Origin of the sequence: Gordonia terrae (genome assembly GCF_001698225.1) — a bacterium.
GTDB lineage: Bacteria > Actinomycetota > Actinomycetes > Mycobacteriales > Mycobacteriaceae > Gordonia > Gordonia terrae.
Map to the genome: position 1 here is coordinate 4,194,062 of NZ_CP016594.1, position 57,671 is coordinate 4,251,732.

The following is a 57,671-nucleotide window of genomic DNA, read 5'->3' on the forward strand; positions in this document are numbered from 1 at the left end:
ATCACCTCGTCGCTGAATCGTGCGTATCGCCTGCTCGGTGAGCGCAGCTACGCGCCGCTGCTCCCGTTGATGCCGTTGGCATTCCGGCGGATGCCGCTGCGGGATGCCGACGCGGTCGTCACCAGTCATCATGCCTTCGCCACCCAGGCCGTACACGCGACGAAGGCCCCCGTCATCGCCTACGTGCACAGCCCGGCCCGCTGGGCGTGGGACCCGACGCTGCGCGCCGGAGAAGGAGGTGGCGCCGCCGGTGCCGCGATCCTGTCGGCTCTGTCGGTGGTCGCCCGGCGCTGCGAGGTCGGCGCCGCTCCCCGCCTCCACACGGTCGTCGCGAACTCCTCGGCGGTCGCCGAACGCATCCGCGAGCAGTGGGGCCGCGACTCGGTCGTCGTGCACCCGCCGGTCGACCTCGACGGCTTCACCCCCGATCCGGCGGTGCCGCGCGAGGACTTCTATCTCCTGGCCGGCCGGCTGGTCCCGTACAAGCGGCCCGACCTCGCCATCGCCGCCGCCGCCCGCGCCGACGTCCGGCTCGTGGTCGCCGGGGACGGCCGGGCCATGGACCAGTGCCGGGGACTCGCCGGGCCGAAGACGACGTTCCTCGGCCGGGTCCCGCACGACACCCTGCTGAACCTGCATCGCAGCGCGCGGGCCGTCCTGATGCCGGGTATCGAGGACTTCGGCATTGTGCCCGTCGAGGCGATGGCCACCGGTACCCCCGTCATCGCACTCGGCGAGGGCGGCGCGCTCGACACCGTCGTACCCGGATCGACCGGCGTGCTCATCGAGCCGGGTACCGACGACGAGATCGTCGAACGACTGGCGGCCTCGCTGCGCGACTTCGCCGTCGACGACTTCGACCGCTCCGAGATCCGGTCCTGGGCCGAACGATTCCGGCGCGAACGGTTCCGCGACGAGATGCGTGAGGTCGTCGATGCTGCGCTCTAGGGAATCCCGGGCAGCCGGAGTCCAGCGCGCATCCGTCCTGGACCGTGCACTGGCGACCTCCCGCACGATCTCGGTGACCGGTCCGATGGCACCGCTGGACCTCGAGGTCGTCCGTACTCGACTGACCCGGGCGTGGACGCCTGCGTCGCGACTCACCCTCGTCCCCGACCCGGCGTCGGCGAGCTGGAGGCACGACGTCGAGACCCGTCCCGAGGTCGTCGAGCGTCCCGACCTCGCCGATCTGCCGGTCGGCGACCTCATGACACGCCTGCGCAACCGCCCCGAACCGCTTCCCCGGCTCGAGGTGCTGGTGTGCGGACAGTGGCTCGTCATCGACCACACCCACGGGATGGGTGACGGCCGACTCGGCGTCGAGCAGATCGCCGGCGTCGCCAGCCGTCACGACTTCCCGATGACCGAACGATTCGAACGGTCGTTGCCGTCCGACGCGGCGTGGCGGGCCCTGCGTCGGCATGTGCTGCGGCATCCGCGCCGTCTCCGCGAGATCGCGCGTCTGCGCGCCGACAACGCGGCATCGACCACCGAGGCGCCGAGGCGCACGATCGACGACTGGCACTCCACCCGCTGCGCCGTCACGGCCGCGATGCGTCCGGGTCAGACGGCCGAACTCAAGCGTGCGATCGCCGACACGGGCGTCCGGATGTCGTCGGCGGCCGTGACCGTCGCACTGTGGCGCGCCGCGCTGTCCACCCAGGGGGTCTCGCTCGACGACCGCACCCAGATCCTGTTCGACTGCCGTCGTTATCTCGACGCCGAGCATGCCGAGGACCACGGGAACTTCGCAGTGGGCATCCCGCTGCGCTTCCCGCCCGACGCGACGCCGACCGAGATCGGGGATCGGATTCGCGCGGTCGCCGAGTCGGGTTGGCCCGCAGCGATCTTGGCCGCCGGTGAATTGCGGGCGCGGTTACGCCCGTCGACGTCGGGCGCGGAGACGGCGCCGCCATCCCGCACCGATGTGCCCGACCGGTTACGACTGTCGGTCAGCGATCTGGGTCGGATCGGGATCTTCGGCGACCTGCCATGGGAACCCGCGTCGGCGTCGCACCACCTCTTCGCCTACGTCGAACCCGACGGTCCTGATGCGGCGAGCATGCTCGTCAGCGAGATCGACGGATCCCGCAGCTTCACCACGACGTTCTGCAGCGACTTCGTCGGGCGTCCGGTGATCGAGGCGGCCCTCGACCATCTCTGTGAGGATCCGGTGTCCCTGCTGGATCAGCTGCTCACGCGGTCATGAGGGTGACGTCGCGGCGCGCCGGGCGCTTGTCCACTCCCGCGCTCGTGGCCCTCCTCCTCGTCACCGTCCTGCTCGCCGCCGCCTGCTCATCGCCTTCCGGGCCCGAGTCCTCCGACGGCACGTCGTCGGACTTCGCGGCACCCCCCGGGGCGTCGGCGGGCGACCTCGTCGGCGACCCCATGCCGACCGACGCCTACATCGCGCTGCGGCGCATCGTCGACCGCACCGTGCGGTTCCGCTATCTGTCCACCGATCCGGCCGGCGGCGAGCTGGTTCCGGTCTCGGCGGCCGTGTTCGTGCCGCGCGGACGGGCACCGGCGGGCGGGTGGCAGATCCTGGCGGTCGGTCACCCGACGACCGGCACCGCGGGCAACTGCGCGCCGTCGCTCTACGGCAACCTGCTGGGCACCGTCGAGCTCGTCGCGTCGTTGCTCGAGCAGGGGTTCGTCGTCGTGCAGACCGATTACCAAGGACTGGGCACGCCAGGACCCCACCGTTATCTCGACCCGGCGCCGGCGGCGAACAACATCATCGATTCGGTCCGGGCGACCCGGGCGGTCGTCGACGGCACCAGCGACCGATGGTGGGGCTTCGGGGTCTCGCAGGGCGGGCACGCGATCTTCCACGCCAACGAGATCGCCGACACCTACGGACGTGGCCTGCGCCTGCAGGGGACGGTGAGCATGAGTCCCGCGCTCGACGTCGCGCCCCTGGCCGACGCGATGGCCGCCGGGACCCTCACGCCCGAACAGATCGCCTTCCTGCCGCTGGTGCTGACCGGATTGAAGGCGAAGCATCCCGAACTCGTCATCGACGACTATGTGCACGGACCCCTGCTCGAGGCCTTCGGGGTGTTCCTCGAGTGCAACGACGACGCGATCGTGCAGAAGCAGGCCGTTGTCGAAGAAACCCGACCCGAGGACTATCGGCCCGTCGACGACGCGGCCACCGACCGACTTCGCACGTGGCTACGCGAGGTGAGTCTGCCCCGTGAACGGGCGTCGGCACCGATGCTCGTGGCCTACAGCGACTCGGACGACGTCATACCAGCACCCTGGACCGCGGCCGCCATCGACCGAGGGTGCCGCCTGGGTGATGTGATCACTGCGATCAGGGTCCGCAATCAGCCGCACGGCATACTCGACATCGGCTCGGCGGCGACCGACTGGGTCAAGGCCGTGCGATCAGGACGACGACCGCCGAACACCTGCGCGTGAGTCGTGAGCGTGTGCCCGGCCGGCCCAGGCAGCGAGAGGAGCGAGGATGAGTGTCAGCCCCGAAGACGGTGAGAACACGGTGAGCCCCGTCGACGCCCCCGCTCCCGACTCCGCGACGGCCCCGGATGCCGAACAACTGGCCGCACTCTTCGACACCTCACCCGAGGCCGGACTGCTCGCCGTACTCGAGGCGGTCCGCGGACGCAATCCCGAGATGGCGAGATCTCTGCGCGCCATCCTGGCCGATCCCGAGCGCATGCGCGCCCTCAAGGACAGCGGGCTCCTCGACGACCCACCCACCCACGATCTCGACGAGACGATCAGGCTCACGATCGACGCCGTGGGGGTTCCGCACGTCGCGGTCAATCTCATCACCCCGGAGGAGCAGGCGACCGCAGCCATCGCATTCCGCTCGGGAGACCCTGATGGGCCCAGCACCCGAACGCTGGTCAACTCCCTGTGTGTCCTGCCGGTCGTGAGCGGTTCACCGCTGATCATCGACGACATCGCCGACCATGCGCTGCTCGCCGATCATCCGACCGCCGTCAGCGGTGAGGTCACCTCCTACCTGGGCATCCCGCTCGCCGACGAGGACGGACATGTCATCGGCACGTTCTGCGCCTGGGATTCCGAACCGCACCACTGGTCCTCGTCCGAGGTCCAGCTCATGTCCGATCTCTCGATCCTGGTCCAGGAACTCATCTTCGGACGCTGACCCCGGCTGGGCAGCCCCGTGACCTGGTAGTGAGCATTCGGTGCTCGACACGTGCCCGGTAGGCCCACACGAGCCCCTCGGGTGCACCTACAATCTTCGGGAGCGGGGGGCTGTTCTTCGGATGGAGTGGACTTGTCGACCCGTGTATCGCAGGCCGAGATCCCGCAGACGACGACGCGTGCCCCGGTGTCCGCGCCGCCCAGCGGCCGGCGCACCTTCCACGAGCTGATCCGCGACGATCCCCTGAGCACGATGGTGACCGTGTCGATCGACGTGGTCTCCGCGGCGATCGCAGTGGCGATGGGGCTCTGGTGGGTGAACAGCGGCACCGGCGCGAACCCCCCGCTGTGGACGCTGGTCCTGTTCGTCCCGATCGTCGTCATCATCTTCTCGGTGCGCGGCGTGTACCGCCGAGGGCTGAACCGCCGCTTCCTCGACGAGGTCGGCCGGGTCATGACCGGGTGCACGATCGCCGCGATGATCCTGCTGTGCTCGCTGCTCCTCTCCTACTCCGACGACCGTCCCGGCGCCGCGGTCACCAAAGTGTGGGTGTCGGCGCTGTTCTGGGTTCCGTTCGGTCGTCTGATCCGCGACCTCATCCAGCGGAACCTGCGCAAGAACGGTCATCTGCTGTCCCCCACGCTGATCATCGGCGACGGGCCGATCACCGCACAGGTCGTGGGCCGCATGGTCTCCGCCCCGGAGCACGGCCTCCGGCCGGTGGGCATCCTGGCGGCCGGCGCACCGCCCCGCGCCGATCGGGACGAGGGCCCCACCAACGAGATCGCACAGCTGGGCGGGGTGGATGAGCTCGACGACGCGATCAGGGCCACGAAAGCCGAGGTCCTGGTGGTGGCGTTCGCGGTCACCAATGTGGAGAGGCTCACGGCTGCGGTCCGGATCGCCCATCGGCACGGCGTCAAGGTGTGGATCGTGCCGCGGATGTTCGACGTCGTCGGCCGCCGCAGCCGGGTCGACCACATCGGCGGACTTCCCCTGATGTCGGTTCCGCACACCAACCCGCGCGGGTGGCAGTTCCGCACCAAACACATCGGGGACCGCGTGGTCGGAGCCCTGATCCTGGCGGCGATCTCGCCGCTGTTCCTCACACTCATGCTGTTGGTCCGGTTGAGCTCCCCCGGGCCGATCTTCTTCGCGCAACCGCGGGTGGGGCGCAACGCGCGGGTGTTCGACTGCCTGAAGTTCAGGTCGATGCGACCCGAGGATCCCGACGCGGAGAAGTTCCGGCCCACCGAGGGCAGTGCACCCGGCGGCGTCGAAGGCGTCGACCGCCGCACCAAGATCGGCAAGATCATGCGGTCGACGTCGATGGACGAATTGCCCCAGTTGCTCAACGTGATCCGCGGGGACATGAGCCTCGTCGGTCCGCGTCCCGAGCGCCCCGAGTACGTCTCGCTGTTCGAGGTGCAGATCCGACGGTACGGCGAACGCCATCGCGTGAAGGCCGGTGTCACCGGATGGGCGCAGGTGCACGGCCTCCGCGGCCAGACCTCCATCGCCGACCGCGCCGAGTGGGACAACTACTACATCGAGAACTGGTCGCTGTGGCTCGACGTCAAGATCCTCCTCCTGACCGTGCTCGCGGTGCTCAAGAAGGCGGAGTGAGTCGAGTCCGCACCCTCAGGGTGACGGGCGCCGCGTGTCATACGCTGCGCGATACGGGACGCGACCCCGGTCGTCCCGGACGGTGACGATGAGTGTGCGGACGACGACGGCGAGCAGGATGATGCCGCTGACGATCGCGAGTAGTAGTGCGGTCATGTCGACCTCCTGACGCTGGAATGTGCTGTGTGGGCTGACCTTTCGTCGATCACGTGCGGTGGATGCCGGCTGGGCATCGGTGGACGCGATGGCCCGCTCATGGTGGCGTGAGGGCGCCTCTCGGCGCCACTGATTTTCCGGCAACGCGGCTCGCCCATCCCCGGATCGAGCGACAACCGCATGTCCGACCCCGCGGGCCGCGAGCCGGTACGGGCACCGATTCGGTAGGCCCGCATGGACATCCATCGCGCCTGAAACTACTCTTGTTAGGTCCGTTCAGGCAGCGTGGAGAGGTGGGACATGGCACGGCCGTCCAAGCCGTTGATCAGCCGCAAGGCGGCCGTGATGGCGTCCATCGAGATCATCGACTCCGAGGGACTCGAGGCGTTCAGCCTGCCGCGGCTCGCGAAACACCTCGGGGTCCGCGCGCCGTCGCTCTATCACCATTTCGACGACAAGAACGAGATCCTCACCGAGGTCGCCCGCTACATCGCGGGCACCGCCGTCCGGCGACCGCGGATGAACCCCGGACCCGACTGGCCCGAGTTCTTCGTGGCGCTGGCGCTGAATTTCCGGCAGTCGATCCTGCGCCATCGCAACGCCGCCCCGGTCCTGCTGCAGCATCTCCCGCGTGATCTCTTCACGTCGACCTACGAGGACACCGCGCAGTTCCTGCTGGATTCCGGCGTTCCGGTGGATCTGCACGTCCGCATCCTCGACGGGATGGAGACCCTGTCGATCGGCGCGGTCCTGATGGAAGCCATGCGCCCGCCGCGCCCCAAGTCGGCGATCTTCCCGAATGTCTCCGCGGAGTCGCAGCCTCTTCTCGCTCAGGCACTCTCGAGCAACGATCTCACCCAGCGCCAGCTCTTCGAGGGGATCGTGCGCAGCTTTCTGCACGGGATCATCCGTGATCACGATCTGCCTGCACCGGATGCGGAGCCCGCCGCCGCGGGATGACCGGAGTCGAGGGGCGCCGTGACACCCGCCCCTCGCCCAGCACCGCTCGACGATCACAGATCGAGTACGAGCCTCGGTGTGCAGCTCCGGGACACGCACACCATCATGCAGTCGTTCGCAGCCTGCTCGTCCTCGGACAGCACCGAGTCGCGATGGTCCGGCACGCCGTCGAGCACGACCTGTTCACAGGTGCCGCAGGTGCCTTCCCGGCAGGAGAAGTCGACATCGATACCGTCGTCGAGCAGCGCGTCGAGCACCGACCTGTCGGCCGGCACCGTGACGCTCCGCCCGCTCTGCTCGAGTACCACCTCGAACGCCTCGGCGGTTGATTCACCATCCTGCGCAACTACTTTGGGGGCGAATCGCTCGACGTGGAGTTCGATGTCCGACCGGCCGCGGCAGACCTCCTCGATTGCGACGAGGAGCGGTTCCGGTCCGCAGCAGTAGACGGCAGTCTCGGCCGGGACCTCGGCGACGGCCCGAGCGAGATCCAGGAGTCCGTATTCGTCCTGGGGTCGTAGCGCGACATGCTCGGGATGTTGTTGCGCCAGCGCCTCGCCGAAAGCCATCCCGGCCGCGGTACGGCCGCCGTAGAGCAACGTCCAGTCCGCACCCCGCGCGTGCACCTCGTCGATCATCGGCTTCAGTGGGGTGATCCCGATCCCACCCGCGACGAAGAGATAGGCCGGCGCATCCACGAGCGGAAAGTTGTTGCGCGGCCCCTTGACCGCGATCAGCTCTCCCACGGTGAGTTCGTCGTGGACCCGCGACGATCCACCGCGGCCGGCAGGCTCACGCAGCACCGCGACGCGCAGCCGGTCCCGATCGGTCACCTCGCCGCACAACGAATACTGACGGATCAGATCGGGTCCCAGGATGAGATCCAGGTGCGCGCCGGGTTCCCATGCGGGAAGCGGATTCCCGTCCGGGTCGACGAGAGTGAGCGACACGACCCCATCGGCCTCCACCTGTTTGTCGGCGATCTGCAACGTGGCATCGTCGACGAACTCGGTGACGGTCACAGGCTCACTCATTCGGATTTCCCATTCTCACAACGGTTGTCACCAGGCGCGGCCGCGTTCATCGGAACGCCGGCGGCGGGCTCGTACTTGTTCCGACCTGGTAGCAGGAGTGCACGTCTTCCTGCTCGAAGGCGAGCAGGCGGCACATGCGCACCGCACCGGCATCGTCCGGATCGATCCGTAACTGGGAGACCTGGATCCCGGCATCGCGTTGCCGCGCCAGCGCCGCCGTCAGCAGCGTCGCCCCGAGTCCGAGACCGCGTGCCTTCTCGGACAGCACGAGCGCATGGACGAGTGCGGTCCGCAGCTCGAGGTGCATCCGGTGTTCGGTGGTGTACCAGACGAATCCGAGGACGACGCCGTTCTCGTCGCGCGCGTCGATGACGGTCCCGCCACCACGGCGGAGGTCCGCGGTCACCCGGTCGTGATGTCGTTCAGGGAGGTCCGCGGCCGCCACAACCTGTGCGATGGCGGGGTCGTCGGCGACGTGGTCGCGTGGGTCACCGAGGGTGACCCCGTCCGCGACCTCGGTTTCGTCGAGAGGCAGTGCGAACGGACCGGCCAGGTGCCGGGCCAGGGTCCACTGCCTGCTCACCGCGGGGATGCCGAATCGTCGCGTCAGTCTGCCCGACGCCGGATGGGTGGCGTACGCCCAGCAGCGAAGTGCGTTGGCTCCGGTGCGTTCCCAGCCGCCCTCACCGACCACGTCGAGGCCGACCTCTTCCACCAGCAGGGTCGTGATCCCGCGCGAACGGTAGTCGGGATGGACGACGTACGACACCGTGCCCACCCCATCGGCGGCGACCGACAGATGAAGGTAGGCCACGATCACCAACGGGACGTCGTCGAGCGGGCTGAGATCACGCCGGGCCTTGATCGGCAGATGCGCAACGGTCCCGGTGGCGCCACCGACCTCTCGGACGGTGTCGGCGTCGATGGACGAGAATCCGGCCTCTTCGTCGTATTCCGCTGCGTCCTGGACGAGTTGGAGGACTTCGTCGAGTTCGGCACCGGTCAGCTCCGGGCGCCATTCGTAGGTGATCACTGTGCACTCCTGTCAAGCGGGCTGGAGGACCCCGTCGTCGACGAGTCGGCTGTACTCGTCATCGGTGAGTCCCAGGACCCCGACCGCGATCTCGTGGGTGTCGGCACCGGGCAGCGGGGCCGGACGCAACGGCGCGTCGGGTATCGATCCGAAACGGGCGACCCGCACCGCGGTCGGCAGCGACGCCGGCAACATCGGGTGCGCCAACTGGGTGTACGCATCGCGATCGAGAAGGTGTGGGTCGGTGAGCAGTTCGGGGAGGCGGAGCATCGCGCCGGCGGGTACGCCCGCTTCCTGGAGGAGTGTCATCGCCTCGGTCGGCGTACGTTCGGCGAGCCATGCGGCGAGCACCTTGTCCGCCTCGGCGCGGTTCTCGATGCGGTCGGCGCGCCGCCCGAATCGGGGATCGTCGGCGAGGTCGTCGCGTCCGATGACGGCGGCCAGGCCTCGCCACTCGTGGTCGTCGCGGACCGACACCGCCACCCACTCGTCATCGCCCGCACAGGGGTACACGCCCGACGGCGCCGCGAAGGAATCGGTGTTGCCCTCGGCCCGTACGGATCCGGACGACAGCGATTCGCGTGCCAGCTGACCACCGAGGGCGACCAGCGCGGCATCGGCCTGGGCGATCTCGATGTCGGTGCCGCGCCCGTGCGATCCCCGGGCGATCAGCGCCGCGAGAACGGTCACAGCGCTGACCTGCGCGCCGATGTGGTCGGGATAGACGGTGGACCCGTCACACAGACCGGGATCGTCGTCGGAGTAACGCCAGAGCGACGACACCCCGCACGCCGCGCGGACCAGCGGGCCATACCCGAGCCTGGTGTTCCATGGACCAACGCTGCCGAAGGCGCTTCCCTCGGCGACGATGATCCGCGGATTCACCTCGCGGAGTTCGTCATACCCGATGCCCATCGCACTGAGGGTGCCGGGCTTGAAATTGGCGAGGACCACGTCGGCCTCTGACGCGAGCCGGAGGAAGAGGTCCTTGCCCCCATCGGTCCGCAGGTTCAGTCCCAGCGATCGGCGGTTCCGGTGGCCCCAGGCGACCGACGGCGACAGGGTGTTCGGGCGCTTCGACTGTCGCAGACCGTCGGGGAATTCGCGATTCTCGACCTTGATGACGTCCGCGCCGTGGTCGGCGAACTGCCTGCCGAGCTCGGCCCCGAAGACGACGACGCCGAGATCGAGAACGCGGAGGCCGGCGAACGGGTGGCTACCGGGCGGCTCGCAATCCGTCGACGTCTGCCGAGGCTCCGTACGCGGTGACCAGGCAGGCACCTGCGTGGCGTCGACGCCGGGAACACGATGACGGAATCCGGCTCGCTGCCCGCCGATCCGCGCGTATCCGGAGGGAATCCGCGCACGGACACCCGGGCCGATCTCGGCGTCGACGAGGGTCCCCGCCGCGTCGAAATGGTCGTTGTCGAGGACCTCACCGATGCGAAGGACGCCGCCGATCGGGATGCCCCGGGCCGCCCCTTCGGCGACCAGTTCGTCGCGGGTCCGATCGGCGAACAGCTGCTCGATCAACGGATGCAGCCGGTCTGCCGCGGCGAACCGGGCCGGGATGGTGTCGAAGGCCGGATCGGCGAACTCGTCGGGTTCGCCGAGCCACGCGAACATCGCACGCCACTGACGCTTGGCCAGCAGGCAGATCCGCACCTGCCCGTCCGCGCATCGAAGGACGGGGTAGAAGTTCGCGGCATCGGGGCGCCCACGCGGGAAGTCGTCGCGCCGACCCGCCGCCGCGGACCCCTGGACGCCGAAGCCGGGGTCGAAGCCGTGGACCACCGACTCGAACGCCGAGATCTCGACCAGTTGCCCGGCTCCGGTGCGGATCCGGTCGAAGTAGGCGAGGAGCGCCGACCACGCGGCATGCACCCCGACCGACTGTTCGACGAGTCCGGGCGGCGGGAGCAGCGGCTCGCGGCCGGGCTCGCCGGAGCGCGACAGCACACCACTCATCGCATAGATCACCGACTCGGTGGCAGTCCAGTTCCGGTACGGGCCGGTTCGACCGAATCCGCTGACGGTGAGGACGACGAGTGCCGGGTGCGCGGCGGCGAGATCGGCCGGGTCGAGACCCGCGCTGTCGGTGGACGACTCGACGACGATGTCGGCCCCGGCGACCAGTTCACCGAATCGGTGCCGTCCGGAGTCGGTGTCGAGGTCGAGGACGACGACCTTCTTGTTCGCGTTGTTGAGGGCGAACGGAATGCTCAGGCCGGCCTCGATCGGCTCGGAGCGTCGCGACCGCGATCCGCCCGGACGCTCGACGCGCACCACCTCGGCACCCAGGTCCGCGAGGAACCGGCCGCACGACTCGCCGAGTCCGTCGGTTGCGTCGACGACACGGACGCCGGACAGTGGCAGATCGCTCATGTCACTCCTGTCGGGATTCTCTGCTGCTGATCATCTGTGGTCGCATCGGAGACGACGGTCACCGAGTGGCGAAATAGACCGACTTGGCGGAGACGTACGGCGCCATGCCCTCGGGGCCGAGTTCTCGTCCGAGACCCGACGCCTTGACCCCTCCGAACGGTGCTGCGAGATCGAGTGCGTAGTGGTTGACACCCACTGTGCCGGTGTGGATTTGGTCGGCGATGGCGAGGCCCCGGGCCTCGTCGGTCGTCCACACCGTGCCGCCGAGCCCGTACTCGGAGTCGTTGGCGATGCGGATCGCGTCGTCCTCATCGAGGTACTCGGTGATGGTGAGGACGGGGCCGAAGATCTCCTCCTGGGCGATCGACGCAGAGTTCTCGACGCCGGCGAACACGGTCGGTTCGACGAACCAACCCTGCGCCTGATCGGCCGGGACGCCGCCGCCGGTCGTGATCCGATGTCCCGCGGCCCGGCCGGCTTCGACATACCCGAGCACCCGGTCGCGTTGCGCGGCGCTGACGAGCGGCCCGATCGCGGTCGCCTTGTCCAGCGGATCGCCGACCCGTAGTGCCCGGACGGTCTCGGTGACCGCTTCCACGACGTCGTCGAAACGAGCTCGCGGGGCGAGGATTCGGGTGCTGGCGTGGCAGGTCTGACCGTTGTTCACCAGCGAGACGTCGAGCAGGTGCCGCGCGAACTCGTCCAGATCGGCGTCATGCGCCACGATCGCCGCGGATTTGCCGCCGAGTTCGAGGGTCACCGGCCGGAGGAGAGCACCGCAGACCTCACCGATGGCTCGGCCCGCGGCGGTCGATCCCGTGAATGCGACCTTGTCGACCCCGGGGTGCCGGACCAGGTAGGCGCCTGCCTCACGTTCGGCAGGAACGATGTTCAGGACGCCCTCGGGAAGTCCGGCCTCCTGCGCGGCGTCGGCGAACACGAACGCATCCAGCGCCGTCTCCGGTGCGGGCTTGAGCACGATCGTGCATCCCGCGGCGAGCGCCGGCGCGATCTTCATCGCGGCCAGCGGCTGAGGGTAGTTCCACGGCGTGATCGCCGCGACGACACCGACCGGCTCACGACGGACGACGGTGCGTCCACCGAACGCGCTCGGACGCACGTCCTCGGTGTCGGAGGCGCGGATCAGGTTCGCGTAGTACGACAGCATCGCCGCCGGGCCGTATCCGTTGACCGACTTCGACAATGCGATCGGCATACCGTTCTCGCGACTGACCAGCTGGGCGGTGTCACGGGCACGTGCGGTCAGTGCGGCGGCCAACCGGTCGAGGACATCGGCCCGCTCGCGCGGCCCCATCGAACGCCATGGTCCCGCCAGCGCCGACCGCGCTGCGGCGACCGCACGATCGATGTCGGCCGGGCCGCCCAGTGCGCTTCTGCCCAGCGGCTTCTCGGTGGCCGCCTCGATGACGTCGTACCCGGTGCCCGACTCCGCCGGTGTCCACTGTCCACCGATGAACAGATCGTTTCGCTCGAACATGTCTTCTCCCTGCCCTTGTGGTGTCGGGGTCCTGGTGGTCGTGGCTAGACGGTCTCGGCGTGGCCGAACAGCACCGAACTGACGAGCGGCGCCATCGGGCCGCCGATGAACAGCGACGTCCGCACGTCGGCAACCTGATTGGTCGACGTGCCGCGAACCTGACGGACCGCTTCCACGGCCAGATTCAGTCCGTTGATGAACGAATCCGCCAGATTGCCGCCGCTGGTGTTCACCGGCAGCTTCCCGTGGGGTGCGGTCAGATTGTCGACGGTCATCACGGTGCCCGCCGCCTCGCCGGGCGGGCACAACCGGTGATCGACCAGCGCGGCAACCGCCGGACCGCTGAAGTTCTCGTATACCTGGACCACATCGACGTCGTCCGGCCCCAAGCCGGCCGACGCCCAGAGACGCTCGGCTACACCGGGTTTTCCGTTGTTCGCCGGACCGAACCCGGCCGTCGAATACTGTGCGTCGTTGTCGACCCGCTCGCAGAACCCACCCGGCGCTCCCTGTGCGCCGGCGAGCACGAACGCCGGGTCCCGACGGAGATCGCGCGCGCGGTCGGAACCGACGAGCACCAGCGCGACCGCGCCGTCGCTCTCCCGTGAGCAGTCGTAGAGATGGAAGGGCTCGGCGATCATCCGCGAGGACTCGTAGGTCTCCTCGTCCAGCGGCTTGCCGTGGCCCTGCGCCGTCGGATTCTGCTGCGCGTGCTGATAAGCCGCCAGCACCAGTGAACGCATCGCCGAGCGGGGCACGCCGTCGTGTTCGAGCATGCGCTGAGTTCGCATGGCACAGATCTGGGCGGGCGAACCCACGCCATGCGCGAGGAAGTGAGATCCGTAGTGGTACTTGGCATACCCCAGGCGACCGGTGTCGGCCTGGGACATCGCGCGGTACACGACGACGCACTGCGCCTGACCCGACGTGATGGCGACAGCCGCATTGGTGATCGCGGCCGCCACGCTCCCGCCACCGCCGCCCCACATCATGTTCGACCAGCGCAGTTCGTCGATCATCAGTGCGGCCCCGAGGATCGGCCCGTCGTTGGAACCGCCTGCGTAGGAGACGAATCCGTCGACCTCACGTGGCGACACCCCGGCGTCGGAGCACGCGTCGAGGATTGCCCGGATCGTCATCTGCTGCTCGGTGAGCGGTGACTGCCCGCGCTTGTAATGCATCTCGGAGACGCCGACCACGGCAGCGCCACCACGAATCCCGTTGCTCATCTGCGTTCTCCATCGTTCGTTTCGGCCCGCTGCCAACGGAGAAGCGGCCACGGTTCACCGTCGCGCTCCTCGAAGACGCCGACGACGCGATCGCCGATCTTCGGGGTGCTTTCGGGATCGTCGGTCAGGATGCCCAGCACCCGCCGGCCACCTGCATTCTCCAGTTCCACGAGCACGCTGACATACGGGAGCCGGTCGGCCAGTTCTTCGATGTACGGATACCAGCTGCGGCTCCAGCTGTAGATCGTGCCGACGGGTTCGACTGTCTCCCAGCCGAGATCGAGCGAGTGGCAGTTCCCGCACACCGACTGGGGGCTCCAGATCCAGGTCGAGCAACTGCGGCAGCGCTGGAGGCGCAGCTCCCTCTCGGCCAGCCCATCCCAGTACGGCTGGTCGAGCCCGTCGGCGGCGGGCCCCCAGGGGATGTCGGCAGTCGTCATCGCACCGACTCGGGCGCGAAGTTCTCCAGGGCCCCGGCGAGCCACTCGCCGTCCCGGCGCTCCCAGATGGAACGTAGCCCGATCTCGCGACTCTCGGTCGTGTAGACGGTCTCTCCGACCATGCGATCGCCGTCGGCCCGGACGCCGACGATCCGGTGCGCGTCCACCGCACCCCGCGGGACGTCGACGCCGTCGAAGACGGCCGGGATGTTCTCCTGGATCATCTCGGCCATCGCGGCCTTCATGTCTCCCGCGACCACGTGCCCGACATGATGCTCGTAGCGCACCCGGAAGTCATCCAGTTCGCTCATCGTTGCTCCTCCTCACCACCGGGCCGTGCCCGACGTCGTTGCGTAAACCTTACGGCTTTAGTTATAAGGCGTCAATCGAGATGTGCGGAGCCGTCGGTAGCCACACGCACCCGTCGTCCCTGAGCCTCGGTGGTCGCGAGTTCGTCCAGGTCGCCGCTGTCGGTGATCACCGCCAGGGTGCGGCCGCCGCCGTGAACGCGACCGGCGACGAATGCCCGCTCAGGGACTCCCGTGCGGTCGTAGGCCACCGTCCAGGTCTCGAGTTCGGCGACACCCTCGTGGGATTCGACCACCTCGACCGTCGGCTCGGCACCCGTCCATGCCCGGTGCACCGCTTCGGTGACATCTTCCCGGCGAAAGCCCGCCGCGGGCGGCTCGGTCGAGTACACGCCGAAGGCGTGCTTCGTCAGGTACCCACTGTTCGCGGTCACCAGGCCGAAGGTGCCGGGCGACCCGCGCAACCGGGTGGCCACCGTGGCGATCGCATGCGTGCTGTAGTTGTTCCACGGACCGCCCGCGAAGGTGAGCCCGCCGGTGCAGGTCAGCGGACGTTCCGGATCGTTTGCGGGAACGCCGATCTCGCGCGCCGCCACCTGCACGGCCGAGGGGAAGCAGGAGTAGATGTCGAGGTGAGCGACGTCGTCGATCGCGATCCCCGCGAGTTCGAGCGCACGGGCGGCGCCGATCCGGATCGGTGCCGAACCGTTCAGGGCGGGACGCGCCGCGACGGCGTCGGTGTCCTTGGATTCGGTTCCGCTGTGTGGGAACACCCACGACGAGGTGGGGATTCCCAGGCGTCGTGCGGTCTCGACCGAGCACATCACCAGTGCCGCACCCTGGTCGACCATGTTGTTCGAGTTCAGCAGCTTCGGGTAAGGAGACGAGATGAGGCGATTGCCATCGGTCGGAGTCGTGATCTCTCCCGGGGCATACGTACGCCTGGTCCAGGCGTAGGGATTATCCGCGGCAACCTCGCTGAACGACGACCACAGTTCCCCGAGCAACTTCTCGTGGTCGGCGATACTCCGACCCGCTCCGACGCGGAGAGCCTGCTCGAACAACGGGTAGACGAAGGACGGTCTGTCGAGTCCGATCCGCCGCTCGCTCTCCGCCTCCATCGGAACGTCCGGGACGATGATCGGCGCGGACGGCACAGTTTCGTCCTGTCGGGTCCAGTCGGGCCGTTCCCCCTGTGCGCGGAGTTTCATCCGCGTGCGCCAGGCTTCTGCACCCCCGATGAGAACGACGTCGGCGCGGCCCGTGGCAATGTCTTCGGCGGCACCGTTGACCAGCACCTGCGGCGTGCTGCCGCCGTTCCCGGTGTAGCCGGTGTGTCGCGGATCTGCCCCGATCCGTTCGGCCACCAACGCACCGGGGTCGCGGTAGCGCCATGACAACAGGCCGACCACGCGGATGGAGTCGATCAGTTCGAGGAGGCGCGACGTCCCGGCTTCGGCAGCCGCCTCGTGTGCCGCGCGCGCGATGAGATCGACCGGCTCGACGCCACCGTCGTGAGCGGTGATCTGTCCGCCGCCGACGAGGACGGGCGTGCGGGGATCGATGGTCATGGTGGCCTGCCTTCAGTTCGACGAGACGGCGGTGACCGTCCCCTCAAATCTAAACTCGATAGGTAATAGGCCGCAATCCGCCCCTCGTGGATTGCGGCCTGGCCCCGCGTCAGACGCGCGGGAGTACCTCCGTGGGAGCGTCCTGCCAGATCCGGTCGTCGCGTCGGCGATCCGCGATGTCGGCGGCATGCGCGCGGTTCTCGCCGCGGATCTGGTCTTCCTGCTCCTGGCTGCGGCGGATCGCCTCTTGGGCGTTCTGCGGCAGGTCGGGAAGCATCTGATGGACGCGCTCGCGGTGACGGGCGATCGCCTTGCGTTCGGGCATACCGGGATTGGGCTGCACCTGCGGGATGATCTCGGTGAAGTCCTCCTTGGTACCACCACCGGAGATACCCGCAGCCGCCATCGCCGCCTCCTGGGCGACGAGGGCCTCGTCCTTCTCCTCCGACATACCGATCGGACCGAACCGGTCACCGGAGAGGAACTGCTTGACCACCGGCTGCTCCGAGGTCAGCAACTGCTCACGCGGACCGAACATCACCAACTCCTTGCGGAACAACATGCCGATGTTGTCCGGGATCGTCCGCGCGATGTTGATGTTGTGCGTCACGATCAGGATCGTCGCGTCGATCTGGGCGTTGATGTCGATCAGCAACTGGCTGATGTAGGCGGTACGCACCGGATCCAGACCCGAGTCCGGCTCGTCACACAGAATGATCTGCGGATCCAGCACCAGCGCACGCGCCAGACCGGCACGCTTGCGCATACCGCCGGAGATCTCACCCGGGAGTTTGTCCTCGGCACCGGTCAGACCGACGAGGTCGATCTTCTCCATCACGATGTCGCGGACCTCGTTCTCCTTCTTCTTCGTGTGCTCACGAAGCGGGAACGCGATGTTGTCGAACAAACTCATCGACCCGAACAACGCACCGTCCTGGAACAGCACGCCGAACAGCTTGCGGATCTCGTAGAGTTCCTTGGCCGAACACTGCGTGATGTCGGTGCCATCGATGATCACCGAACCCTGCTCGGGATGCAGCAGACCGATCAAGGTCTTCAGGAACACCGACTTACCGGTACCCGACGGACCCAGCAGCGCGGAGACCTCCCCCTCCGGCAGGGTCAGCGAGACATCACGCCAAATGTTCTGCGAACCAAACGACTTCGTCAGGTTCTCCACACTGACCTCAACACCCATCTCGTCCTCCAGCTCTCGTGGTCGTCGTCAGTTGCCCGGAACGGGCGGATCGGCGGGGGCGGGTTGCTCGGCGGGCGGATTGCCGGGAATCGGTTGTTCGCCGGCCGGTGCACCGTTGCCGGGACTGTCGGCATCGAGATTCGATCCCGTGCTGCTGATCGCTGTGATCAGCCAGTTCTGGCTCTTGTCGAGGGTCACCCGATAGGTTGCCGTCGACTCGATCCCCGAGGGCGCCTGCACGTTCTTCGTCTGCACGTTGACGAAAGCGACGACCTGGTAGGTGTTGCCGTCGACCGATTCGACCTTGGCCGCGATCGGCTGCGCGGTCGACGACCACTGCAGCGGCCGGAGCAGTTGTTCCATCTGGGTCGACGCCCGTCGGAGCCGTTCGGAGAGCTCCGGTGATGTGCCCTTGGTGAGCAGGGTCCGCCACTCATCGGGGTTCTCGAAGCTCATGTCGGCGGCACCGGTGGCGTAGTCGAGCGCCACCTTCTCGGCCGCAGCATCGTCGGCGGCGGCCGCGTTCAACCGGTCGACCTCGCTGGAGGCGCTGGACCACTGCCACCCCAGCAATGCCATCGCTCCGACGACGAGCACAGCGACGGCGCCGATCAGGATTGATCGCAACGACACCGAGGCGGTGCTCAGTCGCCCGCGCTTCGTGGGTTCAGCGCGGTCCGCCGCCGAGTCGCCCGATGCTGCCGTTGCCGTTTCGGTATCCGCCGAGGCCGAGTTCTCGTCGGCGTCGGTCTCGGTGTCCGTGGTGATGGTCTTCGTCATCGCCGGTCTCCTGTCTGTGTCTGCTGGTCGATCTGTGCCGGAGCGCTCGGTGCGCTCGCTGCGGAATCCCGCGTCGTCGTGCGGGTGTCGGTCACCGTCACCCCCCGGCCGGGATGCGGATCTCCACAGCCCCGGAATCGGTTGCGTTGATCAGGTTGTCCAAAACCCGGCCGACATCGACGGTCCGCAGCGACGCCGCACCCGAGCGGGTGGCCGGCAGCAGGTTCTCACCGATGATCTTGAGGTCCGCGCCGCTGTCGTCGAGGAATTTCTGCAGAGCCGCGACCAGCGGCGTCGCCCCCTGAGTGATACCGGTGTACATCGGCCCACTCCAGTCGATGGCGTCCTTGACGCCCGACTCGAGTTCGGCGAATCCCACTCCGAAACCGGCTATGTGCGGAGTCGTCGCCCGCAGCAGCCCGGGTATCGGCTGCGACCGCATGAGCAGCGGTTGCATGGTCGCCAGCAGAGTGGTGAGTTCGTCTGCGCGCGCGGTGAACTCCGCAGCCAGCAGCCGTCCGGCTTTGTTGAGGTCCTCGATGACCTCGATGCCGTCGGGCAGCCCCATGTCGAGTTCGGCGAACACACGCTGGACCTTGTCGGGGTCGGTCTGTCCGAGCACCTCGGTCACCTGTTCGGACAGATCCTTGAACGTGGCGGCGTTGGAGACGTTCTCGCCGTCGATGTAGGCGTTGTCGGACAGGTACGGGCCCTCTGCGGTGGTGGGCATCACCGCGACATAGGCCTCGCCGAGCGCCGACAGGTTGTCGACGCGGAAGTTGCTCTCGACCGGAATGTTCTCCGTGTCGTCGTAGTTCCAGGTGATCTCGGCGCCGCGTGAGGATTGCGAGATCTCGGTCACGTGACCGATCTCGATGCCGCGGAGCAGAACTCGGGAACCGACGAGGATGCCGTTCGTGTCCGCCACCGTGATGGTCGCGTGCCTGGCCGACGGCGAGTTCACGTGTAGTCCGACGCTCAGGATGTAGGCGATGGACAACCCGGCGATGGCGAGCATCGCCACCACCGAAACTCGTGTCTTGGTGATCACTTGATCGCTCCCAACATCCGCAGCAGCATCTTCGTGTCGCCGAGCAACTCCGTCTTGCCTGCCGCCTGAACCGACGGGGTCGCAACCGAGGCGATGTTCACCGATGGCCTCTTCGCGAACGGAATCAGCGTGTCCTCCAAGAACTCGGCCATGGCGGCGCCGGTCGCAGGAGCCTGGTCCCACATCCCACGCCCGGCCTCGGCGGCGTCAGCCGCCGAGTTCAGCAGGGGCACGAGGAACAGACCGCCGGTGAACACCGACCCGACGGAGGGCAGCAGCGTGCTGATGTGGGCCACCAACGATTTCGACACGGTCTTCCAGTAGTGCTCGCCCTGCTCGGAGAACACGTGCTCGATCTGTTGCCGGCTGTCGGAGAACGACCCCGACACCGCGTTCAGGCTGTTGAGCATGCGGTCGAGTTGCGCGGTGTTGCGGGACAGGTCGTCGAGATCCTTCGAGACCGTGGTCGCGATCGACCGCACATTCTTGATCGGCGGCATGGTGCGATTCAGTGTCGCCATCGTGTCCTGGACCTTCTGAATGCTGCCGCCGTTGATGAAATAGGCGAGAACGGCAATGGTGTCCTCGAGGGGCGGCGGAGACGTCGTACGGTCAAGCGGGATCACGCTGCCGTCCCGCAGCAACTCACCACCGCCTTCGGTCGGCGGCTCGAGCGCCAGGTAGGTGTCGCCGAGTGGCGTGTTCTGCCGGATGATCGCCGAGGAGTCGGCGGGGACCGGGCGATCGTCGGTCAGTCCGACCACCACGTCGACACCTTCGTCGGTGGTCTCGGTGTGGTTCACGCGGCCGACCTGGAGCCCGTTCATCATCACATCGGCGCCGTCCGGCAGGTTGAGCACGCTCGCGAACTGCAGTGTGACCTCATAGTCGAGCGGGACACTGCTCTTCACCGACGGCAGCCGGTTCGGACTCAACGCCGAGCACCCGGTGAGTCCGATCACCGCTACGAGCACCGCGGCCAGGCCCAGTGCGGTTCGTCTTCCGATCATTTCTGGAGACCCGCCTTCTGCAACAGGATGGACAGTGCATTGACCGGCGCCGACTGTCCGCCGCCCACATCGATCTTCGGCGCGACATACGGAATCGAGAGCGCACCGGAGGACGATTCCTGCTGGCGCATGGCAGCGGCGACCGACGGCGTCATGGACACGAGTTGGCCGAGTTCGGGTGCACGCTGGGCGCCGTAGGCGATGATGTCTTCGACCGGACCGTGTAGCAGCGGCCACAGGATGTCCTCCCCGTAGTTCCGCTGGATGTCGTACATCAGCGCGATCGTCCAGCCGATTCCCCGGCAGAACCTCGCGACGTCGTAGAACAGGGTCGTCCCGAGCTGCGTGACCGAGGGCATCTGGTTCATGATCGACATGATCTGATCCCAGTTCTTCACTGCGTCGTCGGTCAGCGGCGCCATGTCGCGGATCGACGAACCGATGTCGGCGACGAACGCGTCCGGATTCTGCGCCGCGCGGGCGGCGTTCTCGAACATCCGCGACGCCTGCGGACCGGTCCCGGCGAACGCCCGGTCCGCACCGTCGAGGGCGGTCTCCAGGTCGTCGCCGCCGTTGTCGGACAATGACTTCAAGAAGTCCGCCGCAGAAGCGGCAACCTCCGAGATGCTCTTCGGGGTGAACGAGTTCTCCACGCCGATGCATCGCCCTTCCGCCAGGGCAGGGCCGCCTGCATAGTTGCCCACCAACTCCAGACTGCGGTCGGCCAGTAGCGACTTGGATCTGGTCACAGCCTTGACGTCGGCGGGATAGCTGCGCCCAGGGTCCAGCGAGAACGTGACCCGTACGTGGTCACCTCGACTCTCGATCCGGTCGATCGCTCCGACGCGAATACCCATCTGGGTGACCGGGTTTCCCTCATACAGGCCGATCGTGTCGGTGACATCGACGCAGAATCCGTCGCCGCCGGGCGCGCCGTCGTCGACGCCGGTGGCGCCTGCCGACGTCAATCCGATCGTGGTGATCACGCCGAGCAACACCACCACGGTCCCCAACGCGATGGCCAGGCGCCGTTTCGAGGAGCCAACGATCTCTCGCATCAGCAGTTCCTTCCGGGAATGGGGATGCACACGTCCTCGGTCCACAGGGTGCCGCCGCCGACCTGACGCATCCCTTCGGGAGTGATCCACTGCGCCAGCTTCTTCCGAGTGGCGACCAGCCCGTCGATGGCCGGGCCGAGCTGCTGCTGCAGCCGGATGATGGTGTCTTTCATCTGGTTCACGTGACTGGAGACCAGTTCGCTGTGGTTGAGGTAGAACCGCATGAACGGAGCCAACTTCATGAGGACGTTCGCGAACAGCTTGTAGGCGTAGTTGAAGCCCGCGGAGTTGACGTGGTAGGTGCTCACCACGATGTCGATCTTGCGGATCAGCTCGAAGACGAACTCACGGTTCCCGTTGAACGTCTGCAGGTACTCCGCGGCGAGCGAGGCGATGTCGTGAACCTGGCCGCGTTGCCTGTCGAACACAGCGGTGACCGACTCGAGACCGTTCACGATGGAGCGCAGCGAGGTGTCGTTCCCATCGAGTGCGCCGGCGACCTGGTCGAGGTTGGCATTGACCTCTCGGGTGTCGACCGTGTCGGTGGTACTCGGCACGGCCTGGATCACATCGCCGATCGAGTAGGGAACGGTCACCCGGCCGGCCGGGATCGGGCCGCTGAGCTCCTCACGCCCGAGCGGGATCATCGTGATCGCGTATCCGCCCACCGGCGTGAGCATCCGGACTTCCATCTTCGTCTGGTCACCGACGAACGTCTCGGCATCGATGCGCGCGGTGACCTTCACCCGATCGGGTTGGAGTGCGACGTCGGACACCTTGCCGATGCTGATGCCCGCGACGCGCACGTCCTGTCCGGACTCGATCGCCGAGGCGTCGGTGACCTCGAAGGTGATCGTCTTCTGGCCCGGCGGACGCAGATAGATGATCGCGAGAGTGCCGAGGAGGGCCGCCACCACGACCAGGACGATCACGCCGAGCACGCCGTCGTGGGAGGTGAATCTGCGTATCCCCTTCTGGTTCATCGATTGCACAGGACCACCTCGCTACCGGTCATCAGGATTCGCACGTCGGAGGGAATGTGCGCGCGACCTTTCGCGCACTGCTTGCTGAACGAGGCATGCGTGTCGATGCCTCGCAGACCTGCAAGCGCATTGGGCATCAGCTGGAAGGACTTCAGCGCTTCCTGCATGGACGAGAACGTGGTCTTGAGGAATACGTCGACATCGAATTCCTCGTTCACACCGAGCGCCACCAGAAGCCTCTCGATCGGTTCGAAGAGTGCGGGTCCGGCGCTGGCGGTGACCGCGAACTCATCCAGAACCGTCATGGCGTTGCTGATCGGCAGATCGACCGCTTCCAGAAAACCCATGACCTGTGGCGACCGACCGCCCATCGTGTCGGCGATACGAGCCAGATTCGACGTCAGGGTGGAGATGAGCTGCTGCCGATTCTCGGCAAACCGCGCCAGCTTCTGGGTGCTGTCCAGCATCGGGCCGAGGCCGCTGCCGTCACCCTGGAGCAGGGCGATGGCGTTCTCGCTGAACTGATTGACCTCGTCGGCGTTCATCGTCGTCAGAACCGGTTGGAGTCCGTTGAACAGTGACGTGATGTCGAAGGACGGAACCGTCTGTGCGGTCGTCGCGTGACTCACCATGGTCCCGGGCGTCTTGCCGGGTTGCAGGTCGAGATACCGCACTCCGGTCAGATTCTGGTACTTGATCGCCAGGGTCGACGTCGACGTCAGCTTCTGGCTGTCGTCCATGGTGAACTCGACCCGCGCATAGGGGGACCCGTCGTCGTTGCGTTCGAGGTCGACCGACACGATCTTGCCGATCCGCTTCCCGCGGAATCGGACGTCGCCGTTGTCGTGGAGACCCGACGCATCGGTGAAGTCGGCGCGGTAGGTCACCACGCTGGCGTCGACCGGGTTCCGCATGGCGTTCACGACGAGCACGAACAACATGACGGTCACCGCAGCGACCACCGCGACCTTTGCCCCGGCGACAACTGTGCTGCGAGATGCCATCTCAGTTACCTCCCGCGCGTCGACCGTCGATGGACTTCATACGTTCCAGCGGACCCGAGACGGCCGGCACGCTGTCGAGGAGGAGGCGCAGCTGCAGCGTCTTGCTTGCATCGTCGCCCGTGAAACTGTTGCGCAACTGCTCGATTGCCTTTCGTGTCTTCGCCATCGACGCACCCCCGCCGATCATCTGCGGTACCGGGTCGATCAGATATTTGAACGAGGTGACCAGGGGCGTCAGGTCGGCCGAGTGGGAAGCCAGCAGCGTTCCCGCCGCACCGAACAATCCGCCGGAGGCGACTTCCAGCGATCGGTTCATGAGATCGTGGTACGCCTCGTCCACTCCTCGCGAACCGTCGGGCATCTTGTTGAAGACGCTGCCGGTGATCGCGTCGAGAGCCTTCATCGCCTCACGGTTGAATCCCGGGAATGCCTCGGCAAGGTCGTTCATCTCGCGCAGCAGCGTGCTGGGCAGGTGGCGTTGGGTGCGCGCCACCTTGTCGGTGAAGATGATCGCGGTCTCGATCAACGGGGAGAGTCCGTCGGCGTAGCGCATCACCTCGTCGAGGCTCTCGATCATGTCCCGCGTCAGGGTGCCGTCCACGACGATCGAACTCCGCTCGATCATCGTCGACATGGTGAAGTCGGGGGCCGCGGAACGCCGGAGCGTCTGTCCGTCGGACAGTTCCGACCCACCCGGCATCGCGATCAGGTTGACCGCGGTGACGCCGAAGTAGTTCTGCGGCCGGTAGTCGACCTCGAACGAATCGGTGAGACTGTCGGCGGCCTGCGGATCGAGCACCACGTCGACGTGCACGACTTCGGGGTCGGTGGAGTCGATGGCGGTTACCTCGCCGACCTCCGCGCCGCGCAACAGGATTCGGCTCCCGGTGTCCACCCCCGGGCCGAGAGCCGGCAGCACCAGATGGAGATCGGTGCCCTTGGGCGCGGTGGCCCGCGGATAGACCACGGCGAAGACCGTGACCACGACGGCGAGTACCGCCACCGCGATGACGCCGGCGCGGACCAGTGTCCGCGTCTGGCCGCGGGCATCCCCGCGGAGGAAGTCCTGACTGCTGTATGACGACACGTCAACCCCTGAACGGAAGGACCGGATTGAGGCCCCAGATGGCCACGGTCATGAGGAAATTGAGGACAACGATGGCCACCAGGCTCGCACGGATCGCCCGCCCGGATGCGGCACCGACACCGGCCGGCCCGCCGGACGCGAAATACCCGTAGTAGCAGTGGATGATGGTGATCACCGCACAGAAGATGAGTGCCTTCGCCACCGACGCCAGCAAGTCCGGTATCGAGACGAACTGGGCGAAATAGTGATCGTAGGTCCCCTCGGGTTGGTCGTGGAACAGCTTCACGATCAGCCCGCCTGTCAGGAAGCTGACGACCAGGGCCATGAGGTAGCTCGGCAGGACCACGAGCATGCCGCCGATCAAGCGTGTCCCGACCACGAACGGGATCGCGCGAAGACCCATGGTCTCGGTGGCGTCGATCTCCTCGGAGATCCGCATGGCACCGATCTCGGCGGTCATCCGGCAGCCTGCTTGAGCCGCGAATCCGATCCCGGTGATGATCGGCGCGACGACACGGATGTTGCCGAACGAGTTGATGATCCCGGTCAGCGCGCCGAAACCGAGGAGGTCGAACGCCATGAAGGCCATGATCGCCACCACCGATCCCACGGCGATCCCGAGGAAGAACATCAGGCTCACCACACCGCCGTCGACGATGATCGAGCCGCTGCCCCAGGCCATGTCGTTCATGGTCTTCATCGTCTGCTTGCGGTAATGCCGGATTGTCGTGGGCAGCAGAACGAATGTCTTGCCCACGAACACGACGATCTGACCGAACGTTGCGAACGCGTTGGTGAAGCTCTCGCCCACCGAACGTCCCAGCCGGCCCAGTGCGCCGGTACGAGGAGCTGCGTGTGTTGTCATGTCGTCACGCCAATCGGGCCGGGAAGAACATGGCCTGCAGCTGGCTGACCGCCATGTTCGTCATGAAGATGCAGAGGACGCTCAGGACCACCGACGCGTTGACCGCGTTGGCGACGCCCTTGGGCCCGCCCTTGGCCTCCAGCCCTCGCAGGCTCGCGATCACCACGACGATGAACGCGAACAGGACCGCCTTGAGGACCGAGAACATCAAGTCCGTCGGTGTCGCGAAGGTGCCGAAGGACTGCCAGAAGCTGGCCGGTACCACGTCGTTGACGTTCGCCGAGATCGCAAGTCCGGCTGCGACTCCCGAAGCGATGATCATGACGCAGAGCGCCGGCGCGATCGCCAGCATGGCCAGGAACCGGGGCACGATGAGCCGCTGAACCGGATTCACGCCGATGACCCGCATCGCCTCGATCTCCTCGCGGATCGATCGTGCGCCGAGATCCGAGGCGATGGCCGACGCCGCGGCGCCGCTCATCAGCAGGCCGGCCGCCATCGGGGCTCCCTGGTTGACCACGCCCAGGCCGCTCGCGGCACCGGCGAGTGAGTTCGCGCCGACTTGATCCATGACACCGCCGACCTGAACCGACACCTCGGCGCCGATGGGCACCGCCATGAGAAGCGCCGGGAGCGCGGTGACCTTGAACAGCTTCCACATCTGATCGATCACCTCGGCACCGGCCAGGCGCAACGAGAGCGCGTCGGTGATCGCGAAGCGGATCATCTCCATCGCCAGACGCGCCGAGCGGCCGATGGTCGCCAGACTGCGTGTGATCCGGTCGATCACGCCGCCACCCACCCTGCGGAGCGCGTCAACCGACCTCACTCCTGGACTGCGCTCTCCCAGAGCACTGACGGTCATTGGTGATCCTCTCGAATTGTCGCGGAGCCATCCGCGTCGGTCGTACTTCGGGTGACGTTCCACCCCTGGCTGTCTGGGACGTTTGACCACCCGGTGGCGCACGCTTGCGGCCACTTTCCACCAGACGTGCCTGTGGCCTAAAACCTTTAGTTGAACTACTGTGACCCCCGACACTTTGACCGCTCCTGAGCCTAGCAGTCATGAGACGTAATCTGTCAAGTGTCAGCAGCTCGGGATCGAAGGAATCAGCCACCGAACCGGGCCAACCGGACACCGAGAGACGCCGCCGGCGACCTTTCGGACACGTCCGGCCGCCGGACGCGCTCCCGGCGCGGTCCGGTCAACCGACAGCGGCGGCAGCCCCCGGGCGGCTCAGCCCATCAGCCGCCGCAGCACCTTCTCCATCGCACGGCTGTATGGCGGGTAGGTCGCCGCCAGGTCCGGGCGAGCAGGTTTGCTCAAGACCGCCTTGCGATGACTGAACGTGTCGAATCCGTTCCGCCCGTGGTAATTCCCCATTCCGGAAGCTCCGACGCCGCCGAACGGCAGCTCGGGGACCAGAAGCTGGTACAGCAGATGATTCACCGTCACCGAACCCGATGACGTCCGCTCCACGACCGCATCCTCGACCGCCCGGGAACCGGTGAACAGATACAGGGCAAGCGGTTTCGGCCGGGAGTTGACGAAGTCGATCGCGGCGTCGAGGTCGGGCACCGAGATCAGCGGCAACACCGGGCCGAAGATCTCCTCCTGCATCAGCTCGGAGTCGGGATCGGGGTCGGTGACCAGCGCAGGCTTGATCGTCCGCTTGGCATCGTCGATCTCGCCGCCGTACTGTTCGCCGCCATGGGTCTGGAGAACGCGTCGCAGGCGGTCCACATGGCGCTGATTCACGATGCGGGTGGTGTCGTGCGCGGCCCGCAGCGGTAGCTCCTCGAGCAATCGTTCGACCAGCGCGGGCCGTACGGACTCCTCGACGAGGACATAGTCCGGAGCGGTACACGTCTGGCCCGCGTTCACCGACTTGGCCCACGCGATGCGTCTGGCCGCCACGTCGAGATCGGCGTCGGCAGCGACGATCACGGGACTCTTGCCCCCGAGTTCGAGTGTCACCGGGGTCAGATTCTGGGCGCTCGCGGCCATGACCGCGCGGCCGATCGACGTCGACCCGGTGAAGAAGGTGTGGTCGAACGGCTGGGCTGCCAGTGCGGCGCTGACCTCCGCGTCCCCCAGTACGACGCGCACAGCCTCGGCGTCGAGGTAGCGCGGGAGTTGTTCGGACAGCAGCCGCGCAGTGGCGGCCGCCAGCTCCGACGGTTTCACCACGGCGGCGTTGCCGGCCGCGAGGCAACTGACCAGCGGATGCAGCGTCAAGAGGATCGGGAAGTTCCACGCGCCGAGGATGAGCGCGACCCCCTTCGGCTCGGACACGACCCATGCCTTTCCGGGCGCGGTCGCGGCGCTCATCCGCACCTTGTCCGGCTTCATCCACCGCGCCACGTTGGCGAGTGAATGCCGGATCTCGTGCCGGACAGGAGCGACGTCGGCCATGAAGGTTGCCATGGACCCGCGTCCGAGATCGGCTCCGATCGCGGCTGCGATCGCCGGCTCGCACTCATCGATGAACCGCAGCAATCCCTCGAGCTGCGCGACTCGCCACGACAGTGGTCGCGTGCGACCACTGTCGAACGCGGATCGCGCGCCGGCCAACGCCGACCCGGATTCGGTGCCGGCCGTGCTCGTCGACATCTCGGTAACACTCATGGTGGCTTCGCTTTCTGCTGCGTCGAGGACTCACCCCCGGGCTGAAGTATGCGGCGAGCGTACACAGTGTTCAGACGTGATGTCAATCACTTGCGGTGCCTTGTGGGGCGCTCGTCCCACCGACCATACATCTTGTATGGAGGCGGCGTCTGCCCTATCGTGAGCTCATGATCGACTGGACCGTCACCGCACACACCGAGACGCTCGAAACCGCGGACGGCGACGGGGTCCGCCGCCTGATGCTGTCGCGCCCCGCCGCGCTCAACGCTTTCGACGAGGCGCTCCAGAGCGACCTCCTGGACGCGGTCGCCGCCGCCGCGACCGACGACACCGTGCGATGCGTTCTTCTCGCCGGTCGAGGCCGGGCCTTCTGTGCCGGAGCGGATCTCGCGCTCGACGGGGTCGGCCCGGATGTGCGGCTGGCACCGCGGACCGAGCGCGAACTCACGCAGTTCTACAACCCGATCGTGCGCGGGCTGCGCGAGATGCGAAAGCCGGTCGTGGCCGCGGTGAACGGGGCTGCGGTGGGCGTCGGTTGCGCCGTCGCCCTCGCGGGCGACCACGTCGTCGGAGCGAGGTCGGCGTCGTTCGCACTCGCGTTCTCACGAGTGGGGCTCACACTCGACGGCGGCGCCTCGCTTCTCGTCGGGGCGCGCGTGGGATTCGGTCGTGCGTCGCGGATGGCCCTGCTGGCCGAACGGGTCGATGCCGACACCGCGTTCTCCTGGGGGCTGATCGACGCGGTGGTCGACGATGCGGATCTCACCGACCACGTGGAGTCCCTCGCCGGAAAGCTCGCCGCCGGACCCACCGAGGCCTATGCCGCGACCAAACGCAGCCTGAATGCCGCACTGCTCCATCGCCTCGAGGATGCCTTCGACGTCGAGGTCGCGGGTCAGACCGCCCTCGTCGACAGCCCCGGCTTCCGAACCGCGATCACCCGCTTCAGCGGGTCGAAGGGCTGAAAACCGCTGCCTCTCACCGACTTCCGTAGATCGCGGCGTACATGAATCTCGCCACCATGTCGGTGACCGCGTCGATGTCGTCCAGGTGCGTCTCACCGGCGAGCGATCCTGCGATCGTACGCTCGATGGTCCACAGCAGCGTGGCCGTGTATTCGCTGGCCGGTGGCCCGGCCGGTGCCAGACCTCGTGCCCGATCGGCGACGATGATCGATTCCAGAGTCGTCTCCATGGCGTTCATGGCGGCGAGGTACTCGGCTCGCAGTTCCGGCAGGCGTGGCCACTCGTGCACGGCGTTCTTGATCACGGCGCCGGCATGTCCGTCGAGATGAAGCCACTGTCCGACCTGCGCGAGCAAGACCGATGGGTCCTGCCGGTCGACGTCGGCGACCGCGGTCAGCGCGGCGACGATGTCGGCTGCCGCCTGCCGGAACAGAACGACGAAAGCGTCTTCTTTGCTCCGGAAGTAGAAGTAGAAGGACGCGCGGGACGTGTTCGACTGCTTCAGGATCTTCGCCACGGACAACTCGGCCAGCGTCTCGGTGAGCAGTAGTTCGCGCATGGCCTGGAGGATGTTCTGCGCCGTCTCCGTCTCCACCGCGGGATTGTCGATCGCGGGGAGCAACTCCCGCTTTGCGTCGGCGGCATCGCCCGACTTCTTGCGTCGGCCCTTCGGCACCGTCCGGCCGCCGTAGATGGCCGCTTCGTTGATGGCACTCAGCGACGTGGTGACACTCGCCGCCGCGGGAAGCCGATCGTCGAGCCCCCGCGTGCTGACGTAGAAGGCCCGTTCGGAACCACCGACCAGCATCGCGGCCAGCATCTTCGCGGGAGCGCCGTCCGGAGCGCGGCCCTCGGCACGCTCGAACGTGATCTGCTCGGCGACGGCCGCGACGAACTGCTCGAACATCCGCTGCCAGGCCGCGGCGACCGCGGGCTTGCTGTGCATGTGCTCGATGACCGCGCAGATGACCGCCCCATGTCGCGACCACATGTCGAGCGTGTGCTCGAGACTCGAGCCCATGCGCCGTGCCCGATCACGTCCCGGATCGGTGGACCACGGCGCATCAGCGGCGTAGGACTCGTCGAACACTCGTCCCAGAAGCGCCACCAGGACGTCGTACTTGTTGGCAAAGTAGTGGTAGAAGTTGGCCCGGGAAAGGCCGGCCGTCTCCAGGATCTGAGCAACGGTCAGATCCTGAAGAGATGTCGACGTGAGCAGTTCCTCGGTCGCCCGGAACACCGCGAGTTCGGCAGGGGAACTCCCGTCGTAGTCACGGGGGCGCCGCCGCACGAAAGAACTCGAAGCCATAACGGCATCATACTTCATGTCCGGACACAACGTCTGCCCGGTTCGAGGTCACGCACCGCGCGAGCGCGCCGCACTCACCCCGCGAAGCAGCGCCGCGTCGAAGTCGTCCGGACACTCCAGCATCGGGTAGTGGCCGACGTCGAACTCGACGAGCGTGCTGTTCAGGCGCTCGCGCACCCATCGGGCACCGCGAACCGACAGCGCCGGGTCCGCGGTACCGATGATCTGGGTCACGGGTACGGCGAGACCCTCGAGCAAGTGCGTCTGTTCGGTGCACATCAATGTGCGCAGTGCGGCGCGGCCGGCCCAACTCGGCGTCTGCAGCGAGATACGGTGCAGCCAGTCCAGAATGTGCGGGTCGGGCGCGCCACCCTTGAACGGATCACCGACGGCACGCCGTCGCAGAGATACCCGGTCCGCGTGCTCCGCGGCGAGGAGATTGTCCAGAGGCCCCTCGGGGGGCACCCCGAACGGAAAATCCTCGAACCGTGCCGCCGCAACGCCGTTGGTGGCGACCAACACGAGAGCCCCTGCGAGATCGGGCCGTTCGCGTGCCAGGCGGAGGGCGACCATCCCGCCCAGCGACCAGCCCACGATGGCGGCCGAGCCCAGGCCACGCTGCTCGATGACCTCGAGCGCATCATGCCGCAGGGAGTCGATGTCGTAACCGTCCAGCGGCGCATCCGAGTGCCCGTGCCCTCGGAGATCCATGGCGACGACCCGATGACCGCTCTCGGCCAACACCCGTATCTGCCGATCCCACACCTCTCCGCTGAGACTCCAGCCATGGATCAGCAAGACGCCCGGACCGTCTCCGACGTCTCGCACCGAGAGCCGGACACCGTCCCGCGTGTGCACGAGGTGCCGCGTCATGAGACGGCATCCCGATGGAAGGTCGCGACCTCCGCGACCGACTGCCTGCTGGTGCGATACGCGTTGACCGGCGCGTCCCCGTCGGGGTAGCCGAACGAGATACCCACGACCACTCGCCGTTCGGACTTCAACCCGAGATACTCCCGGATCACCGGCGACTGCGTCGCCAGTGCCGCCTGCGGGACGGTCGCGATCCCGATCTCATGGGCCGCCAGGATGAAGTTGCTGATGAACAAGCCACAGTCGACCGCTCCGTAGGGACCCAGCGCAGCCTCGGTCGTCACGATCGCCACGTGCGGCGCTCCGAAGAAGTCGAAGTTGCGCAGCATCTGTCGGCCCGAACCGGCCCGATCGGACTTCTCGATACCGAGGCTTGCATAGAGCTGCAGACCACTCTCGCGACGACGCTCCTGGTAGACGCCGTCATACGCGGCCGGGAACTCGATGTCGGGATTCTGCGCCGGCCCGTCCGCGATCGCGGCCCGCAAGGCGTCGCGCAGACCCTCGGCGGCACCCCCACTCAGCACGTCGACGTGCCACGGCTGCGTGTTGCACCACGAGGGAGTCAACCGGGCCACATCGAGCACTCGCTCGATCTCGGCCGGCGGCACCTCACGAGGGAGGAACTCGCGGCAACTCCACCGGGATTCCAGCAGCTCCCGCAAGGTCCGGGGCGGCAGCGATTCCGGAAGCGACGCCGCCGATGGTTTCGTCGATTCCTGGGACAGCGGTGACATCGATACTCCTCGGTCATTGGGGACGGGCCGACGCGTGGAACGCGGCTGGCCGCGAGCGCCTCGCGTCGGCATACAGGCGGCCAGACAATCAGTGTAGACATAGTGTTCAGTTGGGTCTACCCTGCGTTGTAACGACGATCACATGCGGTCGGCGTACCGATCACTCACCTAGGAGGCGCGATGACCATCACCGAGCCACACACGCAGCCGACGAGTTTCCGCGGCGATCTCGACGTTCCGCCGGGACTCCCGCGCGGAATCGATCTGGGACGGATTGCGAACAAGGACAAAGCGATCGCGATGTACGGTCGCGACCTGGTCGAGAAGCTGACCGACCACGCCCTGCTCGCCGACGACTACGCCTACGCGGCGATGCTCGACTTCAAGGACAAATCCAACAATTCGACGTGGCGCACCTTCGACCAGGCCCTCGATCACGGAATCGACGCGATCGACGACCCCAGCCCCGGACTGATCGCGCTGTTCGACCAGCTCGACCACATCCCCGACTGGGTCGATTTCGACCAGCTCTACCGCGGTGCGGTCGCTTTCTGGCGGGCCGGCCCGATCGTCCCGCCCGTCCTCGCCTGGGGCGCGATCGCCGGGGGCTTCTCCATGTACAGCGCGACCCGCCCGGTCCTGTTCAGCGGTCGGCTCCGCGAGCAGGACAAGGTGGGGACCCGGCTCATCGAGAGCTTCCGGTATGTGGTCGCCGCGTACACCCCCGGCGGGATGGCGCGTTTCGAGGAGGGCTTCCGTCTCACCGCGAAGGTCCGCATGATCCACGCCGCGGTTCGCCACAGCCTCGGGCGATCCGACCACTGGGACTGGGCCGGCTGGGGCATCCCCATCAACAACTTCGACAGCATGGTCACCCAGGCCGGCCAGTTCGGGGTGAAGTTCACCGATGCGGTCCAGTCCTCGGGAATTCGTTTCAGCGACCGTGAACTCGAGGACATCTTCGCCCTGAGCCGTTACGTGGGATACGTGATCGGCGTTCCCGAGGACATCCTGCACACGGATTACGAGGACGCTCGTCGCAAGACCGATCTGCACACGCTGGTCGAACTACCGCCGGACGAGCTCTGCCACGACGTCGTCCACTCGATCATCGAGTACAGCGTCGAGAATCCACCCGGCGACGTCGAGGTGCTACCGGGACCGGTGGCCAAGTTCATGACTAACGAACGTCGACTCAAGCTCGCCTATGGGTTGCTGCACTCGTGGATCCCACCGCACGTCATGGATGCTCTGGGCGTCGAGAAGACCGGATGGCGGCACATCCTGCCGACGATCAGCCCGCTCGTCACCCTTGCCGATCGAGTCGGACGGGTGTTGCCACACGACGACGAGAAGGCCGCGTTCACCATGCTTCGCCAATTCAACGACGCGATCAAACTCCCCGACGGCGCGAACAAGGAGATGGCCGTGGCCAACCCCGACGAGGTCCACGCGGACATCGCCGCGAACAAGGGCGGCATGCCGGTGGTCGCGAAGAAGTGAGCGTCGAGTCGACAACCCCTCCCCTGGCGGGCACCCGGATCATCGAACTCGCCGGCATCGGGCCCGGCCCCTTCGCCGCGATGATGCTGGCGGACATGGGTGCCGAGGTCATCACCGTCGACCGACCCGGGGGCAACCCCTGGGCGGTCGGCGGTCACGGCATCCTGTTCCGCAGCCGGCGGCATGTCGCCGTGAATCTCAAGTCCGAGGCTGGTGCAGCAGTGGTTCGACGTCTGTGCGCCGATGCCGACGGTTTGATCGAGACGTTTCGCCCCGGTGTGGCCGAACGCCTGGGGGTCGGGCCGGCGGACTGCCGGCACCACAACCCGAATCTCGTCTACGGCCGCATGACCGGCTGGGGCCAGACCGGTCCGATGGCGTCGCTGCCCGGCCATGACATCAACTACATCGCACTCACCGGCGCCCTTCATCAGATCGGACGGAAGGGTGGTCCACCGGTTCCGCCCCTGAACCTCGTCGGCGACTTCGGGGGCGGCGGCACCTTTCTCGCGTTCGGGATGCTGGCGGGCATCCTGTCCGCCCGCGCCGGCCACGGCGGCCGGGTCGTCGACGCGGCGATGATCGACGGCGCCTCGGCCCTGATGGCGATGTTCCATTCGTACCGGGCCGAGGGCGACTTCGTCGAGGAACGTGGCGCCAACCTGCTCGACACCGGCGCCTTCTTCTACGACGTCTACGAGACCCGCGACGGACAGTGGGTGAGCATCGGCGCCATCGAGAATCAGTTCTGGACGGAGCTCTGCGATGTCTTGGAACTGCCCGATGCGATGCGGCACGACCATCTCGATCCGAAGCGATGGGACGAGTACCGCATCATTCTCGAGAAGCGGGTCGCCGAATACGACCGGGCCGAACTCGACGCGCTGTTCGACGGCCGAAACACTTGCTACGCACCGGTTCTGAGGATGTCGGAGGCAGTGGAGCACCCGCACAATCGAGCCCGGAACACGTTCGTGACGGTCGACGACGTGGTGCAACCGGCTCCGGCCCCTCGCTTCGACGGCCATCCGCCCACGGCTCCCCGTCCGCGCCGCGCGCCGGGCGCCGACACTGTCGAGGTGCTCGGTGAGACCGGCTTCTCCCCGACCGAGATCGAGGCCCTGCTCGCCGATGGCGTGATCGACTCGACCCCATGACCTCGGTGGTTGCCCGGTCGAGAGTTCTTCCCGGGCAACCACCGATTCACCATCACCTCAGCAAGACCCCCGGTTCACAGACCGAGTGAGCGGCCCACGATCTCGCGCATGATCTCGTTGGTGCCGCCATAGATCCGCTGCACCCGCGCGTCCCGCCATCTCCGCGCGACGTCGTACTCCTCCATATAGCCGTACCCGCCGTGCATCTGGAGGCAGGTGTCCAGTGCATTGAACTCCAGCTCGGTGGTCCAGAACTTCGCGCCGGCCGCCTCGGCTGCGGTGAGTTCCCCCGCGTTCTGCGCCTCGATGCACCGGTCCACGAACACCCGGGCGATTCCCACCTGCGTGGACAACTCGGCCAGGGTGAAGCGGTTCGCCTGGAAGCTCCCGATGGGTTGACCGAAGGCCTTGCGCTCCTTGCCGTAGGCGATGGCGGTCTCGACCGCGTACTCGGCCTGGGCGACCGCCACGACCGCCATCGACAACCGTTCCTGGGCAAGGTTGCCCATCATGTACCGAAGCCCCTTACCCGGTTCGCCGAGCACGTCGGATTCGGCGACGAGGACGTCTTCGAAGAACAACTCCGCGGTGTCCTGTGCCTTGCGCCCGATCTTCTGCAACTTGCGACCGCGCTGAAATCCGTCGTGGCCGGCGGACACGACGAACAGACCGAACCCGCCGCCGTCGTCCTCGGGGATCCGGGCCGCGACGATGATCAGGTCGGCCTGGATACCGCGAGTGATGAAGGTCTTGGAACCGTTGAGACACCAGCCACCGTCGACCCGGGTCGCAGTGGACTTGATCGCGCGCAGGTCCGAACCGGTACCCGGCTCGGACATGGCGATGGCGATCGCGGTCTCTCCGCTGACGATGCCGGGCAGCCAGCGGCCCTGCTGTTCCGGCGTCGCGATGTCCAGAAAGTACGGGAGCACGATGTCGTTCGTCAGCGAGAAGCCGTCGCCGACCGTTCCGGTGCGGACGACTTCTTCATGGATCACCGCGTTGAAGCGGAAGTCACGAAGTCCCCCGCCGCCGTACTGTTCCGGAGCCGCGAAGCCCACCAGCCCCTGAGCGGCGGCCGCGGTCCAGAAGTCTCGACCGACCTCGCCGGCCTCCTCCCACTCAGCGGTATGTGGAACTGCCTCTTTCATCAGAAAGGACCGGACGGTGTCTCGGAACTGGTCGTGCTCGGAGTCGAAAAGTGTTCTCTTCATGGTGTTGTGTTCTCGGCAACCCCTCAGCGGAAGAGGGACTTGCCGATGATCTCCTTCATGATCTCGTTGGCACCGCCGTAGATTCGCTGGACGCGGGCATCGACATAGGCCCTGGCGATCGGGTATTCGGCCATGAAGCCGTAGCCACCGAACATCTGCAGGCACTGGTCCACGACGCGGCCCTGGACCTCACTGGCGGCCAACTTGGCCATCGCGGCCCGGTCGGCCGTCAGTTCGCCACTGGTGTGCTGCCGCAGACAGTCGTCGACGAAGGCGCGGACCACCTCGGTCTGCACGTGCGCGTCTGCCAGGGTGAATCGGGTATTCTGGTTCGCCGACAACGGTTTTCCGAACGCGGTTCTGGTGGTGACGTAGTCCCGCGCCAACTCGACCGCGCGGGCCGCTGCCGCCGTGCTCGCCACCGCGATTGTCAGCCGCTCTTGCGGGAGGTTGGTGACGAGTGCACGGAAACCCCCACCTCGCTCGCCCAGCAGATTCTCCTTCGGGACGTGCGCGTCCTCGAAGAACAACTCGGCAGTGTCCTGCGCGTGCATGCCGATCTTCTCCAGATTGCGCCCCCGCGTGAAGCCCGGGGTGTCCCGTTCGACGACCAGCAGCGACAGGCCTCCGTGACGGTCACCGTCGCTCTCCGTCCGCGCGGCGACGATCACCAGATCGGCATTGATCCCATTGGATATGAACGTCTTCGAGCCGTTCAGCACAAAGTGTTCGCCCTCTTCTCTTGCCGTCGTGGTGATGCCCGCGAGATCGGAGCCCGTCCCCGGCTCGGTCATCGCGATGGCCGCGATGAGCTCACCCGACGCCAAGCCCGGCAGCCAGCGCCGCTTCTGCTCGTCGTCGGCATAACGCTCGAAATACGGGACACAGATGTCGTTGTGGAGGTTGACCCCGAACGACATCACCCCCGCGTCGGCGACCTCTTCGGCGATGACCGCATTGAACCGGAAATCAGCGGTGCCACCGCCGCCGAACTCCTCGTCGACCGACATCCCGAGGAATCCGTGCGAGCCGGCCTTCCGGAAGAGTTCGCGGGGTATCCGCCCCTCCCGTTCCCAAGTCTCATACCCCGGCACGACGTCGGTGTCGAGGAAACGGCGAAAGCTCTCCCGGAAGGCCTCGTGCTCGGGTTCGTACACGCCACGCGCCTGTGCACGTGGACGATTCGCGGTGACTGTCATCTGTCTGTCCTGTCTGTCGATCGATGTGAAAGAGGAGGCCGTGCACGCAGCCGTCGGCCCGAATGTGATTGACGCCACGTCTGAACACATTGTATGGTCTCGTGTATGCCAGAGTCCAGTTCCCCCCGTCTCGCCCCCGAGTGGAGCGGCGCTCCCGACGGCGCATTTCGGCCCGACGCCGACTTCACCGACGAGCAACTCGCGCTCGCACTCGAACACGCCAACCTCCCGATCCTGCTGGGCTCGTTGGCTCTACTGACCGGCGATGACCGCTGGATCGAGGAGCCGTACCTGCCCACCGCTCCTCCCGATCTCGGCGACCACGACACCGGAGGATTCGAACCCGAACTCGCCGAACGAATTCGGCGGGAGGCCGGGGCCACGCTCCGCGCGTGGCGCGACGGCGACCTCGACGTGGCGGACGCTCCGGCCCCCGAGCGACTGTCACGGATCCTCTCGGTGATGCTGGCCGAGCCGCTTCCCGACGGCTACGGGCAGCTCCTGGGCGAGGAGATGGGCCTGTACCGTCGCCATTCGGTACCGTGGTCCGCACCGACGGATGGCTTCCGGGTCGCGATCATCGGTGCGGGGATCTCCGGACTGGCGATGGCGATCCGGCTGGAACAGGCCGGCATCGACTACGTCCTGATCGACAAGAACGACGACGTGGGCGGTACGTGGCACGAGAACGTCTATCCGGGTTGCGGTGTCGACACCCCGAGCTACCTGTACGCCCTGTCGTTCGACCCGAAACCGGACTGGTCGAGCTACTTCGCACCGCAGCATGAACTCGCCGAGTACTGGCGGACCCTGGCCGAGCGGCACGGCGTCCTCGCGAAGACCCGCTTCGCCACCGCGGTCGACCTCGCGCAATTCGACGCGCAGCGCTCGAGCTGGCAGCTCACCCTACGATCGGTACACAGCGGGCAGATCGAGAGCCTGGACGCGAGCGTCGTCATCAGCGCCGTCGGACTACTGAACCAGCCGAGCATTCCCGACCTACCGGGACTGGCCGACTTCGACGGGCCGACACTCCATACGGCGCAGTGGGATCCCACCCTCGACCTCCGCGGCAAGCGCGTCGCCGTGATCGGCACCGGCGCCAGCGCGATGCAGTTCGTCCCGGCCGCCGCCGAGATCGCCGACGAGGTACGCGTCTTCCAGCGAACGCCGCAGTGGGCCATGCCCCATCCGCTGAAGGGTGCGGAGGTCGACGACTCAGCACATTGGCTCAACGAGCACATACCGTTCTATCTCGCCTGGTACCGCGCGCGGTTGTTCTGGCGGATGGGTGACAAGGTCTGGCGCCTCCTTCAGGTCGATCGCGACTACCCCCACCTCGGTCGCGCCATCAACAAGGGCAATGACCGGCTCCGGGCCATGCTCACCGCGTACATCGAGAGCGAACTGGCCGACCACCCAGAGCTTCTCGCCAAGAGCCTGCCCGACTATCCGCCGTACGGAAAGCGCCTGCTGATCGACGCGGGCTGGTTCCGCACGCTGCGTCGCGAGAACGTCGATCTGATCACCGACGGTGTCGCGAAGATCACCCCGTCCGGTGTAAGTACCACGACTGGAACAGATTTCGACGCCGACGTCCTCGTCCTGGCCACGGGATTCCGTTCGGTGGACGTCCTCGGTTCGATCGAGGTCCGCGGTCGCGACGGCAAGACGCTCCGCGAGGTGTGGGGTGAGGACGACGGCCGAGCACATCTGGGTATCACCGTGCCCGGATTCCCCAACTTCTTCTGCCTGTACGGCCCCAACACCAACACCGGCCATGGCGGAACGGTCATCGCCGGTACCGAGATGCAGATCCAGCATGTAACGGCGTTGCTGGCGACCATGATCGACGACGACCTCGACACGGTCGAGGTCCGTCCCGAGGCGTTCGAGGCCTACAACCGCGAGCTCGACGAAGCGTTGGAGGACACGGTCTGGCATTTCGGCGGTACCACCACGTACTACCGCAACGACCGAGGCCGGGTCGTCACCAACAGTCCGTGGCGATACGTCGACTACTGGCGCCGGGTCCATCAACCCGATCCCGACGACTTCATCACCACCCGAGCGCCCGAGACGGCAGCGGAGGATTCGACACCCGCCGGCGCCGAACAGCTCACTCACTGAGACCTCTCGACCTCCCGTCCCTCCGCACCGCAATCGAGGCAGAAACGATGACACAGGCTTCCCAGGCACCGTCCGCACCCGTTGCCGCACCCGGCATTTCGGCATCCACACTCGTCGGAGCGTTTCAGGCGACCGCCGCCGACCGACTCGACTCGAAGGCCCTGATCGCTTTCGGCGAAGACCGCTCCTACACATGGGGCGACTACCGCGACGCGGTCGAGGAGGTCGCGGCCGGACTGGCCGATCTCGGCGTCGAGCGCGGGGACACCGTCGCGATCATGCTGGCGAACAGTCCCGAGTTCCACATCGTCGACATGGCGGTGCTGCACCTCGGCGCCACCCCGTTCTCCATCTACCTCACCTCGGCGCCGGAGCAGATCAGCTTCCTGTTCGAGAACGCGGGCAACGCTGTCGTCGTCGCCGAACCGGCCTTCCTCGATGTCCTGAACCGCACCGCGGCTCCGGCACTCAAGCACATCGTGGTGAACGGTCCCCTCGATGATTCGCGAACACACGGCAACGGGCCGGCGACGATCAGCACCCTCACCGAACTACGTGGGCGACGCCCGGCGGACTTCGACTTCGACAAGAGCTGGCGTTCGGTGGAGGCCTCGGACCTCGCGACGCTGATCTACACCTCGGGTACCACCGGCGACCCCAAGGGCGTCGAGTTGACCCACGCGAACCTCATGTTCGTGATGTACACCTGCAATCTTCGTTTCCCGTTCGACGTCGACGGCGCCGCGATCAGCTACCTGCCGACGGCGCATGCCGCCGACCGGGTCTTCTCGCACTATCTCGCAACTGTCACGGGGTGGCCCATCACGACGGTCCGCGACGCAACCACGGTCTTCGGCGCGGTGGCACACGCACACCCGACCTGGTTCCTGGGCGTTCCGCGAATCTGGGAGAAACTTCGCGCCGCTCTGCTCGCCCGGTTCTCGGCACTGCCGGACGAGCAACGGGTCCCCACGCTCGCAGCGCTCGACGCGGCCACCACGAAGGTGCAGACCGAGCAGCGTCGAGAAGATGTACCGGCCGATCTCACGGCGAAGGTCGCGACCGCCGAAGAGAACATCTTCGCCGGCCTTCGGGCCCAATTGGGCCTCGATCGGGTGGCCCTGCTCATGACGGGCGCCGCGCCCATCGCCCCCGCCGTGCATGAGTTCTTCCTCGCAATCGGCACGCCGCTGCAGGAAGGCTTCGGGATGTCGGAGACCGGGGCGCTCGGTTTCACCAACATTCCCACCGACATCCGCGTGGGCAAAGTCGGTCTCGCACAACCCGGCACCGAGGCCAAGCTCGCCGACGACGGCGAACTCTTGCTGCGCGGACCCCACGTCATGAAGGGCTACCGGAAGGCGCCGGAGAAGACCGCCGAAGCAATCGACGAATTCGGCTGGCTGCACACGGGCGACATCGCTCAGATCGATGACGAGGGGTGGGTGACCATCGTCGACCGCAAGAAGGAGCTCATCATCAATGCCGCCGGCAAGAACATGTCGCCGGTCAACATCGAAGGCAAGCTGAAGAGCTCGTCACCGCTGATCGGCCAGGCGTGTGTCGTCGGCGACCGTCGTCCCTACAACGTCGCGCTGATCGTGCTCGATCCCGATGCCGCACGCACCTTCGCCGCCGAGCACGGACTCGCCGAGAGCACCCCGTCGTCGCTGATCCAGGAGACTTCGCTACAGGCCGAGATCGCTGAGGCGGTAGAACGCGCCAATTCCCAGCTGTCCCGGGTCGAGCAGATCAAACGGTATCGACTCCTGGCCGACGAATGGCTCCCGGATTCCGAAGAGCTCACCCCGACGATGAAGCTCAAGCGGCGCGGGGTGGCCACCAAGTACGCAGAGGTCATCGAGGACATCTACTCGTCACCAGCCCGCTGATCACAGCGGATCAACTCCGGAGCAACCCATGGAAATCCGCGTGGAAGCGCACACGGTCCGCGTCCGTGAACGATCGGATCTGCGAGACCTCGAAGTCCGCAGCGCGGTGAACGAGATCGAGACCTCCGAACGTTTGCGACAGCGGGGCATCGGCTATGTCGACGGCGATGCTGCCTACATCAACACATTGTGGTTGCAATCGTTGAACGACGACCGACGATGGCGCGACGAAGTCCGTGAGTTGCTGGCGTTCGCAGAGTGCCATGGGTGGTTCGACGGTGTCTATCTGCGAGCCCGATTCACCGCGTCCGGTGCACCGCGGGTCCGGCCGGGATCCCCCGTCAGGGCGGCACGGTGACCGGTTCACTACCGCCGTTCGCGTCACGTCCTCGTTCGTCATGAGCACCGATCGCGTTGAATCCGACATCGACGAGAAAACGTTGCTCGTCACCCCTCCGAAGTCGCATGCCGCAGGAGTGGAGGCCGTCCTGGTCTCCCTGCGGCGCGGCATCGAGCAGATGGGGCTTGCGCGCACAGCCCGTACCCTGGTGAAACTCAACCAGCGCAACGGATTCGATTGTCCCGGCTGCGCATGGCCGGAGACTCCCGGGCACCGCAAGCATGCCGAGTTCTGCCAGAACGGGGCCAAAGCGGTCGCCGAAGGAAGCAACTCGGCGGGTCGTCGATCCCGACTTCTTCGACGCTCACCCGGCCTCCGAGCTGCGTGAGCGCACGGACTACTGGCTCGGACAGCAGGGCCGTATCACCGAACCGATGGTGCTGCTGCCCGGCGCCACCCACTACACCCCGATCAGCTGGCGGCTCACGTACTCGATCATCGCCCACGAACTCCGCGCCTTGGACACACCGGATCAGGCGGTGTTCTACACGTCCGGCCGAACCAGCAACGAAGCCGCGTTCGTCTACCAGCTCATGATCCGAGCTTTCGGCACCAACAACATGCCCGACTGCTCGAACATGTGCCACGAATCCTCCGGAACAGCACTCACCGAGACCATCGGCATCGGCAAGGGTCGGTGTCGGTCCCCGACATCGAGAACGCCGACCTCATCCTGATCGCCGGGCAGAACCCTGGCACCAACCACCCGCGCATGCTCTCCACTCTGGAGAAGGCAAAAGCCAACGGCGCCCGCGTGATCGCCATCAACCCGTTCCCCGAGGCCGGGCTGCTGCGGTTTCAAGGATCCCCAGAAAAATCACGGCGTCATCGGCAATGGTGTCGCCATCGCCGATGAGTTCCTGCAGATCCGCGTCGGTGGTGACCAAGCCCTCTTGAAGGGGTTGGCCAAGCTCGTCCTCCATGCCGAGGACGCCGCCCCCGACACCGTCCTCGACCACGACTTCCTCGAAAAGCACTGCACCGGTTGAAATGCCTACGCCGAACACATACGCCGCGTTGACCTCGAGGTGGTCGTCGCGGCGACCGGCCTGTCCCTCGAGCACATCCATGCCACGGCACAGGCCCTCATCGCATCACGCGCGACGATCATCCTGGGCCATGGGCTTGACCCAACAGACGCACGGGGTGGCCACCATCCAAGATGCGGTCGCGCTGCTGCTGATGCGCGGTATGATCGGCACACCCGGCGCCGGGGTCTGCCCTGTCCGTGGTCATTCCAACGTCCAGGGCGACCGCACCATGGGTATCTGGGAGAAGATGCCCGAGGGCTTTCTCGCCGCCCTCGACACCGAGTTCGGCAAAGCAACATTCGTCGTCAACGACCTGCGGTGGGTACCGGTACCCGCGGGCCGGCTGATACTGCAGACCATGCGCAATCACGACCAGTACAACACCACCATCTACGGACTCGACGATCGCTACCGCGGCATCAAGAACGGTCGACGGGTGCTGCAGATCAACGCCGCCGACATCGGGGCTCTCGGCTACACCGACGGCGACATCGTCGACCTCGTCTCCGAATGACCCTGTGCCGATGGAACGACCCACCAGCGCCGGGCACCGAACCTCCGACTGGTCGCCTACCCGACCCCGGTCGGAAACGTCGCCGCCTACTACCCCGAGACCAACCCCCTCATCCCCTTCGGCCATGTCGCCGACAAATCCAATGCGCCGGTGTCCAAGGCGGTCACCATTCGCTTGGAGCCCGCCAGGTCGTAGACCGGGCGGGTTCCGACCGACTGCGGGTCAGAGTTCCATGAGCAGAGCACGCATCGGGCATTCGTCCACTGCTTCCGCTATCGCAACCCGGTACCGCGCAAGGTCCGTCGGATCGGCAACCAGGTGCGCTTTTCCGTCGTCGCCGACTTCGAAGACCTCGGGAGCCGCAGATTCGCACGCCCCCAGCCCGTAACAGGCCGTTCGATCGATGGTGATCTTCATGATCCGTCCTCCGGTCATTCCGTGCGGCCGGGGTGCGCGGGCGGCACGGCCCGCGCATCCCGTGCCACTAACTCGCCACGCGCGCAGACGCCTTCGGCACCTTGCCCTTGTTCGCGGCAATGTCCTTGGTCAGCGTGTCCGGGTTCGCGACCTCTTCGGACTTGCCACCCTCCGGCGTTGCGATCGCGGAATTGAACTGCCGCAACGTCTTGAAAGCCTTGGCCTCGTCATCGTGCGGCAGTTTACGTGCCACGCGATCAAAGGCGCTGACCAGTGGCCGAATGGTCGGCAGCGCGAAGCGCCACGGGGTGCGTTCGACGTCGAGCATCTCGCTCACGTAGTCCGGCTGCCAGTTTCGGATCAGTGCCCACGCGAGATGGCGTCGCCGCTCGGTGGTCATGAAGGCGGCAACCGGTCCCGGAAGCAGTTCGACATCACCCGGCGGCTTCTCGGTGCTGTACTCGATGATCGTCTTGACCACATCGCGACAGAGGTCGTCGGCCGGCAATTCGATGAGCTTGTGGAAGTTGACCTTCATCCGGGCGTCGTCGGGGTTCGTGTGGAGCACCTCTTCCGGAACGCCGATCACCCAGCCCACGTACCGGCAGAGCGCGAAGATGTCCTCTTCCTCGCGGTCGCTGATGCTGATCCCCGACGCACGGACGCCGTCGACGAACTGCGTACCGAACTGTCCCGCTTGGGTGTTCATCGAATCGAGGTTGCTGATGGGCAGACCCCAGCTCGGCCAGTCCCAATGCGGGGAATGACTGAGCGTGTGTCGCACCGCGGCATGGATCATGCGGACCTTCGCAGTGAGACGGAAGCCGTCCTGATCGCGGCGCATGCCGCCGGGGGTGTGCGCCGCAACGACGTATCGGAAGCTCTCGGTGAGCCGCCCGCCCACGGCCGACTCGTCCTTGAGGCGACCACTGAACAACACCGGCCGTGTCGAGCTGTACATCGAGAAGCCCGCTCCGATGGACGAATACGTCAGCACCATGCCGGCAACCGAGCCCACTCGCCAGTATGCGACGGCACCCCGGTACAGCTGGTCGAAGTCCACCCAGTCCGGAATGTGGTCGAGCTGTTCGAACAGTCCGACGAGTCCGTCGGAGGGATCGTCGAGCGAATCGATCCCGTGATCGAGGGCCTGCTCGAACATCTTCCAGGACGCGTTCTTCGACTTGTCCTTGAAGTCCAGGAACGCTCGGTAGGCATGATCGTCGCCGAGGAGAGCGTGGTCGGTCATGCGCTCCACGTAGTCGCGTCCGTACCTCATGATTGCTTCGCGCCGATTGTTGATCCGGCCGAGATCGATACCACGAGGCAACCCCTCGGGAACGTCGAGCGAACCTTCCCTCGTCTGCGGAATCAGTTGAGCGGTCACGAGTCTTCTCCTTGTCGTCGGTGAATCGGGCTGCCGACTCCTCCGGGCTGCCGCGTCGGTTGTGATGGTCGGCTGCCAGCGACGGTATTTGTGCTCCACAACACAGTCAACGTGTCCGAACATACTGTATGGTCGGTTGTACAGAATCGATGAGGAGTTCCATGACGCAGAATTCGCCCTACCATTTGTTCGACGTCGCCGGTGCCCGGATCTTGATCACCGGTGGGACCAGCGGGATCGGAGTGATGATCGCCGAAGGTTTCGCCGCAGCCGGTGCCGACGTCGTCGTGTCGTCACGCAAACAGGCCGGAGTCGACGCCGCGGTGGAGCGGTTGTCGACCTCCGGGCGCGTCACCGGAATCGTCGGCGATGTCTCGACCCCGGAGTCGGCACGAACCCTGGCTGCCGAGGTCCTCGCACGCGGCGAGCGACTCGACGTGGTGGTGAACAATGCCGGTGTGACGTGGGGTGCCCCCCTTGAAGAATTCCCGGATGCCGGGTGGGACAAGGTGATGCACACCAACCTCGAAGGCGTTTTCCACCTCACCGTCGCCTTGCTACCCGGACTGCGTGCTGCCGCACGTGAGGCCGGACGCGCCTCGGTCATCAACATCGGTTCGACCGACGGCATCAACGTGCCGGAGATGGACAGTTTCAGCTATGGGGCGAGCAAGGCCGGACTCCACCATTTGACAAGGCATCTCGCGAAGAAGCTCGCATCTGAATCGATCACCGTGAACGCCATCGCGCCGGGTCCGTTCGAGAGCCGGATGATGCGGTTCGTGACAGAGAATCCCGACGCACTCGAGCGGGTCGTCGGCGGGATCCCACTGGGGCGTCTCGGAGAGCCTGACGACATTGCCGCGCTGAGCATCTTCCTCGCCAGTGCTGCCGGAAAGTACATGACCGGGAACGTGATCCCCCTCGACGGGGGCATAGTCGGTTGTGGCGGTTCGGCGAAGCTGGGCTGAGCGGTGCGGGTCGCTCGCGGGTCGGCGCACCGTCGTCGAGAGCCGCGGCCCTCCGACGCCACCGTTGCCGCCTTCTTCGCTGCAACGGAGGAGCTGTTGGTGCACAAGTCGTTCGAAGAAGTCACCATCGCCGACATCATCTCGGGCACGCGGCATTCCCGATCCGCCTTCTATCATCACTTCGCCGGGAAGTTCGACGTCCTGGTCGCCCTCGCCGATGTGGTGCTGGCCGAGTCCTACGGGGGGCCGCAACTCTGGGATACGACACCGGGGCGCGACAGGTCGTACGGAATGCAGGCGAGCATCACACCAACCCTCGAGATGTGGTCGTCACACGGCGGAGTGATCGGCGCGGTCGTCGAGCACATGCACTCGAACCCCGACATCGAGGCCGTGTGGCGTCCGACATTCGACCGATTCGTCGCAGGAGTCGCCGAACAGATCCGTCACGAGCGCGACTCCGGTCGTGCTCCGGACGGCGCGCGCCCGGAGATGATCGCGACCGTACTCGTATGCGGCATCGAACGCGTGATGTATGTCTGCACACGGGAACTCGATCCGCATCTCCCCGCCCTGGCGTCCGCGGTCGGCGCGGTGGACTGGCTCACACGGTCCGTCCTGCGGCCGGTACCGAATTCGGTACCGGCACCGTCCGCCAGAACACTGTCATCAGCGACACAAGCCCGTCCGCACGGCGACGGGCCTGGCGGCGCACACACACAGATCGAGCACTCCGGGGTCGATCCGAGATCCGATACGACGTCGACGGCCATCCTGGACTCGCTCCGCGACCTACTACTCGATCTCCCACTGGACAAGGTGAGCGTCGCCCGAATCGTTCGGCGCGCCGGTGTGTCTCGGTCGACGTTCTACTTCTACTTCGACAACAAGAACGCGGTGTTCGCCGAGCTCTACCGTGAGGTCGCAGCGTCGACCGTCCACCGACTCCAGTCGCTCGACACCATCGACCGGGCCGACCGGGCCGCCGTCGGCACAGTGTTGCGGGAGTGGCTCCGGATCGACGCGCGGACCACCTCGGTGATGAGGAGCGCCCTACTCGAATGGCCCCGACGGCCCGAGCTCCGCGAAGTCTACCGGGCCGGCATCGCTCAGATGGCGGACTACCTCGGGCGCGTCATCACCGCCGATCGGCGCTCGGGGATCGCCATCCCCGGTCCGCCGCCGGGAGAACTCTCCGCCGTGGTCCTGTGGACAATCGAGAGATCGATCGCCGGCGCGCTGGCCGGAGACGACAATCTGACCGACTTGCACGAGGTCACCCACTTCCTCACGGAGTTGTTGACCACCGCCATATACGGAAGTCCCTGAAAGCCAGAAAGGCTCATCATGCGCGCAGTTGTCATTCCCCGTTTCGGTACGCCGGACGTGTTGGAGGTCCGCAACGTCGAGGTACGTCCAGCCGGCGAGGGCGAGGTGCGGATCGCGGTTGCGGCCACCGCGGTCAACCCGACCGACATCGCCACGCGCAGTGGGCTCGTGGCCGCCGCCTACCGGGATTTCGACCCGCCCTACATCGCGGGCATGGACGCGGCAGGTGTGATCGAGTCGGTGGGCCCCGGCTCGGCATCGGACCGCTTCGCGGTGGGCGACGAGGTCATGTCGATCGTGATGCCTCGCCGACCCGAAGGAGGCGCGCACGCCGAGCTCATCGTCGTGCCCACTGCTGCGGTCGTACCCAAACCGTCCACACTGTCGATCGAGCAGGCAGCGATGCTGCCCATGAACGGGTTGACCGCTCTGGAAGCCCTGAGCGTCCTGGACCTGAGACCTGGTGCCACGCTGGCGATCACCGGTGGATCGGGGTTTCTCGCCGCGTTCGTGATGACCCTCGCCCGGCGCAGGGGGATCCACGTCATCGCCGATGGTCGACCCGACGAGTGGGACACGATCCGGAAACACGGTGCCGCGGAGGTCGTGGCGCGTGGACCGGGTGTCGAGGAACGTATCCGTTCGGCCGCGGGTGGCGGCGTCGATGCCGTTCTCGACACCGCACTGATCGGTTCCTCGCTGTACCCCTGCATCGTCGACGGTGGAGTACTCGCCTGCGTGCGGACATTCGACGGCGTCCCACCGGAGCGCGGAATCCTCGTCCGCGAGGTATGGGTGCGCGAACGCCTGCTGGACACCGACGGTCTCACCGAGCTGGCCACCCTTGCCGATGAGGGGTTGTTCGACTTCCTGATCGCCACAGGTAGATTCGCGCCGGAGCAGGCCGCCGACGCGCACCGGATGATCGAGGCGGGCGGAGTACGGGGGCGTCCGCTCATCCTCTTCTGACGAGCGGACGCCTCCGCGCCGATGACCGCTCCCTGTGCTACATCGGGGACGAGGTGAATCCTCCGTCGAGGACGTAGGTGTGACCGGTGACCCAGTCGCCCGCGTCCTCGGCCAGGTGGGTCACCGCACGGGCCACATCATCGGGCCGGCCCAGTCGACCCTGGTGCTGGGTGAAGAACTCGTGCGCATCGACGCCACCCGACGCGGCCTGGAACGCCTCCATCAGGTTGTCCGACAGCGCTGTCTCGACAAATGCCGGTGCTACACAGTTGACCCGGATGTTCGCGGGCCGCAGTTCCACTGCCGCGGTCCGGGTGAGATTGATGACAGCCGCCTTTGTGGCGGCGTAACCGCCGATCATCGGCATCCCGTTGGTGCCTGCCGACGATGCGGTGTTGACGATGGCGCCACCGCCCCGGGCGGTCAAATGCGGTACAGCCGCCTTGATTCCGTGGAAGACGCCCTTCAGGTTGACCGCGATCATGCGATCGAAGTCGTCCGCGGACAATTCGGTCACCGGAGCCAGGATCGCGATCCCGGCGTTGTTCACCAGCACGTCCAGGCCGCCGAACTCGTCGACGGCCCTACCCACGGCCGATTCGACCTGGTCCGGGTCGGTGACGTCGACCGCGACCCCGATCGCCGACCCACCGATATCCGCCGCCACCCGATCGGCGGCTCCGCCATCGAGGTCGGCCACCACCACATGCGCGCCTTGTGCGGCGAAGCGGCGGGCAACGGCAGCCCCGATCCCGCCGCCGGCTCCGGTCACGACCACCGATTTGTTCTCGAACGTTGACATATCCACCTTCTCCTAGTCCGACCATCTCGACCGTACACACTGTCCGAACGACATGTACAGGTTCTGGGCTGAAGAAGGCCACCGCCCCGTGTCGACCGCTGGGTCTTCGAATTCGTCTGAGCGGCAGCGTCATTCGACCTCCGGGCAAACACCCGGTGACACCTGTTCGCGTCAGACCGCCTCGGTGGATCGAGCGCTTGGGGTCAGAACCCTGAACGCCGTCCACGGCCGCGGGCAGAACCCCAGGAAGTCGAACTTCGTCTTATCGCCGTGTGGTCTGGCGGGCGGATCCGCAACACTGACAGGGGCGGGGCCCCGGTCGACATGCCAGCATCCCGGACAACCGACAGATCAGGGTTGCCCAGGGCGCAGTACGACGAACAACCCGGTGGCCTCGGCGACCACGGTTCCGTCAGCGCGGAGACTCCCGGTGACGTAGATCTTGCGGCCCTCCGCCCGGTCGACGCATGCGGTGAACTCGAGCTCCGTGTCGACCGGCGTGATGTGGCGGTAGTCGACGTGCAAGTTCGCGGTGCGACACCGCGGGCGTTCGGCTCCGGCGAGCCGGCCGAAGATCTCGTCGAAGACGAGCGGAATCACCCCGCCGTGCGCCGCGCCGTTTCGACCGAGATGGAAGCGACCGAGGCGAAGCGTGCCCTCGACGCGATCGGTCGTCTGCTTCCGGTAGCTCAGAACCGGCACCAAGGCCTGCGATCTGCCGGGAGAGTCCATCTGCGTACCCGCCAGCTGATGCGCCTCGTCGACGGCGAAGTCATCGAGCCGACCCGCGACGGAGCGCAGTTCGGCGGCCATCGCCAACGAGACCGCCTCCGTCGGCCGGGCAGCTGCCACCGAATTCTGCAACCGACGAACGCTGTCGATCAAGCGATCGAAGGCCTCCGCAGTGGCGGGATCCGATGTCGTCAGCGGCTCCCAGTCCCCGGCCTCCTCGCCATACCCGGGTTCAATCACCTGGCCGTCCAACGGCATCCGCGCTCATGCCAGCAGCATACCGATCGGGTCGTGGTCTTCGAGGGCGGCGCCGTAGCGGTGGGCCATCGCCTCGACCACCTCCGACGGCTGCATCACGGTCGGAACACACATCCACGCGAACCCGTGCAGGGTGTGCAGCCGGTATTCGTACCAGGCGTCTTCGTCGTCGAGGTGCGGACCGCCATGACCGGCGAGCGCGTCGATGTAGTGTCGCAACAACTCTCGCTCTCGGGTCCGTCGGTCTTCGATGGTCAGCGCCGACCCGAGGAAGTACGACACGTCATGAGCCCACGGCGCGAGGCATGCCGTCTGCCAGTCGAGGAAGGCCGGCGCACTTCCGGGTACCCGATACAACTGAGCGAAGTGCGCATCACCGTGATTGATCGTGTGGGTGGCGGCGTCGTCGTGTTCCCACAGCTTCGCGAAACCCGCGCGCACCCGGGCATCGTCCCGAAGCCCAGCCGACAGATCCGGAACCTCGGCACGCTCGATCAGCGGATGAAACACCTCGGGACTCAGCATCACCGTGAACGCATCACGAGCGGCCTTGGCGCCCACCGGGAGCCAGGTGCGCTCGCCCCTGCCACTCCCCCACAGCGCCGCGTGCCACTTCGCCTGGACTTCCAGCGTCGTCGCGATGTCATCGACCGACCACAGATCGGTCGCCTGGCCGAACTCGGCGCCTCGTGCCGTCAGGTCCTCCATGATGATGACGCCTTGATCGCGCTCGGTGGCCGAGTAGTAACTCGCCGGCACCTCCGCAGCGAACCCCGGTGCCAGATCACGGTAGAAGTGGCCCTCGAGCTCGTAGGCCGGCCCCAAGCCGAACGCACGACTCCGTTCGTCGAAACCTCCCTTGATGCACAGCTGGGCAGGGATGTCCCGGTCATTCACTGAATAGGTCAGCGTGGCGAATACTTTGGTCGCCGATCCCCAGATGATTCGAGTGGTGTCGACCTCTTCGACGACGACCTGTCCATCCTTGGTCGTCAATGCGGCGCCGACCCACTCCGGGGTCAACTCATCGACCGAGAACGGAAGTGTGGTCGTACGGGGTTCTGCCTGAGTCATGCAGGAACCATACATAGTGTATGGATGTGGTGTCAATCACAGATTGCTGGGTAATCTCCACTGGTCACTGCGACGATACGGACACCCGATCCGGGAACTCCGGTGCACGCTTGTCGAGAAAGGCCTGCACGCCTTCCTGCACATCCGCCGAGAGGCCGCGCCGGTAGAGGACCTCCGATTCGGCGCGGTGGGCCTCTTCGGGGCCGGATGCGCCGAGCGCTCCCCAGAGCAGCGATCGGGTGAGGGCCACCGAGACCGGCGCCGTCCCCGCGACCATCTCGTTCGCGACACTCAGCGCACGTTCCAGGACCTGTTCAGCCGGAACCACTTCGCGCACCAGGCCGCGATCGAGCGCCTCGGTCACCGGGACCATCCGCCCGCCCAGCGTCCACTCCGCGGCCGTCGAGATGCCCACCACCCGCGGGAGAAACCAGGTCGAACACGCTTCGGGGACCAATCCGCGCCGGGTGAAGACGAACCCGAACTTCGCAGTGTCCGAGGCGATCCGGACGTCTGCGGGAAGTGTCATGGTCACACCCACGCCCGCGGCGGGTCCGTTGATCGCGGCGATGACCGGCTTCTTGGACCGGTAGATACGGAGAGCCACCTGACCGCCCGCGTCCGGCGGTGCCGAGCCATCGGCTCCCGGTTCGTCCGGGAGGAAGGTGTCTCCCCCGCTCTCGAGGTCGGCCCCCGCACAGAAGGCCCGACCGGTACCGGTCAACACGACCGCACGGACGTCGTCCTCGGCGTCGCAGGCATCGAACGCCTCGATGATGCCCACCCGGATGTTCTCGGTGAACGCATTGAGTCGCTCCGGACGGTTCAACCGCACGATCGCGACAGCGCCGACCCGCTCGAGTACTACCTCTTGTGACACAACAGCTCCCGCGCTCATCGACCCGTCCATTCCGGTGCACGCTTCTCGGCGAAAGCCCGCGGCCCTTCCTTCGCATCGTCACTGGTGAACACGGTGCGGATCGCCGAGGAGTTGATCTTCCACGACTCGTCGTCCCATCCGCGCTGCGCTTTCGCCGTCTCGTGCATGACCCGCTTGCTCTCGGACACCGCGAGCGGCGCGTTGGCGGCGATCTCGGCAGCGAGCTCCAGCGCGACGGCGAGGGCGGTTCCCGCCGGCGCCACCGTGTTCACCAGACCCAGCTCGTATGCGCGGGCGGCTGACACGGGTCGACCGGTCAGCGCGATCTCGGCGGCCACCTTCTGCGGGACTTGCCGATGAATACGCAGAAGCCCCCCGGCGCCGGCGATGAGTCCCCGCCTGACCTCGGGTAGACCCACCGATGCCTCCTCGTCGATCACCGCGAGGTCGGCGGACAGCATGATCTCGGTCCCGCCGCCCAGCGCGAAGCCGTTCACAGCCGCGATGACCGGCTTGGGAACGTAGTGCCGCACGATCCCGGCGAAGTCCCATTCCCGATGGGCCGGGTCATCGATCCGGCGTCCCGCCGCGATCTCCTTCAGATCGGCACCGGCACAGAAGGCGCGACCGGCCCCGGTGATCACGATGACACGGACCGACGGGTCCTGCGCCGCCTCCTCGAGCGCCGCGCCCGCGGCCGTCGACAGAGCGGAGTTCACGGCGTTCAGAGCGTCGGGACGGTTGAGCGTGATGATCGCGATGTGATCGCGCACCTCGTATCGGGCGACGGACTCTGTCGCCGAGTCGCTGTCGGAAGTCATGGGTTCTCCTGTGGTCGTGATCCGGACGGGTCGAGATGGATACATCCCGGGCCTACCGCCGGCTTCCGCACTAAATCTTATGTGATTAGATAAAATCTGACAATCGCGGTGTCCCCGTTCTCGGGTTCCGCAGCGGACGAGAGGAGAAGACGTGGGCGCACGCGCAGCCGACGGGGCCACCACCGGCCTTCTGGACCTGTTCCGAGTGGACGGTCGGGTCGCGATAGTGACGGGGGCGGGATCGGGACTCGGAGCGGGATTCGCACGTGCGCTGGCCGAGTCGGGTGCGGACATCGTACTGTCCGGCCGACGTCCGGATCCGCTGCGACGAACCGCGGACGACGTACGCGCGCTCGGTCGATGCGCACTCGAGATCCCGTCGGACGTCACCGATCCCGAACAGTGTGACGCGGTCGTCGGCGCTGCGATCGACGAGTTCGGTCGTGTCGACATCCTGATCAACAACGCCGGGCTCACCCACACGGCCCCGGCCACCCGAGAGCTTCCGGAGGACTTTCGCGCGGTTCTCGACGTCAACCTCCTCGGGAGCTACTGGATGGCACGGTCCTGTGCACGGGTGATGCGGCCCGGTTCCAGCATCGTCAACGTGGGGAGCATGCTCGGACTCGTCAAATCCGCGCTGCCGCAAGCCGCTTATGCCTCGAGCAAGGCCGGCGTCCTCGGCCTGACACGCGACCTGTCCCACCAATGGTCGGGGCGCAAGGGAATTCGGGTGAATGCGATCGCACCGGGCTTCGTCGAGACCGACATGATCGCGGAGATGTCCGACGAGGCCCGCACCGATTTCCTGCAGGGCTGTTCGCTCGGACGCATGGGCACGCAACGTGAGATCGACGCCGCCGTGCTGTTTCTCGCCAGCCCGGCGGCGTCCTACATCACCGGGTCGACCCTCGCCGTCGACGGCGGGACGTCCGGACACTGACGCCCCCACATCACCACCCCGGCAACGCCGGGCACTCCCCCCTATCAGCCCCCGCACCACAGGAGAACCCAATGCAGACAGATCTCTTCGACGCCGACCACGAGTTGTTCCGGGACTCGGTCCGGGCCTTCGTCAACAAACACGTCGTCCCCAAGATGGAGAAGTGGGACGCTGATCGCCTCATCGACCGCGAGACCTGGCGTGCGGCAGGCGCACAGGGAATCCTCGGCCTGTCGGTGCCGCTGGAGTACGGCGGCCCCGGTGAGACCGACTACTGCTTCCGCGTCGCCATCCAGACCGAGATCGCGAGGGTCGGCGCCTCCGCACTGCAGTCCGGCTTCTCCACCAACGACGACATCGTGCTGAACTACCTACTCCGTCACGCCGACGACGAACAGAAGAAGCGCTGGGTGCCGGGTTTCGTCACCGGCGACACCATCGGCGCGATCGCGATGACCGAACCGGCGGCCGGCAGCGATCTCCGCGCGATCACCACCACCGCGCGGCGCGAGGGCACCGACTGGGTGATCAACGGCTCGAAGACCTTCATCACCAGCGGCATCCTCGCCGATCTCGTGATCGTCTTCGCCAAGACCGACGCGGATGCCGGATCGCGCGGCTTCAGTCTCTTCGTCGTCGAGGACGGGACCCCGGGATTCACGCGTGGCCGCAAGCTGGACAAGGTCGGGCTCCATGCACAGGACACCGCCGAGTTGTCCTTCGACGAGGTGCGGGTGCCCGCCACCAGCCTCCTCGGCGAGGAAGGCGCCGGTTTCGCCTACCTGATGCAGAGCCTGCCCCTGGAGCGGCTCGGGATCGGCATCGCCGCGCAGGTGTCGGCGGAGGCGGTCTTCGACTGGACCCTCACCTATGTCAAGGAGCGCAAGGCATTCGGCAAACCCGTCGGCGAGTTCCAGGGACTCGGGTTCACTCTCGCCGAACTGCGTACCGCGATCGAGGTCTCCCGGGCGTACATCGACCGATGCGTCCGTGAGTACAACAAGGGGACGCTGACCGCGGTCGATGCCGCGAAGGCCAAACTGTGGGCCACCGATCTGCAGGACAAGGTCATCGATGCGGGTGTGCAGCTCCACGGCGGGTACGGCTACATGATGGAGTACCCGGTGGCCAAGGCCTTCATCGACGCGCGTATCCAGCGGATCTACGGCGGCACCAACGAGATCATGAAGGAGATCATCCACCGCGATCTGATCCGCGACTAGGCGCTTGTCGCCGGACCGGTCACCATCCGTGTCCGGCGACAAGCCCACGCGTTCAGCGTTGTTGTTGAGCCGCCGCGGGCACGACGGTCGGCATGAACGCCGGAAGCACGAAGTTGTGCAACATCTCCCGGTGTTGCGGATCGTCGGGTCGATCGAAATCCAGCCGGCCGACCAGGATGAACTGGACCAGTGCGATCCACTCGGCGATCTTCTCCTTGTCGAGATCCCGCCGGATCTCGCCTCGGTCCATCGCGCGTTCGATGATCGGGTCCCACATCTCCGCGGTCAACCGCGCCGCGAGACCCGAACTGCCGACCAGTGATTCGGCCAGCTGCATGTGCTCCGGACTCACCAGGATCCGGATCAGCGGATCACGGCGACCTCGCTCGACCAGAAAGATCAACCCCTCCACGAGCTGATCGGCGAACGTCTCGTGCTCGAGAAGGTACTTCCGGGCCTTGTCGAACAGCAGGCGGGATCGCCGCTCGATCAAGGCCGACATGAGGGCGTCGCGGTCCTTGAAGTACCGGTAGACCGTCGGACGCGAGACCCCCGCTTCCTTACCGATGTCGTCCATCGTCGTCTTCGCGACGCCGTACCGTTGGAACACGCGCTCCGCGGCGACCATGATCTGCTTGCGGGCCTCGTCCACATCCTCGCTGAGGACGTTGCCCGTCTTCCTGCGCGCCATGTCCACCTCCTGAGGGCAATGATACAAGATACAGATCTCGTTCTGTGTCCAGCCATCTGCAAAAGCAGGACGGACGCGAATCCTACGGACTGCGATCCGCGATGAACAGACAGCAGACGAGGCCACGCCCGGGAGGGCGATGGCCTCGTCTGCTGGAGCCTGGTCAGCGGATGCGATCGAACCTGGTGTCGACGTCCTTGTACTCGTCGCGGATGACGGTCTTGGCGATCTTGCCACTGGGCAGCCGAGGCAGCGGGTCCTGGCGGATGACGACGTAGCGCGGAACCTTGAAATCGGCCAGCACCTGCTTGCAGTGCTCGACGATGGTCGTCGCGTCCATGTCCTGCGACACGGTCACGATCGCGGCCGGCGTCTCACCGAACCTGTCGTCGTGCGCGGCGATCACCGCGACCTCCTCGACCCCGTCGATGGCACCGATCGCGATCTCCAGCTCCACCGGCGAGATGTTGATTCCGCCGGAGATGATCAGATCCTTGAGCCGGTCCACGAACTTGACCCGGCCCTCCTCGTCGGCGACGCCCAGATCGCCGCTGTGCAACCATCCGCCACGGATGGCCTGCGCGGTGGTCTCGGCATCGTTCCAATAGCCCGGGGTCACGCCCGGCCCGCGGACCACGAGCTCGCCCTCTTCCCCGGGCGCGGCTGGCTCGTCATCGGAATTGAAGACCTTGACCTCGGTGAAGATGGATCCGGTGCCACAGCGGTCCGGGAACTCCAAGGCCTCCTCGCGGATGGTCGCAGTGGCCACGCCGCCGGCTTCGGTCATGCCGTAGATCTGGCGCAGCAGGACACCCTTGTCCCCCCACCGCTTGAGGAGCTGCGCCGGCACGGCCGCCCCACCGACGATGGCGGTCTTCACAGACGACAGGTCGGCCTCGGCGAACTCCGGCGCCCGAGAAATGGCCTCGAAGATGAGTGGGACACCGAAAATGGCCTGGACCGAGTGCTTTTCGAGAAGCGTGACGGCATTCGAGGGATTGAGCTCGGGTTCCACCACCAAGGTCCCGCCCAGAACCGTGGTGATGAGCAGCCCGTACACCAGGCCGGGAGTGAAGGCGAGCGGCAGCACGAGCAGTGTGGTCGTCCCCGGCCGGAAGCCCTCCTCGGTGAGGGTGTTCTCCAAGACGATCGACATCAGCGTCCGGTTGGTCAGGACGACCCCCTTGGACAGACCCGTCGACCCGCTGGTGAACAGGATCGTCGTCGGCTCATCGGGTTCGAGATCCACGCGGTAGTCGTCGATTCCACCATCCCGCAGGTCCACGAGCTCCGTGTACGAGACGATTGCGAACGTCCGCCCCACCGCTGCGGTGTCCTCGGCGAGTTGCTCGAAGCCGGGAGCGACGATGACGACGTCGATTCCCGCTTCGTCGGCGATCTTGCGCAGTTCCGCGGGACGATAGCGACTGTTCAACGGCACCAGCACACCACCGGCCTTGAGCACCCCGAGAGCGGCCGCAGGCCACTCGAGTGAGTTGGGGCCGAGGAGCCCGACCCGGTTCCCGGGCGCGACACCCCTGGTCTCGACGAGAAGCCGGGCGATACGGCTGCTCCAGTCACGCAACGCGCGGTATGAGATCTGCGAACCGGAGAACACCACGGCGGTGGTGTCGCCCTTGGTCCGGGCCCACCAGTCGAGTGCTTTGCCGATGGTTGCGGTCATGTTCGTACTTTCTTCTCTGTGGCAACTGACTTCGATGCGGCACGGCGGATCCCGAACCCGCCCAACACATATAGGATAATTCGGACAGTGGCGGCCGGGGCCGGCTTTCGCCGATCCCGACCCCCTCGTCAGGCGTTCAGTTCGGCACGCCCTTGCGCGACGAGCTTCTTGGTCTCCCGGCGGAAGACCTGATTCGCGATCTCGTTGCGGCCGAGCAGCATGTCACCGGCATCGGCGCTGCCCATACCGCGCTGCGAGTCGCGCAGCAGGGGAAATCCTCCTGGTGCAACACGGCCAGCAGGATCTCCCAGTTCTTGTTCCAGATCCGGTCCCACTTCTCCGGCGTCATGCCGCTGTCCTCGACCTTGGGCACCAGGAGACGCTGCTCCATCCGCGACTTCGTGGGGTCGGTGGGATGCGGCCGGAAGGTCAGCAGCTGGAAATGGTCCGGCTGACGCAGCAACGTGCTGTTGGGCAGCAGGAAGTGCGTCTCGGTCACGAACTTGTCGAGTGGGATGTC

The 57,671-nt window shown here is 66.4% G+C and carries 51 protein-coding genes and 2 pseudogenes (2 of these 53 running past the window's edge); 18 read left to right on the forward strand and 35 right to left on the reverse strand.

The features are described from left to right. The 5 genes from BCM27_RS18870 to BCM27_RS18890 all read left to right on the forward strand — a co-directional run. Positions 1-948 carry the 3' portion of a glycosyltransferase gene (locus BCM27_RS18870; RefSeq protein ID WP_004023588.1) on the forward strand. The gene continues 159 nt to the left of window position 1, outside the view, so the window shows 948 of its 1,107 coding nt (coding positions 160-1,107); the start codon falls outside the window, past its left edge; the stop codon is at positions 946-948. Next, positions 935-2,209 (forward strand): hypothetical protein, encoded by a 1,275-nt coding sequence (locus BCM27_RS18875; RefSeq protein WP_004023589.1) that lies wholly within the window; start codon positions 935-937, stop codon positions 2,207-2,209. The genes BCM27_RS18870 and BCM27_RS18875 overlap by 14 nt, the downstream gene beginning before the upstream one ends. Continuing rightward, positions 2,206-3,426, forward strand: a complete 1,221-nt coding sequence (locus BCM27_RS18880) for a lipase family protein (RefSeq protein WP_004023590.1) — start codon at positions 2,206-2,208, stop codon at positions 3,424-3,426. Before BCM27_RS18875 ends, BCM27_RS18880 begins: the two co-directional genes overlap by 4 nt. Positions 3,427-3,472: 46 nt before the next feature. Next, the gene (locus BCM27_RS18885) at positions 3,473-4,141 is read left to right on the forward strand and encodes a GAF domain-containing protein (RefSeq protein WP_004023591.1); all 669 of its coding nucleotides are present in this window, start codon (positions 3,473-3,475) and stop codon (positions 4,139-4,141) included. Between the two features lie 132 nt (positions 4,142-4,273). After that, positions 4,274-5,767, forward strand: a complete 1,494-nt coding sequence (locus tag BCM27_RS18890; protein ID WP_004023592.1) for a sugar transferase — start codon at positions 4,274-4,276, stop codon at positions 5,765-5,767. 15 nt (positions 5,768-5,782) lie between these two features. Here BCM27_RS18890 and BCM27_RS25905 read toward each other — a convergent pair whose 3' ends face one another. Next, positions 5,783-5,923, reverse strand: coding sequence for a hypothetical protein (locus BCM27_RS25905; RefSeq protein WP_167550901.1), 141 nt, complete (start codon positions 5,921-5,923; stop codon positions 5,783-5,785). Between the two features lie 300 nt (positions 5,924-6,223). Between BCM27_RS25905 and BCM27_RS18895 the strand changes: the two genes are divergently transcribed. After that, entirely contained in the window at positions 6,224-6,883 is a 660-nt protein-coding gene (locus BCM27_RS18895; RefSeq protein WP_004023593.1) for a TetR family transcriptional regulator, read from the forward strand. 53 nt (positions 6,884-6,936) lie between these two features. Here BCM27_RS18895 and BCM27_RS18900 read toward each other — a convergent pair whose 3' ends face one another. The 19 genes from BCM27_RS18900 to BCM27_RS18990 all read right to left on the reverse strand — a co-directional run bounded on the left by BCM27_RS18900 (position 6,937) and on the right by BCM27_RS18990 (position 28,046). Continuing rightward, a complete protein-coding gene (locus BCM27_RS18900; protein WP_004023595.1) occupies positions 6,937-7,917 on the reverse strand; it encodes a PDR/VanB family oxidoreductase in 981 nt (326 codons plus the stop codon). 46 nt (positions 7,918-7,963) lie between these two features. Further along, on the reverse strand, positions 7,964-8,950 hold the full coding sequence (locus BCM27_RS18905) for a GNAT family N-acetyltransferase (protein WP_004023596.1): 987 nt from the start codon (positions 8,948-8,950) through the stop codon (positions 7,964-7,966). 12 nt (positions 8,951-8,962) lie between these two features. After that, positions 8,963-11,335 carry a CaiB/BaiF CoA transferase family protein gene (locus tag BCM27_RS18910; protein ID WP_004023597.1) on the reverse strand — a complete coding sequence of 791 codons (2,373 nt, stop codon included), beginning with the start codon at positions 11,333-11,335 and terminating at the stop codon, positions 8,963-8,965. A gap of 58 nt (positions 11,336-11,393) precedes the next feature. After that, positions 11,394-12,833, reverse strand: a complete 1,440-nt coding sequence (locus BCM27_RS18915) for an aldehyde dehydrogenase (RefSeq protein WP_004023598.1) — start codon at positions 12,831-12,833, stop codon at positions 11,394-11,396. A gap of 44 nt (positions 12,834-12,877) precedes the next feature. Next, positions 12,878-14,062: a thiolase C-terminal domain-containing protein gene (locus BCM27_RS18920; protein ID WP_004023599.1), complete on the reverse strand. Its 1,185-nt coding sequence runs from the start codon at positions 14,060-14,062 to the stop codon at positions 12,878-12,880. Further along, a complete protein-coding gene (locus BCM27_RS18925; protein WP_004023600.1) occupies positions 14,059-14,502 on the reverse strand; it encodes a Zn-ribbon domain-containing OB-fold protein in 444 nt (147 codons plus the stop codon). The genes BCM27_RS18920 and BCM27_RS18925 overlap by 4 nt, the downstream gene beginning before the upstream one ends. Then, positions 14,499-14,813 (reverse strand): hypothetical protein, encoded by a 315-nt coding sequence (locus BCM27_RS18930; protein WP_004023601.1) that lies wholly within the window; start codon positions 14,811-14,813, stop codon positions 14,499-14,501. The genes BCM27_RS18925 and BCM27_RS18930 overlap by 4 nt, the downstream gene beginning before the upstream one ends. Before the next feature lie 71 nt (positions 14,814-14,884). Beyond that, the gene (locus BCM27_RS18935; protein WP_004023602.1) at positions 14,885-16,381 is read right to left on the reverse strand and encodes an acetyl-CoA acetyltransferase; all 1,497 of its coding nucleotides are present in this window, start codon (positions 16,379-16,381) and stop codon (positions 14,885-14,887) included. 109 nt (positions 16,382-16,490) lie between these two features. Continuing rightward, complete coding sequence (locus BCM27_RS18940) at positions 16,491-17,579, reverse strand: ABC transporter ATP-binding protein (RefSeq protein ID WP_068884409.1); 1,089 nt, start codon at positions 17,577-17,579, stop codon at positions 16,491-16,493. 27 nt (positions 17,580-17,606) lie between these two features. Then, entirely contained in the window at positions 17,607-18,359 is a 753-nt protein-coding gene (locus BCM27_RS18945) for a hypothetical protein (protein WP_004019421.1), read from the reverse strand. Between the two features lie 97 nt (positions 18,360-18,456). Beyond that, positions 18,457-19,410, reverse strand: coding sequence for an MlaD family protein (locus BCM27_RS18950; protein WP_004019422.1), 954 nt, complete (start codon positions 19,408-19,410; stop codon positions 18,457-18,459). Beyond that, positions 19,407-20,420, reverse strand: a complete 1,014-nt coding sequence (locus BCM27_RS18955; protein WP_004019423.1) for an MlaD family protein — start codon at positions 20,418-20,420, stop codon at positions 19,407-19,409. Before BCM27_RS18955 ends, BCM27_RS18950 begins: the two co-directional genes overlap by 4 nt. Beyond that, positions 20,417-21,478: an MlaD family protein gene (locus BCM27_RS18960; RefSeq protein ID WP_004019424.1), complete on the reverse strand. Its 1,062-nt coding sequence runs from the start codon at positions 21,476-21,478 to the stop codon at positions 20,417-20,419. Before BCM27_RS18960 ends, BCM27_RS18955 begins: the two co-directional genes overlap by 4 nt. Further along, complete coding sequence (locus BCM27_RS18965) at positions 21,478-22,461, reverse strand: MlaD family protein (RefSeq protein ID WP_004019425.1); 984 nt, start codon at positions 22,459-22,461, stop codon at positions 21,478-21,480. Before BCM27_RS18965 ends, BCM27_RS18960 begins: the two co-directional genes overlap by 1 nt. Next, the gene (locus BCM27_RS18970; protein WP_004019426.1) at positions 22,458-23,465 is read right to left on the reverse strand and encodes an MlaD family protein; all 1,008 of its coding nucleotides are present in this window, start codon (positions 23,463-23,465) and stop codon (positions 22,458-22,460) included. The genes BCM27_RS18965 and BCM27_RS18970 overlap by 4 nt, the downstream gene beginning before the upstream one ends. Position 23,466: 1 nt before the next feature. Continuing rightward, positions 23,467-24,552 (reverse strand): MlaD family protein, encoded by a 1,086-nt coding sequence (locus tag BCM27_RS18975; RefSeq protein ID WP_004019427.1) that lies wholly within the window; start codon positions 24,550-24,552, stop codon positions 23,467-23,469. Position 24,553: 1 nt separating this feature from the next. Beyond that, a complete protein-coding gene (locus tag BCM27_RS18980) occupies positions 24,554-25,417 on the reverse strand; it encodes an MlaE family ABC transporter permease (protein ID WP_004019428.1) in 864 nt (287 codons plus the stop codon). 4 nt (positions 25,418-25,421) lie between these two features. After that, entirely contained in the window at positions 25,422-26,282 is an 861-nt protein-coding gene (locus BCM27_RS18985; protein WP_004019429.1) for an ABC transporter permease, read from the reverse strand. A gap of 372 nt (positions 26,283-26,654) precedes the next feature. Continuing rightward, positions 26,655-28,046 (reverse strand): aldehyde dehydrogenase family protein, encoded by a 1,392-nt coding sequence (locus BCM27_RS18990; RefSeq protein ID WP_004019430.1) that lies wholly within the window; start codon positions 28,044-28,046, stop codon positions 26,655-26,657. 167 nt (positions 28,047-28,213) lie between these two features. Between BCM27_RS18990 and BCM27_RS18995 the strand changes: the two genes are divergently transcribed. Next, complete coding sequence (locus BCM27_RS18995) at positions 28,214-29,011, forward strand: enoyl-CoA hydratase-related protein (protein ID WP_004019431.1); 798 nt, start codon at positions 28,214-28,216, stop codon at positions 29,009-29,011. Between the two features lie 13 nt (positions 29,012-29,024). Here the strand turns inward: BCM27_RS18995 and BCM27_RS19000 are convergent, their stop codons facing one another. From BCM27_RS19000 to BCM27_RS19010, 3 genes are read right to left on the reverse strand one after another with little or no spacing between them, the layout of a single operon-like run. After that, positions 29,025-30,320 carry a TetR/AcrR family transcriptional regulator gene (locus tag BCM27_RS19000; protein ID WP_004019432.1) on the reverse strand — a complete coding sequence of 432 codons (1,296 nt, stop codon included), beginning with the start codon at positions 30,318-30,320 and terminating at the stop codon, positions 29,025-29,027. Between the two features lie 48 nt (positions 30,321-30,368). Continuing rightward, positions 30,369-31,193, reverse strand: coding sequence for an alpha/beta fold hydrolase (locus BCM27_RS19005; RefSeq protein WP_004019433.1), 825 nt, complete (start codon positions 31,191-31,193; stop codon positions 30,369-30,371). Then, the gene (locus BCM27_RS19010) at positions 31,190-31,930 is read right to left on the reverse strand and encodes a nitroreductase (RefSeq protein ID WP_004019434.1); all 741 of its coding nucleotides are present in this window, start codon (positions 31,928-31,930) and stop codon (positions 31,190-31,192) included. The genes BCM27_RS19005 and BCM27_RS19010 overlap by 4 nt, the downstream gene beginning before the upstream one ends. Positions 31,931-32,110: 180 nt before the next feature. Here BCM27_RS19010 and BCM27_RS19015 point away from each other — a divergent pair, with 180 nt between their 5' ends. Both BCM27_RS19015 and BCM27_RS19020 read left to right on the forward strand, forming a co-directional pair. Next, positions 32,111-33,433, forward strand: a complete 1,323-nt coding sequence (locus BCM27_RS19015) for an oxygenase MpaB family protein (protein WP_004019435.1) — start codon at positions 32,111-32,113, stop codon at positions 33,431-33,433. After that, positions 33,430-34,590 (forward strand): CaiB/BaiF CoA transferase family protein, encoded by a 1,161-nt coding sequence (locus BCM27_RS19020; protein WP_004019436.1) that lies wholly within the window; start codon positions 33,430-33,432, stop codon positions 34,588-34,590. The genes BCM27_RS19015 and BCM27_RS19020 overlap by 4 nt, the downstream gene beginning before the upstream one ends. Positions 34,591-34,664: 74 nt before the next feature. Here BCM27_RS19020 and BCM27_RS19025 read toward each other — a convergent pair whose 3' ends face one another. Then, positions 34,665-35,804 carry an acyl-CoA dehydrogenase family protein gene (locus BCM27_RS19025; RefSeq protein ID WP_004019437.1) on the reverse strand — a complete coding sequence of 380 codons (1,140 nt, stop codon included), beginning with the start codon at positions 35,802-35,804 and terminating at the stop codon, positions 34,665-34,667. Between the two features lie 23 nt (positions 35,805-35,827). Continuing rightward, positions 35,828-37,003, reverse strand: coding sequence for an acyl-CoA dehydrogenase family protein (locus tag BCM27_RS19030; protein WP_004019438.1), 1,176 nt, complete (start codon positions 37,001-37,003; stop codon positions 35,828-35,830). Between the two features lie 105 nt (positions 37,004-37,108). On the opposite strand from BCM27_RS19030, the gene BCM27_RS19035 reads away from it, so the two are divergent. The 4 genes and pseudogenes from BCM27_RS19035 (at position 37,109) to BCM27_RS19050 (ending at position 43,165) form a co-directional block, all read left to right on the forward strand. Next, positions 37,109-39,133 carry a flavin-containing monooxygenase gene (locus tag BCM27_RS19035; RefSeq protein WP_004019439.1) on the forward strand — a complete coding sequence of 675 codons (2,025 nt, stop codon included), beginning with the start codon at positions 37,109-37,111 and terminating at the stop codon, positions 39,131-39,133. A 47-nt stretch (positions 39,134-39,180) separates the two neighbouring features. Continuing rightward, on the forward strand, positions 39,181-41,025 hold the full coding sequence (locus tag BCM27_RS19040; RefSeq protein WP_004019440.1) for an AMP-dependent synthetase/ligase: 1,845 nt from the start codon (positions 39,181-39,183) through the stop codon (positions 41,023-41,025). Between the two features lie 28 nt (positions 41,026-41,053). Then, on the forward strand, positions 41,054-41,383 hold the full coding sequence (locus BCM27_RS19045) for a hypothetical protein (protein ID WP_004019441.1): 330 nt from the start codon (positions 41,054-41,056) through the stop codon (positions 41,381-41,383). 40 nt (positions 41,384-41,423) lie between these two features. Beyond that, positions 41,424-43,165, forward strand: a pseudogene (locus tag BCM27_RS19050) (molybdopterin-dependent oxidoreductase). A gap of 27 nt (positions 43,166-43,192) precedes the next feature. Here the strand turns inward: BCM27_RS19050 and BCM27_RS19055 are convergent. After that, positions 43,193-43,387, reverse strand: a complete 195-nt coding sequence (locus BCM27_RS19055) for a ferredoxin (protein WP_004019446.1) — start codon at positions 43,385-43,387, stop codon at positions 43,193-43,195. 67 nt (positions 43,388-43,454) lie between these two features. Continuing rightward, positions 43,455-44,774: an oxygenase MpaB family protein gene (locus BCM27_RS19060; RefSeq protein WP_004019447.1), complete on the reverse strand. Its 1,320-nt coding sequence runs from the start codon at positions 44,772-44,774 to the stop codon at positions 43,455-43,457. Positions 44,775-44,935: 161 nt separating this feature from the next. Between BCM27_RS19060 and BCM27_RS19065 the strand changes: the two genes are divergently transcribed. The 3 genes from BCM27_RS19065 (at position 44,936) to BCM27_RS19075 (ending at position 48,043) form a co-directional block, all read left to right on the forward strand. Further along, positions 44,936-45,745 (forward strand): SDR family oxidoreductase, encoded by an 810-nt coding sequence (locus BCM27_RS19065; RefSeq protein ID WP_004019448.1) that lies wholly within the window; start codon positions 44,936-44,938, stop codon positions 45,743-45,745. A gap of 99 nt (positions 45,746-45,844) precedes the next feature. Next, positions 45,845-47,074, forward strand: coding sequence for a TetR/AcrR family transcriptional regulator (locus BCM27_RS19070; RefSeq protein ID WP_004019449.1), 1,230 nt, complete (start codon positions 45,845-45,847; stop codon positions 47,072-47,074). Positions 47,075-47,092: 18 nt separating this feature from the next. Next, the gene (locus BCM27_RS19075; RefSeq protein WP_004019450.1) at positions 47,093-48,043 is read left to right on the forward strand and encodes an NADP-dependent oxidoreductase; all 951 of its coding nucleotides are present in this window, start codon (positions 47,093-47,095) and stop codon (positions 48,041-48,043) included. Between the two features lie 37 nt (positions 48,044-48,080). Here BCM27_RS19075 and BCM27_RS19080 read toward each other — a convergent pair whose 3' ends face one another. The 5 genes from BCM27_RS19080 to BCM27_RS19100 all read right to left on the reverse strand — a co-directional run bounded on the left by BCM27_RS19080 (position 48,081) and on the right by BCM27_RS19100 (position 52,610). Then, positions 48,081-48,845: an SDR family NAD(P)-dependent oxidoreductase gene (locus BCM27_RS19080; protein ID WP_004019451.1), complete on the reverse strand. Its 765-nt coding sequence runs from the start codon at positions 48,843-48,845 to the stop codon at positions 48,081-48,083. A 351-nt stretch (positions 48,846-49,196) separates the two neighbouring features. After that, positions 49,197-49,835, reverse strand: a complete 639-nt coding sequence (locus tag BCM27_RS19085) for a PaaI family thioesterase (protein ID WP_004019452.1) — start codon at positions 49,833-49,835, stop codon at positions 49,197-49,199. A 6-nt stretch (positions 49,836-49,841) separates the two neighbouring features. Next, positions 49,842-50,909 carry an oxidoreductase family protein gene (locus tag BCM27_RS19090; RefSeq protein ID WP_004019453.1) on the reverse strand — a complete coding sequence of 356 codons (1,068 nt, stop codon included), beginning with the start codon at positions 50,907-50,909 and terminating at the stop codon, positions 49,842-49,844. A 64-nt stretch (positions 50,910-50,973) separates the two neighbouring features. Next, complete coding sequence (locus BCM27_RS19095) at positions 50,974-51,807, reverse strand: enoyl-CoA hydratase-related protein (protein WP_004019454.1); 834 nt, start codon at positions 51,805-51,807, stop codon at positions 50,974-50,976. Next, positions 51,804-52,610, reverse strand: a complete 807-nt coding sequence (locus tag BCM27_RS19100) for a crotonase/enoyl-CoA hydratase family protein (protein WP_004019455.1) — start codon at positions 52,608-52,610, stop codon at positions 51,804-51,806. The genes BCM27_RS19095 and BCM27_RS19100 overlap by 4 nt, the downstream gene beginning before the upstream one ends. Before the next feature lie 151 nt (positions 52,611-52,761). On the opposite strand from BCM27_RS19100, the gene BCM27_RS19105 reads away from it, so the two are divergent. Beyond that, positions 52,762-53,553: an SDR family NAD(P)-dependent oxidoreductase gene (locus BCM27_RS19105; RefSeq protein ID WP_004019456.1), complete on the forward strand. Its 792-nt coding sequence runs from the start codon at positions 52,762-52,764 to the stop codon at positions 53,551-53,553. Between the two features lie 71 nt (positions 53,554-53,624). Beyond that, positions 53,625-54,776, forward strand: coding sequence for an acyl-CoA dehydrogenase family protein (locus tag BCM27_RS19110; protein WP_004019457.1), 1,152 nt, complete (start codon positions 53,625-53,627; stop codon positions 54,774-54,776). Positions 54,777-54,828: 52 nt separating this feature from the next. Here the strand turns inward: BCM27_RS19110 and BCM27_RS19115 are convergent, their stop codons facing one another. From BCM27_RS19115 to BCM27_RS19125, 3 genes and pseudogenes are all read right to left on the reverse strand, one after another. After that, a complete protein-coding gene (locus BCM27_RS19115) occupies positions 54,829-55,467 on the reverse strand; it encodes a TetR/AcrR family transcriptional regulator (RefSeq protein ID WP_004019458.1) in 639 nt (212 codons plus the stop codon). A gap of 163 nt (positions 55,468-55,630) precedes the next feature. Beyond that, entirely contained in the window at positions 55,631-57,151 is a 1,521-nt protein-coding gene (locus tag BCM27_RS19120) for a class I adenylate-forming enzyme family protein (protein ID WP_004019459.1), read from the reverse strand. 128 nt (positions 57,152-57,279) lie between these two features. After that, a pseudogene (locus BCM27_RS19125) lies at positions 57,280-57,671 on the reverse strand (aromatic ring-hydroxylating oxygenase subunit alpha); it runs 792 nt beyond the window's last position.

Excerpts from the sequence above, each read along its gene's own strand:
- BCM27_RS19035 (WP_004019439.1), top strand. The coding sequence starts at position 37,109 with ATGCCAGAGTCCAGTTCCCCCCGTCTCGCCCCCGAGTGGAGCGGCGCT.
- BCM27_RS18930 (WP_004023601.1), bottom strand. The coding sequence starts at position 14,813 with ATGAGCGAACTGGATGACTTCCGGGTGCGCTACGAGCATCATGTCGGG.
- BCM27_RS18880 (WP_004023590.1), top strand. The coding sequence starts at position 2,206 with ATGAGGGTGACGTCGCGGCGCGCCGGGCGCTTGTCCACTCCCGCGCTC.
- BCM27_RS18940 (WP_068884409.1), bottom strand. The coding sequence starts at position 17,579 with ATGGGTGTTGAGGTCAGTGTGGAGAACCTGACGAAGTCGTTTGGTTCG.
- BCM27_RS25905 (WP_167550901.1), bottom strand. The coding sequence starts at position 5,923 with ATGACCGCACTACTACTCGCGATCGTCAGCGGCATCATCCTGCTCGCC.
- BCM27_RS19025 (WP_004019437.1), bottom strand. The coding sequence starts at position 35,804 with ATGAAGAGAACACTTTTCGACTCCGAGCACGACCAGTTCCGAGACACC.
- BCM27_RS19040 (WP_004019440.1), top strand. The coding sequence starts at position 39,181 with ATGACACAGGCTTCCCAGGCACCGTCCGCACCCGTTGCCGCACCCGGC.
- BCM27_RS18885 (WP_004023591.1), top strand. The coding sequence starts at position 3,473 with ATGAGTGTCAGCCCCGAAGACGGTGAGAACACGGTGAGCCCCGTCGAC.
- BCM27_RS18900 (WP_004023595.1), bottom strand. The coding sequence starts at position 7,917 with ATGAGTGAGCCTGTGACCGTCACCGAGTTCGTCGACGATGCCACGTTG.
- BCM27_RS19090 (WP_004019453.1), bottom strand. The coding sequence starts at position 50,909 with ATGACTCAGGCAGAACCCCGTACGACCACACTTCCGTTCTCGGTCGAT.
- BCM27_RS19005 (WP_004019433.1), bottom strand. The coding sequence starts at position 31,193 with ATGACGCGGCACCTCGTGCACACGCGGGACGGTGTCCGGCTCTCGGTG.
- BCM27_RS18945 (WP_004019421.1), bottom strand. The coding sequence starts at position 18,359 with ATGACGAAGACCATCACCACGGACACCGAGACCGACGCCGACGAGAAC.
- BCM27_RS18875 (WP_004023589.1), top strand. The coding sequence starts at position 935 with ATGCTGCGCTCTAGGGAATCCCGGGCAGCCGGAGTCCAGCGCGCATCC.
- BCM27_RS18920 (WP_004023599.1), bottom strand. The coding sequence starts at position 14,062 with ATGAGCAACGGGATTCGTGGTGGCGCTGCCGTGGTCGGCGTCTCCGAG.
- BCM27_RS19015 (WP_004019435.1), top strand. The coding sequence starts at position 32,111 with ATGACCATCACCGAGCCACACACGCAGCCGACGAGTTTCCGCGGCGAT.
- BCM27_RS18960 (WP_004019424.1), bottom strand. The coding sequence starts at position 21,478 with ATGCGAGAGATCGTTGGCTCCTCGAAACGGCGCCTGGCCATCGCGTTG.
- BCM27_RS19095 (WP_004019454.1), bottom strand. The coding sequence starts at position 51,807 with ATGAGCGCGGGAGCTGTTGTGTCACAAGAGGTAGTACTCGAGCGGGTC.
- BCM27_RS18955 (WP_004019423.1), bottom strand. The coding sequence starts at position 20,420 with ATGATCGGAAGACGAACCGCACTGGGCCTGGCCGCGGTGCTCGTAGCG.
- BCM27_RS18925 (WP_004023600.1), bottom strand. The coding sequence starts at position 14,502 with ATGACGACTGCCGACATCCCCTGGGGGCCCGCCGCCGACGGGCTCGAC.
- BCM27_RS19000 (WP_004019432.1), bottom strand. The coding sequence starts at position 30,320 with ATGGCTTCGAGTTCTTTCGTGCGGCGGCGCCCCCGTGACTACGACGGG.
- BCM27_RS18995 (WP_004019431.1), top strand. The coding sequence starts at position 28,214 with ATGATCGACTGGACCGTCACCGCACACACCGAGACGCTCGAAACCGCG.
- BCM27_RS18970 (WP_004019426.1), bottom strand. The coding sequence starts at position 23,465 with ATGGCATCTCGCAGCACAGTTGTCGCCGGGGCAAAGGTCGCGGTGGTC.
- BCM27_RS19080 (WP_004019451.1), bottom strand. The coding sequence starts at position 48,845 with ATGTCAACGTTCGAGAACAAATCGGTGGTCGTGACCGGAGCCGGCGGC.
- BCM27_RS19010 (WP_004019434.1), bottom strand. The coding sequence starts at position 31,930 with ATGTCACCGCTGTCCCAGGAATCGACGAAACCATCGGCGGCGTCGCTT.
- BCM27_RS18965 (WP_004019425.1), bottom strand. The coding sequence starts at position 22,461 with ATGAACCAGAAGGGGATACGCAGATTCACCTCCCACGACGGCGTGCTC.
- BCM27_RS18990 (WP_004019430.1), bottom strand. The coding sequence starts at position 28,046 with ATGAGTGTTACCGAGATGTCGACGAGCACGGCCGGCACCGAATCCGGG.
- BCM27_RS19075 (WP_004019450.1), top strand. The coding sequence starts at position 47,093 with ATGCGCGCAGTTGTCATTCCCCGTTTCGGTACGCCGGACGTGTTGGAG.
- BCM27_RS18910 (WP_004023597.1), bottom strand. The coding sequence starts at position 11,335 with ATGAGCGATCTGCCACTGTCCGGCGTCCGTGTCGTCGACGCAACCGAC.
- BCM27_RS19055 (WP_004019446.1), bottom strand. The coding sequence starts at position 43,387 with ATGAAGATCACCATCGATCGAACGGCCTGTTACGGGCTGGGGGCGTGC.
- BCM27_RS18985 (WP_004019429.1), bottom strand. The coding sequence starts at position 26,282 with ATGACCGTCAGTGCTCTGGGAGAGCGCAGTCCAGGAGTGAGGTCGGTT.
- BCM27_RS18895 (WP_004023593.1), top strand. The coding sequence starts at position 6,224 with ATGGCACGGCCGTCCAAGCCGTTGATCAGCCGCAAGGCGGCCGTGATG.
- BCM27_RS19045 (WP_004019441.1), top strand. The coding sequence starts at position 41,054 with ATGGAAATCCGCGTGGAAGCGCACACGGTCCGCGTCCGTGAACGATCG.
- BCM27_RS19030 (WP_004019438.1), bottom strand. The coding sequence starts at position 37,003 with ATGACAGTCACCGCGAATCGTCCACGTGCACAGGCGCGTGGCGTGTAC.
- BCM27_RS19110 (WP_004019457.1), top strand. The coding sequence starts at position 53,625 with ATGCAGACAGATCTCTTCGACGCCGACCACGAGTTGTTCCGGGACTCG.
- BCM27_RS19065 (WP_004019448.1), top strand. The coding sequence starts at position 44,936 with ATGACGCAGAATTCGCCCTACCATTTGTTCGACGTCGCCGGTGCCCGG.
- BCM27_RS19115 (WP_004019458.1), bottom strand. The coding sequence starts at position 55,467 with ATGGCGCGCAGGAAGACGGGCAACGTCCTCAGCGAGGATGTGGACGAG.
- BCM27_RS19120 (WP_004019459.1), bottom strand. The coding sequence starts at position 57,151 with ATGACCGCAACCATCGGCAAAGCACTCGACTGGTGGGCCCGGACCAAG.
- BCM27_RS19100 (WP_004019455.1), bottom strand. The coding sequence starts at position 52,610 with ATGACTTCCGACAGCGACTCGGCGACAGAGTCCGTCGCCCGATACGAG.
- BCM27_RS19085 (WP_004019452.1), bottom strand. The coding sequence starts at position 49,835 with ATGCCGTTGGACGGCCAGGTGATTGAACCCGGGTATGGCGAGGAGGCC.
- BCM27_RS18915 (WP_004023598.1), bottom strand. The coding sequence starts at position 12,833 with ATGTTCGAGCGAAACGATCTGTTCATCGGTGGACAGTGGACACCGGCG.
- BCM27_RS18935 (WP_004023602.1), bottom strand. The coding sequence starts at position 16,381 with ATGACCATCGATCCCCGCACGCCCGTCCTCGTCGGCGGCGGACAGATC.
- BCM27_RS18980 (WP_004019428.1), bottom strand. The coding sequence starts at position 25,417 with ATGACAACACACGCAGCTCCTCGTACCGGCGCACTGGGCCGGCTGGGA.